Origin of the sequence: Burkholderia stagnalis, from assembly GCF_902830275.1 — a bacterium.
GTDB classification, from domain to species: domain Bacteria; phylum Pseudomonadota; class Gammaproteobacteria; order Burkholderiales; family Burkholderiaceae; genus Burkholderia; species Burkholderia stagnalis.
On sequence record NZ_CADESW010000003.1, the window covers coordinates 396,278 to 452,106 of the forward strand.

A 55,829-nucleotide genomic window follows, 5' to 3' on the forward strand; every position below is an offset into this window, starting at 1 on the left:
GAATTTAATTCGTGATTCTTCGCCGATTTCTGCATCTATCGAAGGAAAAATGACCTCGTGCTTGAATGAAGACTGGCGGCTCGCGAAAGCGCAGTAGCAAATGTAGGATAGATTTTCTCCCGAATCGATTACACGTGATTACAGCGAGTGTCAGGGAAACGCTTTTATCGACGAAGCGCCGCGTGAAGGATGCTCGCGCAAGCATTGCGACTCGCCATGGATGCGCTCAAGCGCGTGGAGGCTGGACTAGCGGTACCGGACCGGTGCCGGGAGTCGGGCATCAGCACGGCGACGTTCTACAAATGGCGCTCGAAGTACGGCGGCATGGACGTGTCGCTGATCGCGCGGATGAAGGAACTGGAAGCCGAGAACGGGCGGCTGCGCAAGATGTACGCCGAGGAGATGCTCAAGGCGGAGATCGTAGCGGAGGCGCTCGCAAAAAAGGATTGAGGCCATCTTGCCGGCGCGAGATGGCCAAGCGAGCGGTGTCCAGCCGGGGCGTATCGATTCGGCTGGCGTGTGAGGCGTTCGGGATCAGCGAGACCTGCTACCGGTACGTCCGGGTGCGCGATGCCGAGAACGACGAGATTGCCAGTTGGCTGCTGCCGCTGACCGACAACCATCGGAACTGGGGTTTCGGGCTGTGCTTCCTGTACCTGCGCAACGTGAAAGGCTTCGGCCAGAATCACAAGCGGGTGTACCGGATCTATCGCGAGCTTGAACTGAACCCGCGAATCAAGCCGCGCAAGCGGCTGGTCAGGCAAGCCCCAGAACCGCTGGCGGTACCGTCCACCGTCAACCAGGTCTGGTCGAGGACTTCATGCACGACCAACTGGCCGATGGGCGTAGCATTCAGCTGTTCAACGTGATCGACGGCTTCAATCGCGAGGCGATTGGCATTGAGATCGACTTCTCGCTGCCGTCGGAGCGAGTGATCCGCGCGCTGCGACAGATCATCAGTTGGTGTGGCCGACCGAAGGCGATTCGGTATGGTAACGGGCCCGAGTACCTGAGCGCGGCGATCACCGAATGGGCGAAGTAGTACGACATCAGGCTCGACTACATCTAGCCGGGCAAGCCCCAGCAGAATGTCTATGTCGAGCGATTCAATCGGACCTTGCGGTACGAATGGCTGTCGCAGTACCACTGAGAAGACTTGGACCACGTACAGCGTTTCGCGACCGACTGGATGTGGACTTACAATCACGACCGCCCGAACATGGCCTTGGGCGGATTTACACCAAAACAGCGGCTGGCCATGGCCGCTTGGTTTCTACTTCCGAACCCCGTGGAAAACGGGGGATTACCGGCCAGCCGCGCGAGCGTTTGGTTTGTATATCGATATGCAAGGCGGCCGCGAAGCGTCGTGCCGAGACGATCGGCGCAGCATCCTCTGGGTTCCTCAAGGACGCCATGAGCTGGTCGAAACTTCCGGGTGGTGTAGAGCCGCGCGCTGCGTAGGGATCCATGGTCGATTCCACGGCGCACACCATTTGCACACTTATAGCACCAGCAGATCAGCTCTGCTGGACGACGAAACGCACTTCTACAGCACTGCTTGTTGCCAAGTTTCGACGAGGCGCCTGGGCGGGACCGCAACATTCCCAAAGACGATTTCTCTGAGAATTTCCGTGCCCAAGGATATCCTTTCTGAGACGAGCAGCATGCAATCGTCTCAAAAAAGATGTCCAAGTCCTTGATCTGTCTAGGAGACCAAAGACAGCTTTTCTGAGAGCCCACAGCTATCTTTCAGAAAAGATGTCCACAGTCTCACCATGTTGTCCTTGAACATAGACCAGACAAGTAACACTGCCGACTGATCTCATGCCTTCGGGTCTGATCTGCGCGGACAAGGCTGGCGACACCTACGCGTTCGTGTCCGATCCGAAGCACACTGGTATGACTTTCCGCTGATCACGCCAGGAGAAGTACTGCTGCCGAAAATCCATGATTCCGCTAGCGACGATATCGCGCGGCTGACAGCGTCTGCGACATTCGACGAACCACCCTCGCCGCCTGAAGCGAGGCTGCGGCGAAGTATCGAATCATGGTCGTCCTTGTTCGTCTGAGCGTGCGCGAGCAGAAGCGCGCAACTATCGGGACGGACCGGTTCACCAGAGTGTCAGGACATCGTTCATGAGCATGGTTCACACGAGCGTGTGCTCGTATTCGTGCAACAACAATGGATCTACCGATCCCGCACGGCCACGTCGCTCGACAGGCGCGCAGCGATAACGCGCGCTGCCAGGTCCAGCAGAAAGCCCAATACGCCGATCACGAGTATGACGGCCATCAGTTCCGAATATGCCAGCCGGTCACGTGTGTCGAGAATCAGATAGCCGAGTCCCGCGCTCACGCCGAGCATTTCCGCCGGGACCAGCACGATCCACAAGATGCCGATCGCGAGGCGCACGCCGGTGAGCACATGCGAAGCGATGCCCGGCACGTAGATGTGCCAGAGCATTTCCGCGCGCGTGGCGGCAAGACTTTCGCCAAGCTGGATCCAGCGCCGGTCGAGATGCGCGACGCCCGATGCCGTGCTCATCACGAGCGGCCAGACAGCGGCGAACCCGAGCAGGAAATGCACCGCACGATCGCCGACGCCGAGCGACATCACCGCAAGCGGCATCCACGAAAGCGGCGAGATCATACGGAGAAACTGCAGCGTCGGCGAGAGCGTCCGTTCGAGCCAGCGCAGACGGCCGAGCGCGAATCCCAACGGCACGCCGACCACGACCGCCCACGCAAGCCCGACAGCGATGCGCTTGAGACTGGTCGCCACATGCACGAGCAACTGATCCTCGGCTATGAGCGAGGGCAGGGCCTCGAAGGCCCGCTGCGGGGCGAACTGTGCGGCCATCGCATTGTGGCCCGCGAGCAGCGTGACGGCGAGCCACCAAAGCGCCAATGCGGCCGCCAGCCCCGCGCCCCCCAGCACGACACTGCGCCAATGCGTGGACGCAGGCGCACGGCGCCGCGCGGACGACGACGTTTCCCGGACAAGCACGCTAGACAACGATCGTCTCCTTGCGCGTATAACCCGTGTCGAGACCGAACGCCGACAAGCCCCCCAGTGCTTCCATGCTCTTCTTCACGAACCGGTCGTCTACCAGATCGCTTGCGACCCGTTTCGGATCGAGCGACGCGAGGAATTGGCTCGCACCTTCCACTTGCGTCGTTTTCAGCCGGCGCACGAGCTCTTCCGTGTAGCTCGGATACGGGTACGGCTGAAAGTCGATGCGCTTCGAGCCCCAGTTCGCGTGCTGGATTGCCCGATCGCCGAGATAGCGCCCCTCATCGGCTGCTTGCGGCGCGAGCACGCGTGCGAGCAGTTGCGATGCGTGCGGCGTGTAGCGATTCGGGCCTTCTTTCGACAGCAGTTTTGCTGCCTCTTGCGGATTGGCGCGCGTCCACAGTTGCGCTTTGACGATCGCGTCGACGACTTTCTGCGACCACGCCGTGCGTTGCGTCAGGTCCTGCTCGTGCATGAAGATCACGCAGCATGCGTGGTTGCGCCACACGTCGCCCGTGAAGCGGAGAATCTTGCCGACGTTCAGTTGCTCGGCCGCCGCATTGAACGGCTCGGCGACGATATATCCCGCGATCTTTTTCGAGGCCAGCGCGGGCGGCATGTCGGATGGCGCCATCACGACCAGGTTGACTTCCTTCGGCCCTGGCGAGCCCGAATGCTTGAGCACGGGCGTCAGACCTTGCGCGCGCAGCATGTCCTGCAGCACGACGTTGTGAATCGAATACCAGAACGGCACGGCAACCGTCTTGCCGCCGAGGTTTGCCACGGTGTTGACGTCGGGCGAAACCGTCAAGGCCGAGCCATTCACGTGATTCCATGCGACGACCTTCGCGGGCGCCTTGCTGCCGTAGCGCGCCCACACGGTCATCGGCGACAGCAGATGCACGACGTTGACCTGCCCCGAGAGGAAGGCCTCGACGAGTTGTGCCCAGCTTCGCAAGAGCGTCGGCTTCTCCGCCTGAATGCCGGCCGCATCGAAATAGCCGTTGTTGTGAGCCACGAGCAGCGGCGTCGCATCGGTGATCGGCAGATAGCCGATGCGCACGGGCGCATTCGGATCGGCTGCCGCGCGCGCATCGAACGATTTCAGAAGCGGCGCCGCACCCGCGACGCTAAAGAGCGACGCGAGCTTGAGCCATTCGCGTCGTGACATAGGTACGTTGCACATGAAGATTCCCCGCTTGTGTCTGCCGGATTCAAGCCGCCTCTGATATCGAGTTCTGCAGCGCTTGAAGAATGGAAATGCGCAGCTCGCCGAGTGAGCGCACCTGCGTGCGCCGCGGCTGCGGAAGTTCGACTGCCCAGCGCCCGACCAGCGTGCCGCGATTGCCGAGCAGCACGATCTGATCGGCGACGAGGAGCGCTTCGTCGATGTCGTGAGTGACAAAAAGCGCTGACGCGCCCGTGTTTCGCACTGCGGCGATCAGAAGCTGCTGCATGTCGGCGCGGGTCACTTCGTCGAGCGCGCCGAACGGTTCGTCGAGCAGCAGGGCGCGCGGCTCCCGGGCCAGACAGCGCGCCAGGGCCGCGCGCTGCGCCATCCCGCCTGAAAGCTGCGAGGGCAGCGAGTGCCGCGCATGTTCGAGTCCGACAGCGGCCAGTGCGTTGGTCACGCGTTCCTTCCGGTGCGCACGCGTCAAGTGCGGTTGACGCGCGAAGGTGAGCCCGAACCCCACGTTGCGCTCGACCGTGAGCCACGGCAGCAGACACGGGTCCTGAAACGCGAGTGCGACTTCGGGGCGGGGGCCGGCGACCGTCTCGCCGTCGACGCGAATCGTGCCGGATGTGGTTCGCGTCAGACCGGCGATGGCCCGCAATAGCGATGACTTGCCGCAACCGCTTGGCCCGAGCAGCGCAACGAGTTCACCGGGTGCGACCGACAGGTCGACGCCGTTCAGCACGCCGCGCGAGGCATACCGGAGCGTGACGTCGCTCGCGACGATATGCGCGCCTCGTGTCATGCCGCCGCCGTTTGTCGGTGCCGCGCGAGCTGCGTTTTCAACTGGACGAGGCTCGGTGTCACGATGGGGATGAACGAAGCCTCGCGCACGCGTCGTGCACCGCCACTCTGGCCGCGCAGATAGCCGCGCCCCCCGGTGGCCTGTACTTCGAGCGAGACCGCGTGCGTGACGGTATCGACGAGCGCGATGCGCAGTTCGAACATCGTCGCGGGCGAATTGAAGAACGTGCCGTCGAGCACGCCTTGCTTCAGTTGCGCTGCCTGATCGGCGAGCTTCGTCTCGAGTTCGCGAATCTCCGCGCCGATCGATTCGCGCGACGCCTCGCTCGCCTCCAGCGCAGCCAGCAATGCACGTCGCGCGAGTCCGATCGACATCCCGCATTGCAGACCGAGAAATGCCGGGCGCAAGCGTGCAAGCCAGGCCGGTGCGTTGGTCGCGAGGCGATACGTTTCGGCGAGGACGGTGTTGCTCACACGCAGGGCGGCCGTATTGCTCGCGCGCAGGCCGATCAGGTCGAGATCTTCGCTGCGCTCGACGCCGGGCGCGTCGTGCGGTATGGCGAAGATGGAGGGCGGCGAGCCGTCGTCGTGATCGAACGCAGCCGCGGCAAGGAAACCTTCATGCCGCAGGTTCGTGATCCACGGCAGGCTGCCGTTCAGCACGAACGAGGTTCCCCTGCGTGCCGCATGCATCTGCAAGGGCTCGATGTCGGACAGATACTTCATCGCGTTCGAAAGACCCGTGGCTCCCGCGATCTCACCGTTGAGCAGTGGCGCCAGCCAGCGTGCGCGCAGTGCGTCGTTATCGCTTTGCAACACGTATTCGATGAAGGTGCGATGTCCCCATAGCACGAAGGCTGCCGTCAACGAGCGTTGCGCGACGGCGGCCACCGTATCGATTGCGTCCGCGATCGTGCCGCCCGTGCCGCCCGACGCTTCCGGCACGCCGACGGCGACCGCGCGCGAGCGCACCAGCTGCGGCAGGATATCTGTCGCGCGGGACGTATCGACGTCGAGTGCCTCGGCGTTCGCGTCGAGCCAGGCGTCGAGCGCCTGGAAGCTCACCGGCGCGTTCATGCTGCCCGGGCCTTCGGCTCCCAGCGATACGCTTCGAGCTGCGGATTCAGTGCGTTGCGCGCCAGGTTGTTCGCGAAGTTGCAAAGCGTCGCGAGGCTGACGCCGAGTATCACTTCGAGCGCGCCGGCGTCGCTGTAACCGGCGGATTTGAACGCGGCGAGCGCTTCGTCGGACACGGCGCCGCGCGTCGCGATCACTTCGCGTGTGAAGGTAGCGACGGCATTCAGGCGTACATCGGACAGCGCGCCCTGGGCGCGGATTTCATCGACGAGTGCTTCGGGCAATTGCGCCTTCTTCAGCGCGGCAGCCGTATGGCCGGCGACGCAGAAACCGCAGCCGTGAATCGCGGCGGCGGTGATTTGCACGACTTCGCGCTCGGCCAGCGTGAGACCGCTGCGCGAATTGATTTCGCCGACGGTCAGGTACGTTTCGATCGCAACCGGTGCATTGGCGAGTGCGGCGACCAGATTGGGCAAGAAACCATTGGCGGCTTGCGACTTCTGGAGGAAAGGACGGCTGGCTTCAGGTGCGCTTTCGACGGTTTGGAGAGGCAGGCGACTCATGGCGTTCTCGATCGGAAAGCCATCATTGTTGGCGGCGCCGGTCGGGCCGGCAATGCGCCGCCGTCTCGCTTTCATGCGCGTTTGTCTCAAGTCAATGTACGGGTGTCGCGCCGATGCTCTCCGGCTCGCGGCGGCATGTACCCGGCGGCAGGCCGGTGACGCGTTTGAACGCCTGCGCAAAGGCGGATTCCGACTGATAACCGACATGCTCCGCGGTGCTGAGCGTCGATGCTCCATGTCGCAACATTTCCGCCGCGACCTTCATGCGTAGCAGCGCAAGGAACTGGGCGGGGGGCTGTCCGCATGCCTGCGCAAACTGCTTGCAGAAACGTGCGCGGGACATGTGGCAAAACGCCGCCATCGCGTGCGTGGTCCAGTCGTCGCCGGGCTTCTCGATGATCGCGCTGACGAGTGGCGTAAATTCGGCGCGACGCATGACCGACCACAGGCCAGGCGCAAAATCGTCGTTGCTCGCGACCGCACGCAACGCGTAGAAGAACAGGGCATCCGTCAGACGATTGACGAGCGGCGACGGCGCGTCTTGCGCACGCGCCGCTTCGGCGCGGATCAGGTCGAACAGTGTGCGCGTGCCCGCCATCTTCGCGTCGTTGTGCCGCGCGACGATGTGATCGGGCAGAAGACTCGTGATCGCATCGCCGAGATCGGAACGGAATTCAAAGAAACCGCACGCCAGTGCGACGCCATGTTGTGAAGGGTCGTGCGCGGCGAGCGGCGTCATTGCTCCGATACGCACGGTGTATTCGTCATCGGACGGCGCGTTCGAGTCGGGCGTGAGGCAATGCACCATGTCGTGCATCAGGAATACCGCATCGCCTGCGACGAGGTGTGTGCTTTGCGCGGCGCGGCCGTTCCTGGCGGGCAGGTGCAGCCAGCATGCGCCTTCCAGCACGAGATGGAAGCTCGCTTGCTGATGGCCGGCCGTCGATGCGCGATATACGCCGCAATACCGGCCCACGTGGAAGAGGGTACTGCGCAGTTCGAGTCCGGAGAGCAGCCAGTCGGCAGCCTGTTCGGCGGAGGTCGGCATGATGGGCGAAAGCAGCGAGGCCATTGGGAAGTCGACTGCGAGCCGTGATCCTAGCGTCGTACCGTTGCGTCGTAAAACAAGCGATCGTGGAAAGCATATATGCTCGCGGCATATGTGCTCCGTGGCCTTGGTGTCGACAGGTCGGTACTTTTGCCCTGCGTCGCGCCGATTTCGAACGGACGATGTGTTTCCTCGCGCCCGCTTTCGGCCACGCCGCCGTCGACGATTTGCCGGACTGAACGCCTGCGCCAACAGGCTTCGTTTCGAACAAGCTGCCGAGCGCGCCGTCGGCAAGGAAGGTGCACGTTGGTGCAGTCAGAGAGCGGCCAGCAACCGGAGTTGATGTTCGCTTTCGGCCCCGCGAACCAGTGCATAGGCCCGCATCTCCATGCGCTCAAGGAGCGAAATGGATTCCGAGCCGGAAAAGTTGCTCCATGCGTCGTCCGCGATCGAGGTCGGCGCGCCGTGGGCTTTCGCGAATGCTCGCAGGAGAAGGCTTGCCTCGCGGCGCAGGACATGGCGGTCAGCGTTCAGAACATACGGCGGACAGTCGGCGCGTAAAACGAGGTAGTGCGGAATCGCCTTGCGATCACTTTGCATGATGGCGAAGAAGCAGATGTGTCGACATGTTGACCCCCTCCACAGGGGACGACTCACTACACGGCAAGCGTCGCCGGCATGACGAATGCATCGCGGCGCAGCTGCTCGACCGCATCACGCTACCGTACACGCTTCGATCCGCTGACCGGCCCCGCCGGATGTGATGAGGGCGCATTTCGGGTTCGATGTCTCCCTCTCCGCCCGAACGAGGTTTTTCATTTCCGCCGCCGCAGCCGGCTCAGCAGCTCAAGCGCCATCGTGTCGGCGTCGTTGTTGATCATTTCCGCTTGCAACAGTAGGCCGCCAACACGGACGGCTGCATCCCAGCTCTCTTCGGTCATTGCCTGATGGTTGCGCGCAAGCTGTTCGGCAAGCGTCAGGAGCGCCGCCATCCTTGCTGACTCGCCAGAAGCCCGGCGCTCCTCTCTCCCGGCAATTAGCCGGAACAGCCCAAGGACCGACTCGGCGGTAACGAACGGGATAGTCATCCGGACTTTATACGCCCTTTCTTTCCGCTCCGCCCATATATTCGCGGCATACCGGTTAAGGCCCATCATGGCCGTAATGGGACTACACTGAAGGCGCTTTCGCAGGAGGAGACAGTGATGACAGACTTTGACCTCCCAAACACCTTCCGGGGGCTGCCGCTAACCGCGGAGCAGGACGCGGAGGTGAGGCACTACATAAAGGTCCGAATCAGGCGCGGCCTGCCGTGGGACACGCCGGAGCTGAGCGCGATGCTCAAGGACATGCTGCTTCCCCCGGGTGACGGCAACAGCGATGTCGACTCCCCGGAAGACGAAGCTAAAGCGGCCGCTGAGCGCGCATCGGCCTCGGTTGACGAAGCAATGGAACCCATCGAGGCGAGTGAAGAGCGGAATGCGGCCATGGAGTCGGAAAGCATGAAAGGACCCAGACGATAAAACCGCAGGCAATGACGCTTGCTGCCGGGTAGCGCCGTATGTGCGGGATCGTGAGGTATTCCGCATGGATTCGGCGCGCATGATTTCAACGCTTGAACGGGTGCCGTCGGCCCCCGTGACGTCGAGCCCGCGCATCTCCGCTGAACACGAGGGGCCGAATATGCGGCTGATCGAACCGGATGAATACAGAGACTTTCTGGCGACCCTGGAGCGCCATGGTTTGGCAGAGGGCGATTTCGATTTGCAGGAAACCGACACGACCGACCCGAAGGGTGACGAGAACCTCGGTCTGCAGGGCTACGTCACGATAACCAGATGCTCGACGCAGATTACGAAGGAATACGTGATCGGCGACGAAAGCGACTGGCTACTGCATTTCAGGAAAGATCTCGAAGCGGGTGCCTTCGACAGACAGGAATGACATCCCGACGCGACGCGCCGCACTTGGGAGGAAGTTCGGTTGACGGAACGTGGAACGCATGCGGCCCGATGGCATCAGCGCGGGAAAGATGAGCGGCGCAGTGGGGGCGCATCCCTTCAGAGGGTCAGCGCAATACGACGCTGCTCGATCCAATGCGAGTGCGCGGGAGCGGCCCAATAGTCATTGGCCCGCCCGAAGACGAACTGGATGCCAGGATCTCGTTCTGCTCGTCCGAAGCGCCAAGTCCTGTCGCCAGTTCATCGCAACTCACAACGCCAACCTTTGACCTGCTCCCCGCGCTTCGCGCGGTGACGGTGCAGAGTCCGTTCTTGTGGTGATGATCCCGCTTGAGGGCGTGCTTGCCAGGCGATGCTCTCGACCGATCTTCGACGGCGTCAGTCCGCCTTGGCCGCAGCATGTATTGCCGTCCGCGTCGATTCCGGCGATGCCCTCATTGTCCGAGGCGGCTGGCGTGCCGCCCGAAGTTCAATTTGTCGATGCCGAGAGATCATCGGCCCAATGCGCGTCGAGCCATTCGAGCGCCCAGTTTTTCGCAAAGGCAATCGCATCCTCGCGCACGTCGAAGCCAGCCAGATCTCCGCTCAGTTGAACGTCACACTCACTGCCGTCCGCACGATTGATGCTGATCCGCGCGTGTGCCATGTATTCCCCGTCGGCCCTGCGCGGTGTCGGGTCGATATGGAATCGGGTTGAATCGAGTTGCATTTGCCTTCCCCCTTCAATCGCTGCGGGGCCACTGGCCACCGCGAAGCATTTCATCGCGACAATCGCGAATGGCGCGGTCCAGCCCCGCGCGAGCGTCAGACGACAGGAACGGCTCGATGACGCCAGAACCATCGTGTCGAATCCATTTCAATGGGTCTTTCCTGTTCGTCTCCAGCCTCCCGACGTTGCCGGCGCGCCAAGCGCCAGGCGTGTTTGAGTCTGTGGCGGCGCCGCGGACGCAGAAGCAGGATGGACCGAGGAGGAGATCAGGACGCGCTAGCGAACATGCTCATGTCCTGTAGACACGCATCGATCAGGCGCTTCGCATGCGCAGTCGGTACGCGTCGCGCTCGTCCGCATTGCGCGGTTTCGATGAGAGGCCCGATCACGTTCGGAGGGGGGCGCCATGAGTGGCGCGGGAATCGGTAGCGAGTCAGTCAACAAGTGCAGCTTACGCCCATTGGCGAACTTGTACAGCGAAAGCTCTGTGCGAACTGCCGGATGGCCTGCTGCATTGATTGGGCGCAGGGCGGGCCGGCACAGGCAAGTGTGAACAATCTCCGATGCGCGGGAGGATGGTGACCTGATGTAATCGTCGACACACTTCAATTAGAAATTCGAAACATCTCGAAGACACGGAGGCAAGGGTGCGCGGCGGAGCGAGCCTTGCCGATCGAGGCGTGTTCTTGTGCTGCCGCGAAATGCACCGACCGAAACAGCTTGACAGGGTGTCTGGCCCAGCGTACGGTCGGTCTCTGAAGCCTTCAAGAAGCGCGATTGCTGCTCATCATTGACCGCGGAACGCGGTACTCGTTGTCCTCTCCCTCCTTGATCCTTTTTCGTGCATCCCTATCGGGGTGCATACATGCGTCCAATATCAGGAGACTTTCCATGGATACCGGTACCGTCAAATGGTTCAACGACAACAAGGGTTTTGGCTTCATCACGCCTGACAGCGGCGGCGACGATCTGTTCGCGCATTTCTCGGAGATTCGCGGCGATGGCTTCAAGACGCTGGCTGAAGGACAAAAGGTCAGCTACGAGACGAAGCGCGGGCCCAAGGGGCTGCAGGCCTCGAACATCATTCCTCAGTAATCCGCATCATTCGCCGGTCCTGCGTGCGGGATCGGCCACGCAGTGATCGGTCGGAGATCTTTCGCATAAGGCGACCTGCGCGGATAGGTGCGAACGTGCCCCGCAACAAGGCGCTCCAAGGATTGGCCGGTGCCCGGCGCGGCGCTGAACCGGGTGCCGCCCAAGGCACGTTCTACATCCACTGAATCGAGCGGAAAGAAGCGCTCCGTCGAGAGGCGATAACAAGGCACGTTAGCGCCCCGACGAGGTACGGCCCGCACGTCGTGCTGGTACGCGCCTCCATGCACAAGCGTTTCCGATATTTGCACTGAAACCGCTCCCTGCCGGGGACCGGAAATCCGCACGCCGCTGCAATTGCGGCGCGTCACATTGATCGGAGAAATTAATTTGGCAAAGGAAGAATTGCTGGAACTGGACGGCGTAGTGGATGAGGTGCTTCCGGACAGCAGGTTTCGCGTTACCCTGGAAAACGGCACGGTCGTTGCAGCATACGCATCGGGCCGCATGCGCAAACATCGCATCCGCATTCTCGCTGGCGATCGGGTCAGGCTGGAATTGTCGGTCTATGACCTGACCAAAGGGCGTATCAATTTCCGGCACAAAGACGAAGGGGCTTCGTCCGGTTCGCCTCGAAACCGATTTGCTCGACGCTAGCGAGGCGCGGTGCCGCGCGTCGCCGGCCCCCGGCGCATGGCCGTGATGTTTTCTCAAACAGATTGACGGACACGCGGCCGCATTGCGCAACTGCCGCGCTACGCGCTGATGGATGTCGTGTCGCCAATCGACGCTGCGCAGCGACCCAGCCGCCCAGGCAGGTTCAATCGATGCCTTGCGCCTTTCCGTGCTCCAGCACTTGTTCTTCGAGCAAAGTGCGCGCGAGCGCTCGAGCGGCGTCGCGCGCCTCCACGTCCGTCGCAAAATTCCCTTCGGTATCGTATTGCTCGAAGGAGCCTGGATCCTCTCCGATGTGGTGCAAGTGGACGATTCCGCGATAGCGCCCAGACACGGTCTTCATCACGCGAAGGCGTGCTACGTGCATATGGGTCGTACACACTTCATCATCCATGATGCCTTCCTTGCCAAGACCCCTGGCGAGACAACGACATGGCCGGCTTCACTCGCCCGCCGGCCTCGGTGAGCCTGGTCCCCGGCAAACTTCGGCATGGCGGGGTGATCGCCGCCCGCGCAGAGACGTCAGTGTTTGCGATGCATCCACCCCAAGTGATGGGAATCCAGCCACTGGACGATTTCCATACTTGAATGTTCGCTTTGGTAACGGCGCGCCAGCGCGACTGCAACCACCGCGATCACCGCAAGACCAACCACCCAACCAATCATCGACTGAGTCATGACAGCCTCCTTCTGGAATGCGGCCATGACTGAATTTTAGGCGTTTCGGGGGAAGGATTCCGAAGTCTTGCGCCACGCCGGGCGGACGAACCGCCTCGCGGCCGACGCGAACGCGCGCAGCCGCGAGCCGGTTCGTGTCCGCGACGTGAACAAAACCATCGCGCCCGCACGGCGCGTAACCTGCCGAACCCGTCGACGCGGAACGTCACGGGTCATTGGCCGCAGTAGCGGGCAGCCCGCCGGCGGCCGTCGCCACCCAGCTCACCGCGTCACGATCGCAGCACGCCAACCCTCCTTCTCCCCAACGGCTCGCCATAGGCGCATCGAAATACGAAGCCAGGCAGCCGCCGACAGTCCGTCCCGATTCCGTCCGACAAAAACGCGCCCCGAACGCCGTCCGTAGGGGATTTCCCGGGACTGCCAAATACACGTTGACTGCCGAAATTCGGGCTCATATATTGAACATGTTCCTTCCTGTTCCTTGCATTGAGGACGAGTGCGGACGAGGGTCACACGACCCGTGACAGATCGTCAGGTCAACTTTCATTTATTGGGAAAGCGATGAAAACCCACGCCTATGCGGGTTGTGCTGCCTTGTTGGTATGCGCTGGCGCGCACGCACAATCGTCCGTGACGATGTACGGCATCGTCGACGAGTTCGTTCAATACGTGAATACGGGAAAAGGATATACGGCCGCCATGGGCTCCAGCGGCGAGTGGGCAAGCCGATTCGGCCTCAAGGGAAGCGAGGAAATCGGCTCCGGGCTCAAAGTCAATTTCCAGTTGGAGAATGGTTTCAATCCAAACGATGGGTCCATGGCGTCACCGTCGCAGATGTTCAATCGACAGGCGTGGATCGGCATATCCGGGAATTGGGGTGAATTCAGGATGGGGCGCCAGAATTCGCCGGTGTTTTACGATCAAGGCCATCTCGACGCGTTCGGCGCCTCCACGCAGGCCTCGGGTTTCAGCAACCTGATGACGTACGTCGTTCGAACCAGCAATACGATTTCCTATCAATCCCCGGTCGTGGCGGGCCTGCAGGCGGGCCTGTACGTCGGTTTCGGAACCGAGGGCGGATTGCGTTCGGGCGGTTCCAGCTACCAGGCCGATCTGCAATACAACCAAGGTCCGATCGCGGCGGCGGTCGCGTGGCAGGCCGTAAGAAACAAAGCCAGCAATTCGACCGATACCGCGATAGAAGCCGGCGCGTCATATCAAATCGGAAAGGCGACCATTTTTGCCGGATGGAATGCGTCGCGCTGGACGGATATCGGATTGAACGTTCGCGTTTATGGCATTTCAGGTAAATACCAGATAACACCGGCGAGCATGGCGGCTTTAGGCGTCGCCATGCTGCGCGATCAGACGGCGGCAAATAACCACGCCCGTCAGATCAGTGCGATGTATCAATACGACTTGTCGAAACGAACCAGTCTCTACGCGACGATTTCCTATCTGGATAATCGCAACGAGGCGAGTTACACCCTGGCCGGCTCGGCCAACCCCGGATTGCCGCTTGCCTATCCCGGCGCACCCGCGCGGGGCATTTCGCTCGGCATGTTCCACAAGTTCTGACCGCTTGCGTCCGCCTGATCTTCCGATACCATGAACATGTATGACCCAGTGCTCTCTATGCTTCGCACCCGGACGAGCCGCTCGTCGGTGCGGCGTGTGAGCGAGACCGGCTATCGGAGGATGCGGATGAAAAAGCGAACCAACACCATCACGATGTCGAAGGCGGACAAGGTGGCGGAGACGTTGCGGAAGGAAATACTGTCGGGACGGCTGACGCGCGGCCAGTTGCTGCGCAGCGAGAGCGAGCTGATGGAGCGCTTCTCCGTCAGCCGCAACACGGTTCGAAAGGGGCTCGACGCGCTGTCCAACGACGGCCTGATCGCCCGAAAAGGCGGTGTCGGGTCGTTCGTCACCTACGACGGCCAACTGCTCGACAGCGAGCTCGGCTGGTCGAAGTCGCTGGAGAACGCCCCGGTGGGCGCGCAGACGCAGTTGCTGCGCATCGCGCTCGTGCCGGACGAGGCGCTGGCCAGCCAGATCGGCGTCCAGCAGCAGATGTTCATCGCGGTGGACAGGCTCCGGTCGGAGTCGGGCACGGGCAAACCCATTTCGTACGAGTGCAGCCGGATTCCGTTTTCCGACGAGCTGTCGGACATCCCGCTGCAAGGCCTGATCGAAGGCTCGCTCAATCGCACGCTCGTGGAGCATGGCATGGTGCCGGACCACGGCGAGGAATGGGTGGAAATCGTCGGGCTCGAGCCGGCCGATGCCGACGTGCTCAAGCGAGCGCCGGGCACGCCGTTTCTGCGTACCCGGCGCCTGACGCGCGGACAGGACGGAAACCCGATCGAGTATGTGGTCAGTCTGCTGGATCCCACGCACTTTGCATTGCACCTGGAATTTTGACCGATGAGCGAGACAGTGAATCAAGACCAGCTTGACCGCGCCGCGGGCGCGCTGCTGGGCTGCGCGCTTGGCGACGCCGTGGGCATGCCCACGCAGCTCCTGTCGCCTGACGGGATTCGCGCGATTTACGGCGACGTGACGGGGTTTGTCGCGCCGACCGCCGACCATCCGCTGTCTGCCGGGCTGCCGGCCGCGACGATTACGGACGATACCGAACAGACGCTGCTGCTGGCCGAAACGCTGCTGCGTTCCGGCGCCGCGTTCGACCACGCGCGGTGGGTTGACGCGCTGATCGCCTGGGAGAACGATATCCGGGCGCGCGGCGGGTACGACCTGCTCGGGCCGTCCACCAAACGGGCGCTGACGGCGATCAACGCCGGCGTCCCGGTCGACGAGGCCGGCAAGGCCGGCGATACGAACGGCGCGGCGATGCGCATCGGGCCCGTGGGGATCGCGACGCCGCTCGATCCGCTGATGCAGCTCGTCGAGCGCGTCGCGGATACCTGCCGGGCGACCCACAACACCAATCTCGCGATCGCATCCGCGAGCGCCGTGGCCGCGGCCGTCAGCGCGGGCATCGAAGGGGCCGACGTGCATGAAGCCACGCATGTCGCGATCGAAGCCGCCACGCTCGGCGAGCGCGAAGGGCATTGGGTGGCCGGCGCGTCGATCGCCGGCAGGATCCGTTGGGCGGTCGACCACGTGCTGCGTTGCGACCGGCGAGCGGCAGTCGAATTCATCACGGGGCTGGTCGGCACCAGCGTCGCCGCGCAGGAGTCCGTGCCGGCCGCATTCGCGGTGCTCGCGGCAACGGGTGGCAACGTGTGGGAGGCCTGCCTGATGAGCGCGAATCTTGGCGGCGACACCGATACGATCGGCGCGATCTGCGGAACCATTGCCGGTGCCTGCCAGGGCAGGGCGAAATTGCCGGCGGCGATGGTGGCCGAGGTCTGCCGCGTCAATGCGCTGGATGTGGAGCCGATCGCGCGAAGGCTGCTGACAGCCCGGCACGCGTTCGCCGCGCGTTCGCGCAGCGGGGCATGACGCACATGGCCCGCATCGTTCACATGGGCAGCGCGATCGTCGATCTCACGTACGAGATCGACCGCGTGCCCGCGGCCGCGACCGAGGTGCAGGCGACACGCGCGCACGTCGACGTCGGCGGTGCGTTCAATGTCATGGCGGCAGCACGCGCGTACGGCGTGGCGGTCGTCTACGCCGGCCGGCACGGGAACGGGCCGTTCGGCGAGCGCGTGCGCGCGCGGCTGGGCGGCGCGGGCATCGAGGTGGTGCAGCCGATTTCGGACGACGGCGATACAGGGACGTGCGTCGTCCTCGTCGACGCTGACGCCGAACGCACGTTCGTCACGAATGCCGGCGTCGAGAGCCGGCTCGAACGCGGCGATCTGGAGCGCGTCGACGTGATGCCCGGCGATTACGTCGTGCTGTCCGGGTACATGTTGTCCTATCCGGCCAGCCGGGACGCGCTGTGCGACTGGGCCGACGCATTGCCGTCGCACTGCACCGTCGTCTTCGATCCGGGCCCGCTGGTGCAGTCGATCCCGCGCCCGCTGCTCGAGCGGACGCTGCGCCGCGCCGATTGGCTCAGCTGCAACGCCGACGAGGCATTCGCGCTGTCCGGCGAGCGCGAGCCGCTTCAGGCGCTGCAGGCGATGCGGCGCACGTTCGATCTGGCTGGCGCGGGCGTGCTGCTGCGGCTCGGCGCGAACGGATGCCTGGTCGACCAGGACAGGCGTCACGCCGACCACGTGCCGGGCATGCCGGTGGCGGCGATCGACGCAAACGGCGCGGGCGACACCCACCTCGGCAATTTCGTGGCGAAGCTCATCGACGGGTGCGATGCGCTCGACGCCGCTCGTTACGCGAATGCCGCGGCCGCCTATGCGGTCACCCGGCGCGGCGGCGCGGTGGCGCCCGACCCGAAGACGGTTGCCGCTTTCATCAGATCACATCACAACGGATAGGGCCGGTTGCGGCGCAGCGCGCCGCGCGAATTCAACCTATTTCTTCTGGAGTCTTAAAGATGACGACGATCAAGACCATGTTCGGCTTCGCGCTCGCCGCGGCCGTGGCGGCCGCCGCGCTGTCGGTGTCGCACGATGCGCGCGCCGACGACGTTCACGTGCTGAACTGGAAGGGATACGGGACGGACGAGCCGTGGGCGCTCAAGGAATTCGAGGCGCGCACCGGCTACCACGTCGTCAACGATTACTTCAATTCGGAACAGGAGATGCTGACCAAGCTGCGGACCAATCCGGGCACCTACGACGTCGTGATGGTCAACAGCGCGTTCAACCAGCAGGCGCGTTCCGAAAACCTCCTGCAGCCGATCGTCGTGACGGGCATGTCCAACGTGCCCGATCTGGATCCGCGGCTTCGCCACTCGCCGATGCTCGAGGTCGGCGGGCAAGCGTACGGCATTCCGTGGGTATGGGGCGTGACGTCGTTCGCGGTCAACAATACGAAGATTCGAACCACGCCCGATTCGATCGAATCGTTGTGGAATCCTGCCTACAAGGGGCACGTCGGATTGCGCGACGATGCGATCGAAGCCGTGCAGTTCGCCGCGCTCGCGACCGGCCAGAAGATCAACGACATCCGGAACCTGAATGCGGTCAAGGCGAAGCTCACGGCGCTCATGCCGCAGTTGAAGACCTTCTGGAGCTCCGAAAACGACTGGAACCAGTACACCGCGTCGGGCGTGTTCTACATTGCGAGCTACTGGAGCGGATCGGCGGCGCGCGCGCGCAACAAGTTCTCGCTTCCGGTGACGTTCGTCGTGCCCAAGGAAGGCGCGATCGGCTGGCTCGACTCGCTGTCGATCCCGAAGGGCGCGCGCAACGTGCCGGGCGCGAAGGCGTTCATCAACTACATGATCGATCCAGGCTTCTATACGCAATGGGATGCGCGCGTCGGGGCGCCGGTGTCGGCCAACGTCAAGGCGGTCGCGGCCCTGCCGGCCGCTTCGTTCAACCGGGCGGTGCTGTCCGCGGCGACGACGCGCGCGCGGATTCAATTTCAGGAACCGATCACGGACGACAAGCGCAAGACGTACCTGCAGCTGTGGCAGGAAATCAAGGCGCAGACCGAATGACGGGACGACACGGATCGATGCTCTGGAGACTGCCATGCGAATTGCGTTGACGCCGCGCGGCGAACGGCCATTTCTTCGTGCGATGACCCTGGCCGGGCCGGCCTACGGCTGGCTCCTGCTGGCGGTCTTCCTGCCGCTGTCGGTCATGCTGCTGCTCAGCTTCATGACCGACGTGCCGGTCGCCGGCCGGTCGTGGTCGCTGACGCTCGCGAATTACGCGACCGCCGTGACCGATCCGCTGTACCGGACGATGCTGGCCCGCTCGCTCTGGCTCAGCGCGCAAGTGACGGCGATCTGCACGGCGCTGGCGTTCCCGTGCGCGTACATGCTGGCCAAGGTCATTCGCGGGCGGGCGCGGGAGGCGCTGTTCCTGCTGATCATCCTGCCGTTCTGGAGCAACGGCCTCGTCCGGATCTTCTCGTGGAGCATGGTGCTGCGCAGCGGCGGCATCCTGGATCTCCTCGTCAATCACGTGTCGCCGTGGAACGTCAGCGTCGATCTGATGTTTTCCTATCCCGCGGTCGTGATCGGTCTCGTCCAGTCGTATCTGCCGTATTCGGTGCTGACGACGTACCTGAGCCTGCAGGCGATCGACGATTCGCTGATCGAAGCCGCCCGCTCGATGGGCGCGAGCCGGGCGACCATCCTGCGCCGCCTGATCCTGCCGCTGTCTGCGCCGGGGCTGCTGGCCGGCGCGGCGCTGATCTTCGTGCCGGTCGTGGGCGCATTCATGGAGCCGCGGCTCCTCGGCGGGCGCAAGGGGACGTTTTTCGGCACCGTCGTCGAGGATCAGTTCGTCGCGGTGTTCAACTGGCCGCTGGGCGCCGCGCTGGCGTTCATGCTGCTGGCCGTCGTGCTCGTCATCCTGTTCGCGGGCGTGCGGCTGTCGAGGAGGGGGGAATCGCAATGAAGTCGCTTGAATCCGGAACGCCGCTGCGACGCGGATTGACCGGCCTTCCCCGCGCATCCAACGGCGGCGGCCACGCGCTCGCGCGCCAGGGCGCCGTGCGCGGCCTGCTCGGCCGGCTGTACGTCGTTGTCATCATCGGGTTTCTGTATCTGCCGGTCGCGATCATGGCGCTGATGTCGTTGAACGCGTCGCCGCTGTTCGAACTGCCGATTCATTTCACGTTCGACTGGTATCGCGCGGCCATCGGCGACAGCCAGTTGATGGACGCGGCGCTGAGGAGCGTCAAGCTCGCGGTGTCGACGATGGTGCTGTCGACGGCGCTCGGCGTGATGGCCGCGCTTGCCTTCTATCGCTACGAGTTTCCCGGCAAGCGGCAGATGCAGGCGCTGCTGTTTCCGCCGATGGCGATTCCGTGGCTCATCACCGGGACGGCGATGCTGATCTTCTTCTTTTCGATCGGCATCGGGCGGGGCCTGCACGCGATCTTGCTCGGGCACGTTGCGCTCGCACTGCCCTACGTGATCATCGTCGTCGGCGCGCGCCTGAAGACTTTCCCGATCGAGCTGGAGCAGGCGGCCCGCTCGCTGGGGGCGACCGGCTGGCAGATCACGTGGCGCGTGACGTTGCCGAACATCGCCCCCGGCATCGTGGCGGGCGCGCTGTTCGCGTTCGCCGTGTCGTTCGATCAGTTCGTGGTGTCGTATTTCCTGTCCAGTCCCGGGCAAACCACGCTGCCGGTGGAAATCTACAGCGCGATCCGCAAAGGCTTCACGCCGGCGATCAACGCGATCTCGACGCTGATCATCATGATTTCCATGGGCATCATGGTGGTCGTCTCGCGGCTTTATCGATTTGGTGGAGAGCAGTGATGGCAGAAGTCAACGTATTGAACGTCAGCAAGCGGTATGGCGACGCGCGGGTGCTCGAGGACGTGTCGATCCGGTTTCCGGAGGGCGGCCTGTACGGTTTGCTGGGCCCGTCGGGCAGCGGCAAGACGACCCTGCTGCGCATGATCGCCGGCTTCGTCTTTCCCGACAGCGGGCAGATCGAGATCGGCGGCCGTTCGGTGGAGCGCATTCCGGTGGAGCGGCGCGAAATCGGCATGGTGTTCCAGAACTATGCGCTGTTTCCGAACATGAACGTCGGCGAAAACGTCGCATTCGGGCTGTCGGTGCGCGGCGTCGATCGCGACGAGATCAAGCGCCGCGTCGACACGGCGCTCGACCTGGTGCAGCTCGGCGCCTATCGCGAGCGGCGCATTCATCAGCTCTCGGGCGGGCAGCGCCAGCGGGTCGCGCTGGCGCGCGCGGTCGTCACGCGGCCTCGCGTGCTGCTGCTCGACGAGCCGCTCAGTGCGCTGGACAAGTCGCTGCGGGTGGACATGCAGGTCGAGCTTCGACGCATCCAGAAAGAAGTCGGAATCACGACGCTGTTCGTGACGCACGATCAGGAAGAGGCGATGACGCTCAGCGACCGGATCGGCATCCTGCGCAACGGGACGCTGCTCCAGGAAGGCAGCGCGCGGGACATCTACGACCGGCCCCGGACGGAATTCGCGGCGACGTTTCTCGGCGATGCGAACGTCTTTTCCGGGGAACGCGAGGGCGGCGATTTCCGCCTCGCCGACGGCAATCTGCTCAGGCTGCCTCGCGATCACGAGACCGGCACGCAGTGCAAATGCGCGGTACGGCCGGAAAAGATCGCGATTCACCGCATCGGCGACGCCATTCCGGACCCGGCATGCAACCGGCTCCAGGCGCGCGTGCGTCAGCAGGTGTTCGCCGGCGTGAACACGACCTATATCCTCGGATGGCACGACCAGACGCTCAAGGTTCACGTGCAGAATCGCGGGCGCGACGTCATCCCGGTCGATTCGGACGTTCTGCTGAGCTGGGCGCCCGAGGACACGGTGCCGGTTTACTGATTTCAGGCCGCTGCCCGGTCGAGCGGTTGCGACGGGCGGCCGGCGTGCCGCAGCGTGAGGAGAACATGTCGCGAGCCAAGCCTCGAACACCGGGACGGCCCGTTCCTGGATGGATGAAGAAGCAGATGCTGCTTCAACTGCCGGCCGGCTACATCCGGCAGCTTTCGCTGGCAAACCACCTTGCGCTCGTCGGCTGCTGCTCCGAGGCGAGCCTCAGGCATTCGCTCAATGAGCTGATCCGCGTCGTCTACCTGTCCTATTTCCTGTGGGAAGCCGGTTATGCGCACGCGCCGGCGGCGCTGTTTCTGGATGCGGAGCGTGCGCTCGATGACGCCGTCCTGCGTGCGATGGAAACCGGCGTATGGCGGCTGGTTAATGACGAGGCGGATATCCTGAAGCAGATCGTCGCCGTGCACGACGATCAGCTCGCCAGGGTGACGGGGCGCGCCTACGTCGAGGCCAGGCGACGGCTGGAGATGCTGTTGAGCGCGTCGCCGACGGCCTCGCCGATCAGGAAGCGATGGGCCGAATGTGCGGGTGCCTCGGATTAGCGGTCGCGCGCGGCATGCGGTGCATCCGCGCGCCGCGTCGATCAGCGGTTGACCAGCCTGGCCGGAAACGCGAGCGCCAGCGCGCAGCCGACCAGCATGCACGCGGCGAAACCGTACAGCCCCGCGCTTTGCGAATGGAACGTGTCGCGCAGCCAGCCGATGAAATACGTGCTGCCGAACCCGCCGAGGTTGGCGATCGAGCACGCGAACGCGATCCCGCCCGCGGCGGCGGACCCTTTCAGGAAGGTCGACGGCAGCGCCCAGACGACGGGCATCGCGGCGGCCGCGCCGGCGTTGATCAGCGAGAACAGCAGCACCGTCGCGAGCGTGCCGTGCGAGCCGGTTGCCGCGACGGCCAGCGCGGCGCCCGAGACGAGAAACGGCACGACGATGTGCCAGCGCCGCTCGCGCGCGCGGTCGGAGCTCGCGCCGCAGTACAGCGTGCCGATCACGGCGGCGGCGTTCGGGATCACCATCAGCCAGCCGATCTGGTATGCGTCCTTCACGCCCGTGTCGCGCAGGATGCTCGGCAGCCAGAAGCTCACCGCATAGAGGCCGAGCAGCACGCACAGGTCGATGAGGCCGAGCGCCCAGACCTTCGGGTCGGTGAACGCCTTGCCGAGCGCGTGGCTCTTGTTGCCGGACGGTTCGCTGTCGAGATTCGCGCGCAGCACTTTCTTCTCGTCGGCGTTCAGCCACGACGCCGACTCGATGCCGTTCGGCAGCCAGCGCAGCACCACGAAGCCGAGCGCGATCGACGGGAGCGCTTCCAGCAGGAACAGCCACTGCCAGCCGCCGAGCCCGTGCACGCCGTCGAAGAAGCGCATGATCCAGCCGGAGATCGGGCTGCCGATCATGCTCGACAGCGGCAGGCCGACCATGAAGAACGCGACGATCCGCGCACGGCGCGCGTCCGGAAACCATTGCGTGAGATACAGCAGCACGCCGGGCAGGAAGCCCGCCTCGGCGACGCCGAGCAGGAACCGCACGACGTAGAACTGCATCGGCGTGTGCACGAACATCGTCGCGCCGGACAGCAGCCCCCACGTGACCATGATGCGGGCGATCCAGAGCTTCGCGCCGACGCGCTGCAGGATCAGGTTGCTCGGCACTTCGAACAGGATGTAGCCGGCGAAGAACAGGCCGGCGCCGAGGCCGTACACGGCGTCGCTGAACTTCAGCGCATCGAGCATCTGCAGCTTCGCGAGGCCGATGTTGATGCGGTCGAGATAAGCGGCGAAGTAGCACAGGCAGAAGATCGTGATCAGCCGGATCGCGACCTTGCGGTACAGGTTGCCGTGCTGTGCGTCGCCCGCGGGGACGGCGGCGCTGGAATGTACGGTAGACATGGGATTGCCCCTGCTCTGATGTGGCGGTTGGGAAGAATGCCGGGCGACGCGAGTCCGTGCAAAGCGCTCGCTTGAGTCTGTATAGCACGCCAATTAAGTAGCGTACACACTATAAAAACCGATCCGATCGCGAGGCTGGGAAGCAGGCTTTGAGGAACGCGAAGATCGGCATAATTCCATATTAATAAAGGTGTTTTTCTGGTTGAGTGAGATCGTTTTCAGATACGGGGAAGGCGGGGCGGTACGCGCCAGAATGGTGCGTATACGCTTCAAAAACCGGGCGTCGCCGGGGCGGCCATGATCTCCCGCAAGACCTTGCCGGGCAGGCGGGCGATGTCGTCGGGTTCAGGGTGTACACTCGTTACCTTTCAGTTTCAGGCCGCGCCGGCAACCTTACTTTCATGGCGTCATCCAGGGATTCCTACGACTTTCACGATCAGATCGGGCATTTGCTGCGCCGTGCCTATCAGCGGCACGTCGCCATCTTTCAGGAGGCGATTCCCGATTCCGATCTTACTGCCGCGCAGTTCGTCGCGCTGTGCGCGGTCAAGCAACAGCAGGCGTGCTCGCTGAACGACATCGTCAAGGCAACTGCGATCGATCAGGCGACGATCCGCGGCGTCGTCGATCGGCTCAAGGCGCGCGCGCTGATCGAGGTGATGCCCGATCCGGATGACGGCCGCAAGCTGCTGGTGCGTGCGACGGCGGCCGGCCTCGCGCTGATCGACCGGACGGTGCCGTTCGCGAAGCAGGTGACGGAGCGCACCTATGGCGCGCTCAATCCGGGCGAGCGCGTAGCGCTGCAATTCCTGCTGCGCAAGATGATGGAATCCGAAGAGGCATGATCGTGCGCCGCCGCGCGGCGCTCACGCGCGCCCCGCTGCTGCGGGCCCGGCCGGCTCGGGCGCGAGCAGCCGGCCTGCCGCGCGCAGGCCCGCGCGGATCGTCTCCGGCGTGAACGGCGGCGCGTAGAAGCGCACGCCCGTCGCATCGAAGATCGCGTTCGCCAGCGCCGCCGGGCCGGGCACCGATGCGGATTCGCCCGCGCCGAGCGGCGGCTCGCCCTGCCGCGGCATCAGCACGACGTCGACGGCCGGCACCTCGTCGAATGTCAGGATCGGATAGCTCGCCCATTCGCGCGACGCGACCTTGCCGTCGACGAATCGCACGCGCTCCTTCAGCGTGCGGCTCAGCACCTGGATCACGTTGCCGTGCACCTGGTGGCGCACGCCGTCCGGATTGATCATCGTGCCGGTATCCTGGCCGACGGTGATCCGCTCGACGCGGATCTCGCCCGTCGCGCGATCGACCGTCAGGTCGACGACCCATGCGGACCAGGCCGCGCCGAAGCCCGGAAAGCGGCTGTGCACGTAGCGCGCATACGCGATGCCGCGGCCATGCGCGATGCGTGCGTCGTTCGGTTCGCGCCGCGTGCGGGCTGTCCACCCGGCGCGCGTGGCGACTGCCTGCAGCAGCTCGGCGGCGCGCGCGTCGTTCAGGTGGCGCAGGCGGAATGCCAGCGGATCGACGCCGGCGATTGCCGCGCATTCGTCGGCGAACGCATCGTGCGCGAACGCGTTCGGCAGCGCCGACACGCCGCGAAACCACGATGCGCGGACGAGCGGCGCGAGATCCTCGCAGACGAAACGGCGATTCGGGCACGCGTACGGCGACACGGCGGTGCGGTCGCCCATCTCGAACACGCGCGGCGCCGGCGCGACCACGCCGGTCAGCAGCGATGCGAGCAGCGGCGCGTCGTTCGACGGATAGCGGGTCGAGAAGTCGTAGCCGAGCAGCCGGCCGTCGCGGCCGACCGTGCCGGTCACCTGCATCACCTGGCCCGCGCCCTTCGGTTCCCACATATGCTCGTCGGCGCGCGACAACTGCACGCGCACCGGTTGCCCGACCGCGCGCGACAGCAGCAGTGCGTCGCCGCACACGTCGTCCGCGCCGTTGCGGCCGTAGCAGCCGGCCGCTTCCATCCGCACGATGTCGAAATCGGCTTCGTCGCGCGCGACGAGGGTCGCGAGATCGCAGCGCAGCGACGCCGGGTTCTGCGTGCCGGACCACACGGTGATCCGGCCGTCGCCCGGTGCGCGATAGTCCGCGACCGCGCACGACGGGCCGATCGAGCCGTGCATCTGGTACGGCCACGCATACGTGCGCGACAGCGTGATCGCATCGGGCAGCGCGCGGGCGGCGTCGACGTCGCCTTCTTCCAGCAGCAGGCGGCGCCGCGCCGGGGCGGCCGAGATCGCGGCGGCGGGGGCGTCGAGCGGCGGCAGCGCGGGCAGCGGGCGCCACGTCACGCGCAACTGGCGCGCCGCGCGTATCGCGTGTTCCTCGCGTTCGGCGACGACGCCGACGAAATCGCCCGCGACGACGACGGCGCGCAGGCCGGGCACGTCGGCGACGGATGCGCGATCGACGTCGACGAGCGAGGCGCCGACGAACGGGCCGCTGTCGATGCCCGCGTAAGGCGGCCTGACCACGCGGCCGTGCAGCATTCCCGGCACGCGCACGTCGTGCACGAACGTCAGCGCGCCGGTCGCCTTCGCCGGAATGTCGACGCGCGGCGACGCGCGGCCGACGACCCGGTACGTCGCCGGATCCTTGGTGCGCGCGTTCAAATCCAGTTCGAGCGCGATGCGCCGCCCGGCGACCAGCTCGGCGAACGTCACGCGTCGCCCCTCCGGCGCGCCGGTCACGAAGATGCAGCCGTCGTCGCTCGACAACCGTTCGGCGTCGACACCGAGGCGCCCGGCCGCGAGCTGCAGCAGCGCGTGCCGCGCCTGCGCGGCCGCGCAGCGCAGCGGTACCGCGGAAATCTGGATCGTCGCGCTGGCGATGGTCGGGCCCTGGTTCGGTGTCGTCGCGGTGTCGCCGAGCACCATCGCGACCCGCGCGGCGGGCACGTCGAGCTCCTCGGCGACGATCTGCGCGAGCGACGTGCGGATGCCGGTGCCGAGATCGACGTGGCCGTTGAAGCCGAGGATGCGGCCGTCGTCGAGAATCGCGACGAACGCCTCGGGCCGGTCGGGCACATACGACGACGGGCTGCCCGGCTGGCCTGGCGCGGGCTTGACGGGCGGCGCAGGCTGCCGGATCACGGTCAGGCAGCCGTCGCGCGCGAGCAGTTCGGAAGGGTTCACGGTGAGGCGTTCCAGTCGGGCCGATAAGGGGCGGCATCGGCGTGCGTCTCGCCCGATGCCGCCGTGCCGCCGCATTCGATGCACACGAATGTAGGTGGCCGGAAGCGGCGCGTCAATCGCGCGGCGCCCGCCCGTGGGCTACCGCGCGGCGGCCGGCGCGCGCGCCGCGTCGATCGCCGCGATCGCGGCATCGAGCGGCATCACCGCCGCGTATTTCTGCTGCATGTCGAACAGGTTCGCGTCGTGCGGCGCGATCGCGCGGTCGCCGACGCAATCGGACAGCACGAGCGGGCGGAAGCCGTGCGACATCGCGTCGACGACGCTCGCGCGCACGCAGCCGCTCGTCACCGCCCCCGCGACCAGCAGCGTCTGCACCGCGCGCTGCGTGAGCCAGGGGGCAAGCTGGGTGCCGAAGAACGCGGACGGCACCGTTTTGCGCACGACGAGCTCGCCGTTGGCGGGCGTGAGCTCGGGCACGATCGCGCTGTTCGGGTGATCCTCGGTCAGCGTCGCCATGCCGGGCACCTTCAGCGAGAACACGTTGTCGTCGCTGCCGTCGGCCGCGTACACGATGCGGCTGTGCGCGACCGGCCAGCCGCGCCGGCGCGCGAGCGCGAGCGCGTGCGTGGTGCGCGCGATCGCCGGCGCGATGTTGCCGCCGCCGAAGGTCGCGGGATCGGCGAAGCCGACGACGAAATCGACGATCAGCAGGCCGATGTTGCCGTGCGGCGGCAGCGGCGTGCCGAAGCCCTGCTGCTGGTAGACGTGCGCTTCGGCGTGACGGGAGAGGTCGTTCATCGCGGGTCTCGGTCGGTCAGGCGGGTTGGTCGAGCACGCGGCCGTCGCGCACGACGGTCTCGCCGTCGAGCGCGACCGTGCAGCGGCGCAGCGGAATGTCGATGTGGCAGGTGGTCGTGCGACTGCCGCCGCCTTCGTTGTTCGGGCCGAGCGAGAACAGGAAGTTGCCCTCGAACGCGCGCGCGTCCATCCCGATCGTCGCCTCGCGGTCGTACAGGCCGAGCGTCGACCAGCGCGCGCGCGGCTGCAGCCCCCAGCCGACGTGCGAGATCGCGTAACCCTCCGGATCGGCGAAGGTTTCCATGTAGTCGCGCAGCAGGTCGGCGTCGACGCCGCCTTCGATGCGCGTCGCATAGCCGCCTTCGACCGTCAGCACGATCGGCTCGCTCACGTAATGCTTCTGCGGCAGCAGGATGTCGCCGCGATCGATCACGATCGTGCCGTGCGCGGTGCGGTCGTTCGGGTAGGTCAGCGCGAAGCCGCTCGGCCAGTGGTCCCAGCGGCCCGGTGCGTCGACGAAGCCGTATTCGGCCGTCGGCGGGAAATCGCCGAGCGGGCACGTGAGCGCGGTGCCGGCCGCCGACGTGACGCGCATCTCGCGCGCGGCGGCGATTTTCGTGGCGGCGGCGAGCACGCGCGTGCGGTCGGCCTGCGTGGGCACCATGCGCGCGAGCACTTCCGGCGGCTCGACCGCGAGCAGGATCTTCGTGCCCGATTTCAGGATGTCATGCTGCTCCGGCGAGAACAGCAGCGTCATCAGGTCGAGCACGAGGTCGCTCGCCTTGAGCGCGGCGATTGCCGCGCGGTTGCCGGTGAGCGGCGTGGTGCCGAGATACGCGAGCGGGTCGCGGCTGAACGCCTTGTCGCCGTTGACGGGCGGCAGGTCGAGCCGGTTGACGATCGCGCCCATCGACTGCGTCGCGATCAGCGCGCACGACAGCGTCTGCGGATGGGTGGCCGGGCTCGTCAGGATCGTGACGGTCTGGCCCGGTTCGAGGCGCGACAGCGTGAGCACCTGCTTCCACGCGTCGATCAGTTGGATGTCGCTGACTGGCATCGTCGGCTCCGGTGAATGCGTGAGGGAAAGGAATCAGGCGGCCAGCGGCGCGCCGAGGAAATCGCCGAACGCCGCGTAGAAACCCGCCGCGTTGTCCCACGGGATCATGTGGCCGGCGTCCGGCACGCGCACGTGCCGCATCGACGGCGTCGCGCGCTGCAGCTCGGCGACGTCGTCGTCGCGCACCACGTCGCCACGCGCGGCGGTGATCAGCAGCGCGGGCACGTCGAGGCGCGCGGCATCCGCGTGGAAATCGTCGGTGTGAAAGCCGTCGTACGACGCGCGCACCGCGCGCTCGTCGCACGTGTGCAGCCACTCGGCGCGCAGCTGCCGTTCCGCGTCGGTCCAGGTCGGGCAGAACGCGCGCATGCCGTCGGCGTCGGTGCCCGCGCGGGCGAGCGCCATCGAGTCGATGTACCACGGCAGCTGGCCCGGATACGGGCGCCGGCCGGGGCCGGACACCGGCGGATCGACCAGCACGACCGAGGCGAGCCCGCGCGGGCCGCGCAGCGCGGCGCGCGCGGCGATCCGCGCGCCCATCGAATGGCCGACGAGGCTCACGCGCGACAGGCCGAGCGCGGCGACGAACGCCGCGACGTCGTCGGCCTGCGCGTCGAGGCCGTAGTCGAGGCCGGGCGATGCTTCCGACAACCCGCGGCCGCGCACGTCGAGCACGTAGGTGTCGAACGCCGCGCCGAACACGTCGCCGACGAAGCCCCACGTGATCGCGGGGCTCGTGATGCCGGGAATCAGCACGATCGCGGCGCGCGCCGCGCGTGCGCCGCTCGCGCCGCCGTAGCGCAGGTAGTGCTGGCGGATGCCGTTCGCATGGACGTTCGCGCCGTACAGGAAGGTGGACATGAATGGGCTCCGTCGAAAGAGGGCGCGCTCAGTACGCGCCGGACAGCAGCGCGCCCGCGCCGGGCACGATCGGCTCGAGGTCGAGCTCGCGCAGCATCGCGTAGGTGGTGGCGATCGCCGCGGTGATCACCGGCTTGCCGGTCATCGCCTCGACCTTCGCGACCGCGGGCAGCGACGGCATCTGCACGCATGCGGACAGCACGATCGCATCGGCGTCCTGGTACGGCAGCGTCTTCACGATGTCGGGCAGGCGCGCGGGGTCGTGGCGGCCGACGTCGAGGTTGTCGGGAATCTCCAGCGCGCGATAGGCGAGCACCTCGTAGCCTTCATGGCGGATGTAGTCGACCACCAGCTCGGTCAGCGGCAGCATGTACGGCGCGACCACCACGATGCGCTTCGCGCCGATCACCTTCAGCGCGTCGACGAGCGCGCCCGCGCTCGTCAGCACCGGCGCCTGTGCGCCGTTGTCGGCGGTGTGCTGCGTCAGGCGCGCCTGCGACACGCGGTGATAGCCGTGGCCCATCGCCATGATCGCGACGAGACACGCATAGCCGAGCACGTCGACGCGCGCGTCGCTCAGCTCGAGCGCGCAGCGGTCCGACTCGGCGTCCATCGCGGCCAGTTCCTCCTTGACGACCTTCTTCATCCGCATCCGGCTCGAGTGATACGTGAAGCGCTCGGGGCGGATCGTCTCGCGCAACCGCAGCATCGCGGGAATCTCGGTTTCCATCGTCGTGTTGGAACTCGGCACGATCTGGCCGATGCGGTAGGTCTTGCTCATGGCGGAAGGCTCCGTGGCGGGTAAGGGTGGGCGAGCGCACTCGGGTTCGAACAAAGTCTAGCGTGTACATTTGAAAACTACAACGTGTCAAAAGCCGGGTGGCGCTCTTTAATGGCTATTGGAAGCGGTGAATTTGGGGTTTTATAGGTGTTTCCCCGTATGGGTCGGCGCAAGCAAACAATCTTCTTGTTTGAATAATTATGAGTGTGTACGCTACATCGACACGTAATCGGCCCGCTCGATGACCTTCGACATGGCGGGCTCACGACCAGGAGATCCGCATGAGCACACCCCGCATCGCAATCATCGGCGCCGGCCTCGGCGGCACGGCCGCCGCCGGCCTGCTGCAGCGCCGCGGCTACGACGTCGCGCTGTACGAGCAGGCGCCGGCGTTCTCGCGCCTCGGCGCGGGCATCCATCTCGGCCCGAACGTGATGAAGATCATGCGGCGCATCGGCTGCGAGGACGCGCTGAACCGCATGGGTTCGCACCCGGATTGCTGGACCAGCCGCGACGGGCGGACGGCCGACGTGATCGCGCGGATTCCGCTCGGCGACCATGCGCTGAAGGCCTACGGCGCGAGCTACCTGACCGTGCATCGCGGCGATTTCCATGCGCTGATGACGCAGGCCGTCACGCCCGGCACGATCCGTTTCGGCATGCGCGTGGCGAGCGTCGACGACACCGGCGACGCGGTGCGCCTGACCTTCTCGGACGGCAGCGTCGAGACCGCGGACATCGTGATCGGCGCCGACGGCGTGAATTCGCGAATCCGCGAGCACCTGCTCGGCGCGGAACCGCCGCGCTATACGGGGTATGTCGCGCACCGCGCGGTGTTCCCCGCGTCGCTGCTCGGCAACAAGCCGTACGACATGTGCGTGAAGTGGTGGTCGGAGGATCGCCACATGATGGTGTACTACGTGACGGAGAAGCGCGACGAGTACTACTACGTGACCGGCGTGCCGCAGGCCGAGTGGCCGGAAGGCGTGTCGATGGTCGACAGCAGCCGCGACGAGATGCGCGAGGCGTTCGCCGGCTTTCATCCGGATATCCAGCACCTGATCGACGTGTCGCCGTCGATCACCAGGTGGCCGCTGCTCGAGCGCGACCCGCTGCCGCTGTGGAGCCGCGGCCGCCTCGTGCTGCTCGGCGACGCGTGCCATCCGATGAAGCCGCACATGGCGCAGGGCGCGGCGATGGCGATCGAAGATGCCGCGATGCTCGCGCGCTGCCTCGACGAGGTCGGCGTGCGCGACTACCCGGCCGCGTTCGCGCTGTACGAGGCGAACCGCGCGGCGCGCGCGTCGAAGGTGCAGCGCGTGTCGCACGACAATACGTGGCTGCGCACGAACGAAGACCCGGCGTGGGTGTTCGGGTACGATGTGTTCGACGTCCCGCTCGTGTCGCCGTCGCCCGACAAGGTGGCGGCGGCCACCTGATGCGCGCGGCCCGGCCCCGGTGCGATCCCTGCCTGCGCGGCGGTCTCGCGCAAGGCCGGGCGCCGGCGCCGGCACGGCGTGCCGCAAGGTCCCCAGGCCCGTTTTCCGGATCAGCCCATGTCGCATTCCACTACCGTCGCGCGACCGCTCGCGCTCTGCGTCAATGGCGTGCCGCGCGCGGTCGACGCGGCCGAGCCCGATACGCCGCTGCTCTACGTGCTGCGCAACGATTTCACGCTGAACGGCCCGAAGTACGGCTGCGGGCTCGGCCAGTGCGGCGCCTGCACGGTGCTGATCGACGGGCAGGCGACGCGCGCGTGCGTGGTGCCCGTCGCCGCGGCGGCCGGGCGGGCGGTCACGACGCTCGAAGGGCTCGGCTCGCTCGACGCGCCGCACCCGATCCAGCGCGCGTTCATCGACGAACAGGCGGCGCAGTGCGGCTACTGCCTGAACGGAATGATCATGAGCACGAAGGCGCTGCTCGATCGCAACCCGTCACCCGACGACGCCGCGATTCGCGACGCGCTGCGCTTCAATCTGTGCCGCTGCGGCACGCATCTCGAGATCATCCGCGCGGTGCATCGCGCCGCGCGATATCTGCGACAAGACGATGAACAGTGAACCGGCGACGCAGGCGCATGACGCGGACGGCGCGGACGGCGCGCATGCCGGCGGCGATGCACCCCGCTACCGGCACACGCAATATCGATGGCCGACCGACGATCCGGCCGCGCACGCGGCGCTCGACGTCGAAACCCGCACTGCCTTCGACGGCCGCATGACGACATGGCGCTATCGCGCGCAGCTCGACCGTTCGTCGGACGAATCGCGCGCGGCGGCCGCCGCGAACCGCGCGGATGCGCCGGCGACGTTCGTCTATCGGCACGCGCACGCATCGGTCGAGATCGACGATGCGACGCGCGCGATTCCGCCGCAGGCGCACGTGTTCGCGCGCGAGTCGTGCATCGACGAGCTGGCCGGCGACCTCGGGCGTGATCCGGTCGCGCTGCGGCTTCAGCATCTCGACCCGCGCGCCGATGCCGGGCCGCGCGAAGTCATCCGCATGGTCGCGGAGCGGGCGGCGTGGGGCGCGCCGGCCGGATCGGCGAACGAACGGCCGTCGTCCTGGCTCCGCGGGCGCGGCTTTGCCTTCGACGGCGCGGCGGCGGCGATGCGGGAGCGGGACGCCGGGCGGAGCGGATCACCGGGCGGCGACGATGGCGGATCGGCGGCCAGCAGCGCGACGGCCGACGAACAGGCGAGCTGGACCGCGTGGGTCGTCGACCTGGATGTCGACCGCTCGACCGGCGACGTCGTCGTGCGGCGCGTCGTGGCGGGGCAGGGCTCGGGGCAGCCGGGTGGCGCGACGGTGACGGGATTGCCCGCGTCGCAGATCGAGGCGGCGATCTCGCGCGTGATGGGCGCACGTCTGTCCGCCCGACCGGCTCATGACGAGACGGACGGGCACGCGCGAGCGGCCATTTCGCACGAGCTCGTGGCGCTGCGCGGCAGCGCGGCCGATGCGCGTGCGCCTGCGCTGTCGGCGCGGGACGCGCAGCGCATCGACGAGGCCGCCGCGCCTGCGGCGGCGGCGATCGCGAATGCGTTGTACGACGCGACCGGCGTCCGGTTTCGCGCGCCGCCGTTCGATCTCGAACGCATTCGCGCCGCGCTGACGCGCGCCGTGCCGGTCGACGCGCCCGCGCACGCATCGTCGAAGTCGGCCCGGCAGGCCGCGACGCCGCGCTGGCGTCGCTGGCTCGCGGGCGGCGGCGTGGCCGGCGGGCTGATCGGCCTCGCGTGCGCGCTGCTGCCCGGCCCCGCACCGATCGCGCCGGTTGTGCCGGGCGGCGCGGACGGCGCGATGTGGAGCGCGGCGACGCTCGAGCGCGGCCGGCAGATCGCGCTCGCCGGCGATTGCGCGGTATGCCATACCGCGCCGGGCGGCCGCGTCAATGCGGGCGGCCTCGCGCTCGATACGCCGTTCGGCACGATCTACACGACGAACATCACGCCCGATCCGGAAACCGGCATCGGTGCGTGGACGTATTCCGCCTTCGCGCGCGCGATGCGCGAAGGCATCGCCCGCGACGGCACGCATCTGTACCCGGCATTCCCGTATACGGCGTTCGCGCGCATGAGCGAAGCGGACATGCTCGCGTTGTATGCGTACCTGATGTCGCAGCCGGCCGTGAAGCATGTGCCGCCGAAGACGAAGCTGCCGTTCCCGCTCGACCGGCGCCGGCTCGTCGCGGGCTGGAACTGGCTGTTCCACGACGCGCAGCCGTTCGCGCCGGCGCCGGATCGCTCGGCGCTCTGGAATCGCGGCAAATACCTCGTCGACGGCGCCGGCCATTGCGGCGCGTGCCACACGCCGCGCAACGCGCTCGGCGCCGAGAAGGGCGGGCTCGCGTATCTGTCGGGCGGCGTCGCGGAAGGGTGGGCGGCCCCGTCGCTGGTCGCGTCGAAAGCGTCGCCCGTGCCGTGGACCGAAGGCGCGCTGTACGACTATCTGCGCACCGGCTTTTCGGCGCAGCACGGCGTTGCCGCGGGGCCGATGGCGCCGGTCGTCGCCGGGCTGGCGGCGCTCCCCGAGTCGGATGTACGCGCGATCGCGCACTACATCGCATCGCTGTCGCCGCACGCCGATGCCGCGGCCGTCGCCGATGTGGCCGCCCGCCAGGCGCGCGGCGCGGAAGCGGCCGCGACGCTCGGCCTCGAAAACGGCCGCCGCGCGTTCGACACGGCCTGCGCGGTGTGCCATGCGGCGTCGGGCGGCGTCGGCCATTTCGGCGTGCGCCCGTTGATGGGGCTGAATACGAGCGTGAGCCAGGACGCGCCGGACAACCTGCTGCGCGTGCTGCACAACGGCATCGACCATCCGGCGACCGCCGGCCTCGGCTACATGCCGGGTTTCGGCGATGCGTTCGACGACCGGCAAATGGCCGAGCTGGCCGCGTACATCCGCGCGCGCTACGCGCCGGGGCAGCCGGCCTGGCGGGATCTGGAGGCGGCGTCGGCGCGGATTCGGCGGGAGCATCGTTGAGATTCGCCTGGTGCAGGCGTGCTTTCACGATCCTGGCGGCGGGCCACTGTACAAATGTCCGCGATGTGGTTATTGTATTGCCAAAATACAATCGTATGACTCGATTGCCACCGCCTGAGACTGCCCTGCATGGACGATGTCGACCAAAAGCTCCTGTCGCATCTGCGCGTGAACGCTCGCGCGACCGTGGCATTTCTTGCGCACCGGCTCGGCGTCGCGCGCGCCACGGTGACCAACCGTATCGCCAGGCTTGAAAAGGCAGGCGTGATCGTCGGGTACACGGTACGCGTCAGGCCGGAGCATAGCGTTGCCGAGATTGCCGCGTGGATGAGCATCGTCGTGGAAGGAAACAGGACGCGCGAAGTCGTCGCCGCGTTGCGAGGGGAGCCAGGCGTGGCTTCGCTTCACGATACCAACGGGCGATGGGACCTGCTGGCGGAGCTGCGCGCCCCGACCTTGGCCGAGCTGGCCACATCACTCGAGCGGGTTCGCCTCATCAAGGGAATCATGGCCTCGGAAACGAGCATTCATCTGCAGAGCTACAAGGTGTAGCGAAGCGGCGACCGGGAATCCACCTTGAGAGGCGCCATGAGAATTGCCGTACTCGACGACGATCCGGCGGAGATCGACTTCGTCGGCAAGGCATTGCAGGCCGAGGGCCACACGTGCTACGCCTTCAACGAAGGCAAGGTGCTGAAGAAGCACCTGCAGCGCGAAACGTTCGATCTCCTGGTGCTCGACTGGAACGTACCCGACATGTCCGGCTTGGAGATCCTGAAGTGGGTGCGCGATCGTCAGATCGAGCATCGCGTGCCGATCCTGTTCCTGACGGTTCGCAGCGACGAGGCCGGCATCACGCGCATCCTCGACGCCGGCGCGGACGATTACATCGTCAAACCGGTGTCCGGCCCCATGCTGCGTGCCCGCGTCGGCTCGCTCCTGCGCCGCGCATATCCGGCCGACGCCGAGGAGGCGGTACGCGAGTTCGATCGGTTCCGCTTCGACACCACCGTGAAGCAGGCCTACTTCGACAGCAAGCCGGTGAGTCTCACGCGCAAGGAATTCGATCTCGCGCTGTTGCTGTTCCAGCATATCGACCGGCCGCTGTCGCGTGCGTACATTGCCGATGCGATCTGGAAGCAGGTGGCCGACATTCCGTCGCGCACGATGGATACGCACGTTTCGATGCTGCGCCTGAAGCTCTGCCTGCGGCCGGAGAATGGCTACCGCCTGTCGCCGATCTACGGCTACGGCTATCGACTCGAACGTCTCGAGCGGGGCGACCCGTGACGACGCGGGCGGGCGCTGCCCGCGGGCGCGCAGTTCCGGCCTGATCGCAAACGACGCCTTCGTTTACGTCACGGTGCTGGCCAGCTCGAGGTGCTTGCGCATCAATTCCGCCGCACCCTCCCGATCGCCTGCCTCGAGTGCCGCCAGGATGCCCAGGTGCTCCAGGCAACTGATCTCCACACGCTTCGGCCCGTAGGCCCAATCGTAGTTCGCGAGGCGCCTGAGCCGGTTCAGGCGCCGGATGGCGTCGACGAAGAAGCGGTTTCCGGACGCCAGCGCCAGCCCTTCATGGAACGCGGCGTTGGTCTCGAAGAACGCCACGCTCAGGCTGTCCTCCCACGGGCGGGTGAGGAACGCCGAGTGCTGGCGGCGCATTTGCGCGGCCCAGTCGGGCGGAAGCGAAAACTCCGGCTGCAGGATCGCCGCCGGCTCGATCGACAGACGATAGCGATAGCACTCGATGCGCGCCTCGCCATACCAGTCCAGATTCGTGAACGTCCATCGATAGCCGACGCGACGCTCGACCAGCCCGAGATCCGCCAGGCGCACGAGCGCCTGCTTGATGGTCGCCCGGCTTTCTCCGTAGAACTCCATCAGGTCCTTCTCGGACACCTCGTCGGGCAGCGCGCTGCGCTGGCGATCGTGGGCGATCCTGGCGAGCAGCGCATCCTCGTCCGTTGCGCCGACGGGTTCGTTCGACACCGGAGGGGCAGCCAGAAGCTCGACCCCCCTGTTCTTCCTGCGCTGCACGAATCCCTGCTTCTCGAGCTGATCCAGCGCGGCGCGGATCGGCGTGCGCGACACGCCGAGGTGCTCCGCCAGCCTCTGCTCGTTCAGCCGGTCGCCGACCTGCAGCGCTTCATCTCGAATCCATTGGGCGATGCGATCCCCCAGATCAACGCGGGCGCGCACGGTTGCCGATTCACTTTGCATATCCATTTATTTTTTTGTGTTCACAAAATACATTCTAGCCTAAACTGCGACGTACCTCATTTGACAACGAAAGCCCGACCATGGACAACCTTCCAGCCCAACGGCAGCAGTCGATCCCGCCCCACACCCCGCTCGTCGAAGTCAGCGGCGCGCCGCGCGAGCGCGGCCGCCAGTATGGGGAGCAGGCGGCCGGTCGCATTCGGCGCGGCGTCGAGCACTACGCGCGTCAGCTCGAGCAGGAAAGGTTGAGCGCGTTGCAGCTTCGCGAAATCGTGGCGCGGTTCGAGCCGACGATCGCATCGTTCGAGCCGCGCTACATCGAGGAGATGAAGGGCATCGCCGAGGGCGCCGGGGTCGGCTATGACATGGTCGTCATGCTGAACGCGCGAACCGAGGTCCTGAAGCTGGCGGACAGGATGCGAAACGCCGAACCCGTGCCGATCGATCCGGACGGCTGCACCGGCATCGTCGCGCTGCCGGCGGCGAGTGCGTCGGGACGCGTGATCCACGCGCAAAACTGGGACTGGAAGGCCGAGTGCGCGGAATCATCCGTTGTCCTGAAGGTGAAGCGGGACGATGGCCCCGATTTCCTCACATTCACCGAGGCAGGTGCGCTGGCGCGCTCGGGCATGAACGCGGCGGGCATCTCGATCACCGCGAACTACCTCGAATGCGAGCGCGACTACCGCAACCTCGGCGTGCCGCTTGCGTTGATTCGCCGGAAGGTGCTGGAGCAGCAGCGCTTCGCGTTCGCGATGCAGGCGGTTTACGCGACGCCGAAATCCGCGGCAAACAACATGATGGTCGCGCATGCGAACGGCGTCGCGATCGATTTCGAATGTGCGCCGGACGAAACCTTCCTGATCCACCCGAAGCGGGGCGTGATCGTCCACGCCAACCATTTCCAGAGCCCGGTCGCGCTGTCGAAATTGCACGACAAGGGCATCGCCACGATGCCCGACTCGCTGTATCGGGACGAGCGCGTCTGGCAGATGGTCGAGCCTCATATCGGCGAGGTGACGCCGGAGATCGTCAAGGCGGCGCTGTTCGACGATTTCGAGGCGCCCTGGTCCGTGTGCCGGCCGCCGCGCCCGAACGAACGCAACAACCTGTCGGCGACGGTCGCGATGATCGTGATGCAGCCCGACCTCGGCATCATGGAGGTGTCGACGCTGCCCGCCGTCAATCCCGTTTTCCAGGCTTACAGCCTCGAGATGGCCGTCGCGCGGCCCAGGTCCGTGCCCGCATCCGTCGCGCTCAGGCGCATGGCAATCGCATAACGACACGGAGGAGACATGAGCACCACGAAAACAATCGCCAGATCGATCGGCGCCGCATTGACGTCGCTGCTGCTGGCCGTCGCCGGCACGCCTGCATCGGCGCAGCAGTCGCAAGGCACGTTGCGCATCCGCCTGAACGCCGACGTTCGCTCGCTGGACCCGGGCGTCAATCGGGACGGCAACAGCGACGCGGTCGTCTCCCATATCCTGGAGGGGCTCGTCGCGTTCCGCGAGGATACGTCCGTCGGCCTGCTCCTCGCGAAAGCGCTGACGGTCTCGCCCGACGGCCTGACGTATACGTTTACGCTGCGCCCGGGCGTGAAATTCCAGAACGGTTCGCCGCTGACTTCGGCGGACGTGACGTTCGCGTGGAATCGCTACATGAACCCGGGCACCAACTGGCGCTGCCGGCCCGAATTCGACGGGCAGGGTGTCGCCAAGGTCGTGAATGTCTCGGCGCCCGATCCGTCGACCGTCGTCTTCACCCTCGACCGCCCGAATGCGATCTTTCTGGAAACGATGGCGCGCACGGATTGCGGCGGCACCGGCATCTATCATCGCAGCTCGCTCGACGCGAACGGCGCGTGGCGCGAGCCCGTCGGCACCGGGCCGTTCAAGGTGTCGGAATGGAAACGCGGCCAGTACGTCGAGCTTGTGCGCAACCCCCTGTACTCGGCGCTGCCGGGCAAGCGCGACGGGAATACCGGAAACAAGTCGGCGGAGGTCGCGAAGGTTCGCTTCGTCGTGATTCCCGACGCGGCGGCCGCAAAGGCGGCGTTGCTTTCCGATGCGGTCGACGTCGTGTCCGATGTGGACGACGGCGATGTTCCGGATTACAAGGGGCGCGCCGATCTCGCGGTGGCCAGCGTGCCGTCGATGGCGGTCACCGCCATGCTGTTCCAGACGCGGGATCCGCTGCTGAAGGATGCGCGCATCCGGCGTGCGTTCGCGTTGGCGCTCGACCTGCCGCAGATCGTCCGGACCGTCACGAACGGCACGTCGAAGGCCAGCCGGTCTCCCATTCCCGAGCCGAGCGTGTACTACAGCAAGGTACAACGCACCGTCCCGGCGCGAGACGTCGCCGCGGCGAGAAAATTGCTCACGGAAGCCGGGTATCGCGGCCAGCCCATCAAGCTGCTGACGACCAAGCGCTACAACTACCTGTTCGACGTCGCCGTCCTCGCACAAGCGATGGCTGCCGAAGCCGGCATTCGAATCGACGTCGAGGTGCTCGACTGGGCCACGCTGCTCGACAAGTACAACCGCGGCGATTACCAGGCCATGACGTTCACGTACTCGGCGCGGCTCGATCCGTCGCTTTCGTTCGACGCGTTCGTCGGCGCCAAGGACAAGCAGTCCCGCAAGGTCTGGGATGACCCTGACGCCATCCGCATGGTCACGCGTTCCATGGAGTCGTCGGACAAGGGCAAGCGGCAAGCGCTGTTCGACCAGCTGGAGCTGAAGCTCCTCGACGAGACCCCGGCCGTCTTTCTCTATTCGGAAACCCGAACCAGCGCGGTGCGCAAGAACGTGCGGGGATTCAAGGGCTGGCCCCTCGGCCAGCCGCGCGGCTGGGGCGTTTCCCTGACCGGGCAGGCGATCTCCAGCGCGGAGAAATAAGGAGCACGTATCATGCGACACGCATTCCTTCCGTATCTGCTGCGGCGCATACTCTGGACCATCCCGACGCTGCTGGTCGTGGCGACGTTCGTGTTCGCGCTGATGCGGCTGATTCCCGGCGATCCCGTGCAACTGATGCTGGGCGACGCGGGAACGCCGGCGCAAGTCGCGCAGCTGCGCACGCATCTGGGCCTCGACAAGCCGATGGTTGCGCAGCTTGCCGTGTGGATCGCCCATCTGCTGCACGGCGACTTCGGCCATTCGATCACGACGGGCCAGCCGGTGCTGCCGTTGCTGCTCGAACGCTTCCAGGTGAGTGCGACGATCGTGCTCGTGGCGGTCGCGATCGCGGCCGTCATCGCCGTGCCCGCCGGTCTCGTCGCCGCGTGGAAGCAGAACTCGATCACCGATACCGCCGTCGTCGCGGGCGCCACGTTCTTTCTGTCCATCCCGAGCTTCTGGCTCGGCCTGGTGCTCCTGCTGTTCGTCGGCCTGAAGCTCGGGTGGGTGCCGGTGGTCGGCTACGTGACGTTCAGCGAGAACTGGCGATCCGCACTGACCTATCTGGTGCTCCCGATCGTCACGCTGGCACTCGTCGAGACCGGCGTGCTGACCCGCATGTCGCGCGCCAGCGCCATCGAGGTGCTGCGCCTCGAATACGTCACGCACGCGCGCGCCAAGGGTTTGCCGGAGCGAAAAGTGCTGCTTCGCCATGTGCTGCCCAATGCGTTCGCGCCGACCTGGACGATGATCGGCCTCGTGCTCGGCCACCTGCTGGGCGGCATCGCGGTGCTGGAGACCGTGTTCACGCTGCCGGGCCTGGGAAGGCTGCTCGTCGACGCGATCTTCGCTCGCGACTATCCGGTGGTGCAGGGCTGCCTGGTGTTTACCGCCGCCGTCTACGTGTTCGTCAACCTGTTCGTCGATCTGCTCTATCCGCTCTTCGACCCGCGAGTGTCGGCATCATGAAAATCCGAAACAATGCACTTTTGGGCGGCGCAATCGTGGTCGCGGTGGCCGCGATGGGCATGCTGTCCACGGTATGGACACCGTACGATCCGCTCGCGCTGAGCCTGGGCGAGCGTTTTCGCGCGCCTTCCGCGGTTCATCTGCTGGGCACGGACGAATTCGGCCGCGACATCTTCTCCCGGATCCTGTCCGGCGCCGGCGCGAGCCTGCTGGTCGCGTGCCTGACGGTGCTGATGGCGATCACGATCGGCACGCTGCTCGGGTTGACCGCCGGATATTTTCGCGGGCTGGTCGATCGCGTCATGATGGTCGCGAACGATGCGCTGCTCGCGTTTCCCGGCATTCTCCTGGCGCTGGGGATCAGCGTCGTCGCCGGCGCGAACAAGTACGGGATCGTGCTGGCGCTCGGGCTGGCCTACGCCCCCACGACCGTGCGCCTCGTGAGGGGCACGGTGATGTCGCTGCGGGAAAAGGAGTACATCGAGGCGTCGCGCGTCATCGGAAACAGCGAGCTGACGACGATGCTGAAGCACGTGCTGCCGAACTGCGCGGCGCCGCTGATGGTGCTGGCGACGTCGATGTTCGGCTGGGTGATCCTCGCCGAAAGCGCGATGAGCTTCCTGGGTCTCGGCGTGCCGCCCCCCGCTCCCACCTGGGGGAACATGCTCTCGTCCGGCCGGCCCTTCATCGAATCGGCGCCGTGGCTCGGGATGGCGCCGGGCCTGTGCATCGCGCTGACGCTGCTCGGCATCAATCTGCTGGGCGACGCGCTGCGCGACTGGCTCGACCCCCGGATGGAGTGAGAGCATGAACCTTCGAATCCTCTCACCACGCGCGCCGCGGCACGATATCGGCGGCGCCGGCACATCGGGCGACGACATGAATCGAGCGACGGCCGCCAGCCCCGTGCTGTCCGTGCACGACCTGACGCTCGAGAGCCTGCGCGGCGCAAGCATTCTCAATGGCCTGACGTTCGACATGGCCGCCGGCGAAATCCTCGCGCTGGTCGGCGAATCCGGCAGCGGCAAGACGATGGCGGGCCGGGCCATCCTGCGCCTGCTGCCGTCGCAGGTCGTGCAGACCGGCGGCACCATCGTGCTCGACGGGCATGACGTCGGCAGCCTGTCGCCGTCGGACATGCACCGCGTGCGCGGCAGCGTGGCCGGGATGGTGTTCCAGGAGCCGATGGTGTCCTTGAACCCGGCCATGACGGTGGGCGCGCAGATGTCGGAAGGGCTGATGCTGCACGAAAAGATCACCGCGGACGACGCGCGCCGCAGGATCGTCGAAATGCTTCGCCGGGTGCAGATTCGCGAGCCGGAAAACTGTCTCTCGTCGTATCCGCACGCCTTTTCCGGTGGCATGAGGCAGCGCATCATGCTCGCGTCGGTGATGCTGCTCAAGCCGAAGCTGTTGATCGCGGACGAGCCGACCACCGCGCTGGACGCGTTGAGCCAGAAAGAGGTGATGGAGCTGATGGTCGATCTCGCCCGCACCTCCGGCACCGCCGTGCTGCTCGTGACGCACGATCTCCAGCTCGTCGCGCACTATGCCGATTCGGTGGTCGTCCTGAAGCGGGGCGACCAGATCGAGTCCGGCGCCGCGAGCGACGTCCTTGGCCATCCGGCGAGCGAGTACACGCGGAGCCTGATCGACGCGCTCCCGAAGCGAGACGAAAACAGGGCGCCGGTTCGGGACGCGCCGGCGCTGATCGAGGCGCGCGACGTATCGGTTTCGTACGGCGGCCGCCGGGGCCTGTTTTCCCGGGGCGCGGGGAAGCTCGCGGTGAACCGGGCGACGATTTCGATCCGCGCCGGCGAGGTCGTGGCGGTCGTGGGCGGTTCGGGGTCCGGAAAGACGACGCTCGGCCGCGCCTTGATCGGGCTCCTGCCGCTGACGGACGGCGCGGTCTACTTCCGGGGCCGGCCGTTGACCGACAGCGATCGGAACACCCGGCGGGCGTTCCGCCTCGCGTGCCAGATGGTATTTCAGGACCCGTACTCGTCGCTGGACCCGCGTCAGAAGATCCGCGACATCGTCGCCGAGCCGTTGAATCACCAGGACGGGCTGACGTCGGCCGAGCGGCGGCGATGGGTGGACGACATGCTGCGCGAGGTCGGACTGGAGATGCTCGGCGACAGGTTTCCGCACGCGCTGTCGGGCGGGCAGCGCCAACGGGTTGCGATCGCGCGGGCGCTGATACGGCGGCCCGCACTGGTGGTTGCCGACGAGCCGGTGTCCGCCCTCGACATGACGATTCAGAAGCAAGTCCTGTCGCTGTTCAGGCGGCTGCAGGCGCAGTACGGCTTCGCGTGCTTCTTCGTCTCGCATAACCTGGCGGCCGTTTCCGAAATCGCGGACCGGATCGTCGTGATGCACCAGGGCTGCATCATCGAAGAGGGCACGGTTTCAGACATCTTCGATCGGCCGCGCGAGGCGTATACCCGGCAGTTGCTGGAGGCGGCCTATGTCGCGCCGGGGCAGCTGTCGCCGCTGTCGCGCAGTCGAACCGGCGCTGCGACGCAACGCGCGGCGGGCGCGTAGCGCCGGCAGGCCGCCGCGGCGCGCCTGGCTTCGGCATGCGTATCAGGCGTTGAGAAACAAGCACGAGCAAACGAAAGGAGTCAGACGGCAATCTTTACTTCGCAATCCAAATAAATGTGAAAACCCGGAGATCTTTTACGTGAAAAAATTCATCATTGTTCTTGCATCATCGAGCGCCATCTCGGGAGTGGCTCAGGCTCAAAGCAGCGTCACGCTGTACGGCATCGTGGATGCGGGCATCCTGTACACGAGCAACGTCAAGACCACCGGCGGCGGCAAGGCGCTCTGGCAGCTTGCAAGCGGCAACGAGTCCGGCTCGCGCTGGGGCCTGACCGGCACCGAGGACCTGGGCGGCGGCCTGAAGGCGGTCTTCAAGCTCGAGAACGGTTTCAACGTCAACAGCGGCACGCTCGGCCAGGGCGGCCGGGAATTCGGTCGTCAGGCGTACGTGGGATTGGCGGGCGACCGCTTCGGCACGTTCACGATGGGCCGCCAGTACAACGCCATCCAGGACTTCGTTTCCCGGCAGGGCGTGGCGTCGATATTGGCCCAGTTCGCGACGCATCCGCTCGACAACGACAACCTGAACAACACGTATCGCACCGACAACTCGGTGAAGTACGCGACGCCCGTCATCGCCGGTTTCCAGGCGGAGGCGACGTACGGCTTCTCGAATTCGACCAGCTTCGCGAACAATCGCGCGTTCAGCGTCGGCGCGACCTATATGAACGGCCCGCTGAACCTCGGGGCAGGGTATGCGCGCGCGCAGCAGCCGGGCACGATCGGCGGTGCGATCGTCGGCAATCCGTCGTCGAGCACGCCGTCGAACCCGCTGCTGGGCGCATCGCGCGTCGATCAGTGGGGCGCGGGCGGCACGTATGCGTTCGGCCCGCTGACCGTCGGCCTGCTGTACTCGGGGGCGCTGTACGTCAACTCGAACACCGCGCTGACGGCGCCGCGCGGCACGATTCATTTCCAGAATTATGAAGGCAGCGTTCGCTACCAGGTCACGCCGGCCCTGTTCCTTGCGCTGGGCGAGACCTACACGAACGTGCATCAGTCGGGCGCGTCGGGGCACTACCTGCAAACGAGCGGCGGCGCGCAATACCTGCTGTCGAAGCGCACGGACGTCTATCTGAATGCCTTCTACCAGAAGACGTCGAGAAACCTCAACGCGGCGATCGACGCCGCCGGCGGCACGTCCAGCGGTACGTCGCAAACGGCGGTGGTGCTCGGCATGCGTCACAAGTTCTGAGCATCCCGGCAGCGGGTTTCGTCCGGGCCTGCCCGGCGCCTCATCCGCCGTCAGTCGCCGAACATGGCCGCGATATCGCGTCCGGCCTGTTCGGCTTCTTCGATCAGCCAGTCGAGGAACTGTCGGGTGGCAGCGGAGTCCGCCACCGCCTGCTTCCGGCAAATGAAGTACGGGAACGGCATGGGCAGGGCGATCCTGAACGGCGCGACGAGATCGTGCCGCTTGATCGCCTCCATGGCAAGGAAGCCCCCTATGGCCGCGTCATCCACGCGATCCATCCGGCCCAGAGCCCGCAGGCGATCAGGGCGCCGATGTTCAGGTGCGTCTTGTAACGAACGATCAGGTCAAGCAGGGACGGTCGGTTTTTCATGTGTGTCTCCGTCATTCAGGGTTGCCGGCCGACTGGCCGGAAAACGATGGCGCCTTGACGTCGCAGGTCGCGGGCACCGCCAGGCCGCCGGCGAAATGCAGCGTGAGCGGCACCTTCGTGCCGGGCGTCACGGCCTGCCGCGGCTGTTCGAGCATCGCGTGATAGCTTTTCGGCTTGAACGTGAGCGACCCATGCGCCGGCACCTCGACCGATTCGACGTGAACCATCTTCGACGTGCTGCCGCTCGTCTGCGTTTCGTGCAGCATCGCCATGCCGAATGCGGGCGTGTCGATGCCGGTCAGCGCGATGGGCGCGTCGCCGTCGTTCTTCACCGTGAAATAGCCGGACGACGGCAGCGTCGGCGGCATCGCGCGAATCCAGCAGGCATTGACCTGCACGGCGCTCGCCGAGTGCGCCGCCGGGGCGTGAAGGGCCATCAATGCGAATGCCGAGCCGGCCAGAATGGAACGTTTCATGATGGTTCTCCTCAGAACGCGTAACGCATGCCGGCGAAGACGCTGCGGCCTTCACCGGGGTAGAAAATCGCCGTGTTGCTCGCGGTGCGCGCGTTGGCGACGGTGCTGATGTCGCTGACGTAGCGCTTGTTCGCCAGGTTGCGCGCATCGACGAACAGCGACAGGCCGTTGCGGAAATCCATGCCGGCCTGCAGGCCGAGCAGCGTGTAGCCCGGCACGCGCAGCGTGTTCGCGTCGTCCGCCCATGCGCCCGACGGTACCCAGTCGACCGTGGCGGCGACGTGGAAACCATTCGGGCGCGCATAGCCGAGCGCGGCGCGCAACACGTTGAGCGGCACGCCGGCGATGCGCTTGTTGCCGTATTGCGGATCGTCCTTGAAGCGGAAGTCGCTCAGGTTCCACAGCACCGACAACGTGATCGCGTCGCCCGTGCCGCGCCCCATGACGTTGCGGAACAGATCGACCGACACGGCCGCCTCGATGCCCTGCAGCACGGTCTTGTTCGCATTGAACGTCGACGCGGGGACATCGGGGTTGGTCGTGTATTGCAGCAGCTGATCGCGGACGATCGAGCGATACGCGGTCAAATCCCAGCTCACGCGGTCGGTCTTGCCGCGCGTGCCGACTTCGAGCGTCCACGCATGCTGCGACCTGAGCGGCGTGAAGCGCGTGGTCGTCGCGAACGTCTGCGTGAGATCGCCGAAGTCGGGCACGTCCTGGCTGCGCGTGACGTCGATGAACGCCTGGACGTCGCGGCTCGGCTGCCACAGCAGGCCGAGTTTCGGATCGAGGCCGTTGTAGGTCGCGCTCGTCGACCGGTATGCCGGGTTGCCGGCCAGCCCGCCGTGATCGACGTATCGACGCACGTCGCGGAACGCCTTGAGGCCGGCCATCACCGCGACGGTCGGCAGGAAGAACAGGCGATCCTCGACGTAGGCCTCGTAGTTGTACGCGCTCTGCGTCGAATCGAGCGTCTGCCGGCCTTCATTGCCCGCGACGTTGACGTACTGGCGCGCCTTCGTATTGCCGCCGAAGAACCGCGCTCCCGCGATCACGTCGTTGCGCATGCCCGCGATGGTCGTCGTGCCCGTGTAGCGCGGCGCGAAGCCGTAGGTCCAGCCGTCCTGGTCGATCACCTGGAAGATCGGGTGGTAGAGGCTCTTGTGAATCGCCCACGTGTCGAAGTCGAGCCGGCCGTTGTCCAGCTTGACCGTCGTGCGGTTCGCGATCCGCTCGGTGCGCGTGTTGCGCGCCTGGTCGCCCGACACGGCGTTCGCGGCGGCCTTGGTCGGATCGTTCAGCGCGTCGGACAGCGACAGCGTGCCGGGCAGCTTCTGGTCGACGATGTAGGCGCCGACGTAGAAGCGCGTTTCGACGCGCGGGCTGAAGCGATAGCCGACGTTCGCGTTGAACTGTTCGTACTGGCCGCGCGCATGCTGCCGGAAGCCGTCGCCGTGGTCGACGGTGAACGTGCCGATGAAGTCGAGCGGCCCCATCACGCGCGAGAACTGCGCGCTGCCGCGCACGGTGCCGTAGCTGCCGGCTTCGAGCCGCACGATGTTCGGCGCGATCGCCGTGCGGGCGGTGGGCGTCAGGAAATCGATCGCGCCGCCGAGCGTCGACGCCCCATACGCGAGGCCGTTGCCGCCCTTGTAGACTTCGGCCGATTGCAGCGCGAGCGGATCGATCTGGTAGTAGTCGCCGCTGCCGTCCGCGAGATTGGTCGGGATGCCGTCCTGCAGGATCTCGAGGCCGCGCGTGTGGTACGAGCGCGCGATGCCCGAGCCGCGAATCGACAGGCGCAGTTCCTGCCCGTAGCGCGTCTGGACGAACACGCCCGGCACATCCTTCAGCACGTCGCGCAGCGTGAATGCGTAGGTGTTCGTGAACGATTCGGCGTCGACGAAGCCGACCGAGCCGACGGTCTGCTCGAGCGTGCGCTTCTGCTCCGCGGTCGATCGGGACGTCAAGGAACGCTCGGCGCTGCCGTAGACGTTCAGCGTCGGCAGGACGGTGTCTCCGTGCGTGTCGGCGGGCGCCGCCGACGATTGTGCGAACGCGTGGGTCGCGACAAGCGCGGCCACGCCGGTGAGCGCTCTGCGGCGCCTGGATGCGATATGCATGATGGTTTGTGTTGTTCGTTGAGCGGAAATGGACCGGCGCGGCGGACATGCGCGCCGATCCGGCGGCGCTATTTCGCGGTCTGCAGACGCACGAACGGCGCGGGGCTGTGCACGGCATGCCAGCTTTGTCCGTCGGCCGGGATGTCGGTCCACGCGCGCCGGCCGTTCTCGCAGGTCTGGACGACCGGGAAATACAGCGTCTTGCCGGCGGCGGGCGGCAGCTTCATGACGAGGCCGAACGCGTCGTAGAGCGTGTCCGGCAACGGCCCGCCCCGCCATTCGACGGCGGCGACGCGTTTGCTGATCGTCGTGCCGTGCTCGCCCTTGAGCGGCGGGTCGATCGGTTGCGTGTCGATATCGACCGACCAGCCGGGCTTCATCTGCGGCTTGACGGACGTCACGCCGTCCGGAATCGCGACGCGCAGCGCGACGGTGGGGGAGCCGTCACAGCCGTGCGGCACCTTCAACGATGTTTCGAAATACGTGCCCGCGGCGCCTTCGTTCGGCTGCGCGGTGATATGGGCGTGCGCGCCGGCGGCCAGCGTCATGCTGCACGCGAAATGAATGAGCATGGCGCGAGCGCGCCCATGCCGATTGAAAAAATGCATGTCGGTTTCCTGTTGGACGGAACGAGCGCCGCCCGTGAAAGGCGGCGGTATCTCGGGAATCAGAAAACCGTGAGCGGCGGCCCTCTCGGCGGCGCGAGAGAAAAGCGCGCGCGGGCGATATCCGGCGCGACCGGATATGCGAGTTCGCGCGTAGCGGGAGCGGAGGGAATCCAGCCCGTGTAGCCAAGCCCGGTCAGCGGCGGATGGTGGGCCAGCAGATTGCAGTAGCCGCAGGTCTTCGCCGGATGACTGCCGGGAATGGCGCGATCGGGCGCGTGCGTTTCGGCGTCCGCCTTCGCCGAGCAGAGCGCGGCGATCGGCTGCGCCTGTTCCTGCGACGCGAGCCATTGCGTGACGACAGGCGCGACCAGGGCCAGCCAGATCGAAATCAGGCCGGCCCAGGCTGCGAGCGCAACGCGTCGGGCGCGTGTCATGCGTTCGATGCGCAGCGGCGCGCCGATCGGCGCATGCGGGCGATGGCGGACATCACTTCACCGTGAAGGTGCCATGGCCCTGCCTGCGATCGCATGGGCGTGGGCGACGGTGGGAGCAGGCAGTGCGCCGGCGAGTGCAATCGGCGCGGCGCTGCGTACGCGCGACGCAATACCGCGCTCAAAGGGAATGCGCATGATCATCCTCGAGGTGAACCGTGGCATCGCACACGCGCGGGTGTGCGCGCGTGCGGAAGCGGCGCGATGCGATCACGCATCGCGGCCCGGCACTTCAGTTCAGGACGAAACCGGCGGTGCGCGCGGCTGCGCGGCGGTCAGCGGCAAGACGCGCCGCAGGCTTTCGAAGCGCGTTTCGGCACGCTGGTGAATCGCCTGGACGGTTGCGGCAAACGACGCTTCCGGCGTGGGAAGCGCGGGGGCATGCGTGAGGAGATTGCAGTATCCGCAGGCCTGCAGATGCGCCAGCGCATCGTGCGAAGCCGGGTCGCTCGTATCCGATGCTGCGCCGGGCTGCGCGGTGCAGTAGGCCGACAGGAGCGCATCGACGCGGTTTTGCGCGGCCACTGCCTGCGAGATCGTCGGCGCGAGCGACGTCATCAGGATGGCGAGCAATCCCAGGAGACTGCCGATCTTCCGGAAACGGAGGCGCAGCATACGAGGCGCAGTGGCGTGCAAGTTGGAGCGGTGCGGAATTATGCCACGCGCCCGGCGAGCCGAATATGCGGGGATGCGTATGCGCCGGCTGTCGCGCCGCGCCGCTTGACCGTTCAAGTAACGCCCCGCCGCCTACGTCGCGACAACCCGGTTGCGGCCTTGATGCTTCGCGCGATACAGGCGTTCGTCGGCCTTGCGCAGCATCGCGTCGATCGTCTCCCCGTCGCGGCCGAACTCGGACGCGCCGACGCTCACGGTGACTTCGATCGGCTTGCCGATGCCCGCCTCGAACGGTGTGCCCGCGATCGCCGCGCGGATGCGCTCGCCGATGATCCCGGCGGTATCCAGCGCGGCTTGCGGCAGCAGCACCATGAATTCCTCTCCGCCCACCCGCGCGACGCCGTCGTATGGCCGGATCGCGTCGAGGCATTTCTGCACGAAGCGCTGCAATACCTGGTCGCCCGCCTGATGCCCGTAGCTGTCGTTGATCGCCTTGAAGTGATCGAGATCGAGCGTCAACAGGGAAAACGGCGCGCCGTTGCGTTTCGCGCGGGCAATTTCGGATTCCACGCGTTCGATGAATTGCCGCCGGTTGGCCGCGCCCGTGAGCGGGTCCGTCGCGGCCATGTGCTCGAGCTTGTCGTTGGTCCGCTGCAGTTCCTGCAGCGCCCGCTGCGTATGCGCCATTGCTTCTCTCAACCGGGCAAACAGTTCTTCCTGGCTATAGATCTTCGAAAACGAGCGCGTCGTGTGAAAGGCCTGCACGACGCCGAAACTGAGCAGCAGGAAGCCGGCCGCGAATATCGCGTGCGCCAGCCACCACATGTGATTCCACGGCCGCCCGAGGATGAAGGCCAGCGACGACAGCGCGAATGACGTCACCGAAATGGCGTAGGTCGTCATCAGCGGCGAGCGGATGCGGCGCTGGACCAACGCGACGACGTTCACGACGGAGAGCAGGAGTGCGCCCCCTTCCATCGAAAGGCGCACCCACGGGGCGCCGGCCACCGGCGAGTAGGCGATGCCGGCAACCGCGACGTCGATCAGCACGAACAGGGCGATCCACTTCGCCCAGCCACGGCCATCGACGCGCCTTGCCTCGCTGTCGGCGGCGCGGCTGTAGGAGAGCTGGCCGACGAAAATGAGGATCGACATGGCCAGGCGGGAGGCCGGCCCGTACAGCAGGAACAGCCAGATATTGTGATGCGCCATTCCGGTGAAGGCGCCGTGCATGGCATAGATGATGGAGAAGCCGAGAAAGCCCAGCGTAAGCCAGCGCAGCAGCGGTTCGCCCGACAGGCGATAGCAGCGCCAGCAGACATAGGTGACGAACCCGCCTTCGAGCGTGGCGACGGCGATCGCCAGTTCGTGAAACGCGTGATTCTCGAATTTCAGCGACGGGTCCTGAAAGAAATACAGGTAGGCGATCAGATAGAGCGGCACCAGCGCGAAGCCAACCAGCAGAAGCCTGGCGTAACCCCGGGTGACCAGTTGGACTGCGCTGGATGGCTCGTTGGCTGCAACGCGGATGCTCATGTTCTGCCTCCGTTTCGTCAGGTGAATCCAGTATAGGTAAGGAGGCGCATTCGGAAGGAGTTTCGTGCGGTAAATCCGCCGGTACTGGCCTGCAGGAGGAAATCCGGATCGAAATCGACGTGAGTGTTTCGGTGCGAGACGCTGTGCCTGATTGTTTACAAAATTGCGCTTCAGCTCACGGCGTCAAGCTGTCGTGATCAAGACGCCGCACCGCCTTGCGGGCGCCGGCTTCCGACGCGCCCGCCGGATTGCCGCCGCCGTAAGAAGCGGCGTTCGCGCCGGCGTCGCGCTGCGCCGCGATGCGCGCTTCGGCCGCCAGAATGTCCGTCGGGTAGCTTGCGTCTTCTCCGCGTGACGGATCGTAGCCGGCGGCCCGCAGCCCAGCGAGTTCGGCGCGTACCTGCGCACGGCTCAAGACTTGCGCATCGGCGTGCGCAACGGCCGGGGCGGCGAGCGCTCCGGTGACGACAAGTGCAACGAGCATGCGTGACTTCATGCGTATCTCCACGACTAAAGCGTTCCAACGGCGGCCACCGGGCGGTGGCCGGCGTAATGATTCCGGAGCACGACACCCGCCGGCGCGCCGCGCCAGCCGTGTCGTTTCGACGGGGATTCAGAACGGCTTGGTCGGCAGGTATTTGCCGTCCAGCGTGATGACGGCGCGCGAGCCGCCATCCGGATCGTCGACCTTCTTCACGTCGAGCTTGAAGTTGATCGCGCTGATGATCCCGTCGCCGAATTTCTCGTGAACCAGGACCTTGAGGGTCGTGCCGTAGACCTGCAGCATCTCGTAGAAGCGGTACAGGGTCGGGTCGGTCGGCACGCGATCCTCGATGCTGCCGCGCAGCGGGATGGTTTGCAGCAGCGCGACGGCATCGGCGTCGAGGTCCAGCAGCTTGCCGACGTGCCGGGCCGCGTCGGCCGGCAGCGGATGCTGGCCGAGCAGCGCCGCGGTCACGAACACTTCGTGCAGGCCGGTGCCTTCGGCGATCTGTGCGAACGTCAGGTCCTTCCTGGCCTTGGCGAGGAGGATGGCGTCGGCGAGGTCGAGGCGGGCGTTCTTGCTGGTTTGCGATTGAATCATGGCGAACTCTCCTTGGGTGAGTAACGGAAATCAGGCGGCTGCCTGGAGCTGGCGGGCGGTAGCGCGGGCTTCGGGGTTGTCCGCCAGGGAAACGAATTTGCCGGTGGCGCCATCGAGCGCATCGATGCGGCCGCTTTCGATGTCGTAGATCCAGCCGTGCAGTGTCACCCGCCCCTCTTCGAGTGCCAGGCGGACGGACGGATGCGTCTGGAGGTTCGCGAGCTGCGCGATCACGTTCTCCCGCACCATCGCATCCACCTTGCGAGGCACGCTCTCGTGGGTGCGTGCGTCGTTCACGACGCGGGCCGAATCGGCATAGCGCAGCCAGCTGCCCACCGCCGGCATGTGATCCATGCACTGGCAGGTGGCGATCGCGGTCATGGCGCCGCAGTCCGAATGTCCGCAGATCACGATGTCCGATACGCGCAGCGCCGCAACCGCATATTCGACGGAAGCCGAGACGCCGCCCGGCTCGGGCCCGTAGGACGGGACGATATTGCCGGCATTGCGGATCACGAACAGGTCGCCGGGCTCGCGCTGCGTGACGAGTTCGGGCACGAGGCGGCTGTCGGAGCACGAGATGAACAGGGCGCGGGGGTTCTGGCGCGTGGCCAGGCCCTTGAACAGTTCGGCGCGCTTGGGAAACGCGTGCTGCTGGAACTGCAGGAAGCCTTCGATGATGTCTTTCATGGCGAATCCTTCGTAGGGCATCGCGTTGCGCGATGCAATGGCCTGAAGGTTACGCGTCGATTTGCATAAGCGAAAATACCGATTTATTATGCGATCGATTCGAATTTCTTATGCGAAACCGGCATGCTCGACCGCCACATCAAATACTTCCTGGCCGTAGCGGAACACGGCAGCTTCACGCGCGCCGCTGCTGCGCTGCATGTGTCCCAGCCGGCCTTGTCGCAGCAGATCAAGCAGCTGGAGGAAAGCCTCGGCGCGCAGCTTTTCGATCGCACGGGCAGAGCGACGCGGCTGACCGACGCGGGCGACGTGTACTTCCGTTATGCGCAGCGTGCGGTGCAGGGGCTCGAGGAAGGCCGGCGCGCGATCCACGACGTCGAGGACTTGAGCCGAGGCGCGCTGCGTATTGCCGTGACGCCGACGTTCACGGCCTATTTCGTCGGGCCGCTGGTCGAAGCGTTTTACGGTCGCTACCCGGGCATCACGTTGACGATGCGCGAGATGTCCCAGGAGCGCATGGAGGCGCTGCTGGTCGACGATGAACTCGACGTGGGCATTGCATTCGACGAGGTGCGTTCACCGGACATCGATGCGCAACGCCTGCTGGTCGAGACGCTCGCGCTGGTCGTCGGGCGGCATCATCCGCTGGCGAAGCGGCGCTCGGTGCGCGTCAGCGCACTGAACGACGAATCGCTGATTTTGCTGAGCGCCGAATTCGCGACGCGCGAGCACGTCGATCGCTATTGCCGTCAGAACGATGTGCGCCCCCGGGTGCTCATGGAGGCCAATTCGATCAGCGCGGTGATCGAGGTCATTCAGCGAACCCAACTGTCGACCCTGCTGCCGGCGACGATCGCGCGTGGGCGGGATGATCTCGTCGCTGTTGCGCTGGATCCTTTGCTGCTGCAAAGAACGGCGGTCCTCATGCAGCGCAAGGGCGGCTACCGGACGGCCGCCGCGCGCGCGTTCATCGAGGTCGCGCTGGACGTGGCGGAGACGCTCGCACGTCGGCCGAAGCCGGCGTCACCGGTATCCAGACCGTAGATACCGCTTCCTCGAGCGCGCCATATATCGATACACGACATGTAGAGAAATGTCGTGACTGTAAAAACCGCTAAAACACGAGAGATGGCAATGACGTTCAACTACACGGTGACCGATACCGCAGATGCCGGCGTCCGCAAGCAGATCGCGGCGCCGCTGGTGCAATTCAACGAAAGCCGGGCAGGCCCGATCAACTTTCGTCCGCTCGCCGTCATCCTGACCGACGATGCCGACAATATCGCGGGCGGACTGTGGGGATCGACCGCCTACGGCTGGCTGCACGTCGACCTGCTCGTGGTGCCCGAGGCGGCGCGCGGCCAGCGCGTCGGCACGCGCCTGATGCAATTGGCCGAGGCGGAAGCGCGCGCACGCGGATGCCATGGCGCGTGGCTCGACACGCACGACTTCCAGGCCAAGCCGTTTTACGAACGGCTCGGCTATGTCCAGTTCGGCGAGCTGCCGGATTTCCCGGCCGGCCACGCCAAGATCTTCCTGAAGAAATCGCTCGGCGCGTGACGCGCGTTCACTCGCCGATCAGGTGCAGCACGATGTCGCGCCGGTGCGCGGCGCGGCGATGCTCGAACAGATAGATCCCTTGCCAGGTGCCGAGCACCATGCGCCCGTGCTCGACGGGAATCGACAGCTGCACCTGCGTGAGCGCCGTGCGCAGGTGCGCGGGCATGTCGTCGGGGCCTTCGGTGTCGTGCTCGTAGCGTGACGCGTCCTCGGGGGCGAGAGCCGCGAAGTAGCGCTCGAGATCGCGCTGCACCGACGGGTCCGCGTTCTCCTGGATCAGCAGCGACGCGGAAGTGTGCCGGCAGAACACGGTGAGCAGGCCGGTGCGGATCGACTGCTGGTCGACGAACGCGCGCACCTGCGACGTGAACTCGACGAGGCCGCGCCCGCGTGCGTCGATGGCGATGTGTTGAATGGCCTGTTGCATGGCGATCGGGGGGTAGATGAACTCATGCCAGCGCCGCGAAGCCGTCGGCTTCGATCTGCGCGGCGTCGGTGGGGCGGACGACGCGCGCCACCTCGACGCCGTCGCGCAGGAACACCAGCGTCGGCCAGAGCTTGACCCGGAACGAGCGGCCGAGCGGGCGGCCGGGGCCGTCCTCGATCTTCAGGTGGCGGATGGCGGGGTGGGTCCGGAACGCGTCGCGAATCGCGGGCTGCGCGCCGGCGCAGATGCCGCACCAGTTCGTGCCGAACTCGATGACGGTTGCGCCTGCGAGCGCGTCGACCTCGGCGCGGGTGGGGGCATCGGGGGTGTAGGCGTGTGGCGTATTCAACCTGGCCCTCTCTGGCTTGGAAAAAGGTGGATAGGATCGTGGCCGTTTGCGAGGCCAGCGGACCTACTGTAGCGGAAAAGGAGGCGAGCCGCCGCGCGGCGCCGGTTGCATGCTCGTGCCGCCATTTCACGACGGCTGCTTCTTCCGCACGGAACTCGGGGAACGGTCTCGGCGACCGATCGCATGTGTGACGATCCACAATGAAGCTGGCTATATTCCAGTGTGGATGTGTTCGACAGCCAGCCTGAAATCGATGGGCCGGCGGCGAGGGCGAAAGCCTCGCACTGCTTCCATATTCAGCGCGAGAGATGGGCCACACCCTTGCACGTGAGTGCGAGTGGGAGGGAAACGCTATTTGCGCGTGCCGCGCAACTTGATTGCCATGTCGAGCTTCGATATCCAGCCGGTATCATCCAGCCGGGCGCCAAGAATATTCTCGATTCGCTCGAGGCGGTAGTTGAGGGTATTGGGATGAATGCCGAGCACGCTTGCGGTTGCCTTGCGTCGCTGCAATTGATCGAAGTAGGTCTGGAGTGTCTCGAGCAAATACGGTTCATTCGCGAGCTGTTCCAACAGGGATACCAGATAGTTCAACACGCGTCTTGATCCACGGATGCCCTCTTCGAGGGCAATCGCGGAATACAGGCGCACACGCGCCTGGTCATCGCGGCCCCGGCCGAAGCTGAGCGCCCGGCTCGCCTCATCCGCGGACATCGACCAGCCTGACGCGCCTTCGCCTGGCAGGCCAACGCCAATCGCGCTCACTTCGGATACGGAATCTGCGACGAACGCTATCTGCTTGCCTACTTGACGATCGCTCGTGCCCATCAGGTCGCCAAGCAAAATGGGGATCCATACAAACAGCCGTCCGTGAAACCAGATATCGAAAATCTCGTCGACAGGCAACTTGACGCACCGGGCGATCGCCGCAACGATTCGCTCGATTTCGTTCCTGAAGGTCGGCGAATTGCTGTCGATCGAGTTGACGTCTATCGCCAGTGCGATTCGCGGCGTCGTACCATTGATGCGCAGTGCGGATGTGGCTTTGGAGAAGCCATCGGCATCCTCGGGGGAATTCAAAATGATGCTGTGCAGTTGATGCCGAAGCGATTGACGCCAGTGAGCCTGCTTGAACTGTTCTTCAAGATAGGTTTGCGAAATGATCTGCGACATGGCGTCGAAGAATTTCATTAAATTGGGGGAGATCAGAAATAGAAGCTCGTCGCGCAGATCATCGGATTTTTCGTCCACTTCGATATAGCTGCACCAGAGTTCCCGGGATGCCAATCGGAACGCATGCAACAGCGCCTCGAGGGAAATATTCTGATAGACCCGCCGACGGCCATGCTCTCGAAATATTTCAAGCGCATCATCCGACGGCAGCTTGCCGGACAGGAGCGAGTCCAGC

58 protein-coding genes and 1 pseudogene (1 of these 59 cut by a window edge) are annotated in these 55,829 nt (G+C 65.8%); 28 read left to right on the top strand and 31 right to left on the bottom strand.

Going from position 1 to position 55,829, the window contains the following annotated elements; translation table 11 throughout:
* Positions 1–189: 189 nt before the first annotated feature.
* Positions 190–1,267 (top strand): annotated as a pseudogene (locus tag HWY45_RS08800) (IS3 family transposase); the annotation flags it as partial.
* Between the two features lie 921 nt (positions 1,268–2,188).
* Here HWY45_RS08800 and HWY45_RS08805 read toward each other — a convergent pair.
* The 8 genes from HWY45_RS08805 to HWY45_RS36775 all read right to left on the bottom strand — a co-directional run bounded on the left by HWY45_RS08805 (position 2,189) and on the right by HWY45_RS36775 (position 8,671).
* The gene (locus HWY45_RS08805) at positions 2,189–3,016 is read right to left on the bottom strand and encodes an ABC transporter permease (RefSeq protein WP_059882490.1); all 828 of its coding nucleotides are present in this window, start codon (positions 3,014–3,016) and stop codon (positions 2,189–2,191) included.
* Entirely contained in the window at positions 3,009–4,199 is a 1,191-nt protein-coding gene (locus HWY45_RS08810; RefSeq protein ID WP_059882488.1) for an ABC transporter substrate-binding protein, read from the bottom strand. The genes HWY45_RS08805 and HWY45_RS08810 overlap by 8 nt, the downstream gene beginning before the upstream one ends.
* Before the next feature lie 28 nt (positions 4,200–4,227).
* Complete coding sequence (locus tag HWY45_RS08815; RefSeq protein ID WP_059882486.1) at positions 4,228–4,992, bottom strand: ABC transporter ATP-binding protein; 765 nt, start codon at positions 4,990–4,992, stop codon at positions 4,228–4,230.
* Positions 4,989–6,068: an acyl-CoA dehydrogenase family protein gene (locus tag HWY45_RS08820; RefSeq protein ID WP_059882485.1), complete on the bottom strand. Its 1,080-nt coding sequence runs from the start codon at positions 6,066–6,068 to the stop codon at positions 4,989–4,991. Before HWY45_RS08820 ends, HWY45_RS08815 begins: the two co-directional genes overlap by 4 nt.
* On the bottom strand, positions 6,065–6,631 hold the full coding sequence (locus tag HWY45_RS08825) for a carboxymuconolactone decarboxylase family protein (RefSeq protein WP_059564375.1): 567 nt from the start codon (positions 6,629–6,631) through the stop codon (positions 6,065–6,067). The genes HWY45_RS08820 and HWY45_RS08825 overlap by 4 nt, the downstream gene beginning before the upstream one ends.
* Positions 6,632–6,722: 91 nt before the next feature.
* The gene (locus HWY45_RS08830; RefSeq protein WP_230950993.1) at positions 6,723–7,931 is read right to left on the bottom strand and encodes an AraC family transcriptional regulator; all 1,209 of its coding nucleotides are present in this window, start codon (positions 7,929–7,931) and stop codon (positions 6,723–6,725) included.
* Between the two features lie 63 nt (positions 7,932–7,994).
* On the bottom strand, positions 7,995–8,279 hold the full coding sequence (locus HWY45_RS08835; RefSeq protein ID WP_059882482.1) for a hypothetical protein: 285 nt from the start codon (positions 8,277–8,279) through the stop codon (positions 7,995–7,997).
* Positions 8,280–8,494: 215 nt separating this feature from the next.
* A complete protein-coding gene (locus tag HWY45_RS36775) occupies positions 8,495–8,671 on the bottom strand; it encodes a hypothetical protein (RefSeq protein WP_230942576.1) in 177 nt (58 codons plus the stop codon).
* Between the two features lie 213 nt (positions 8,672–8,884).
* Between HWY45_RS36775 and HWY45_RS08845 the strand changes: the two genes are divergently transcribed.
* On the top strand, positions 8,885–9,202 hold the full coding sequence (locus HWY45_RS08845) for a hypothetical protein (RefSeq protein ID WP_059564276.1): 318 nt from the start codon (positions 8,885–8,887) through the stop codon (positions 9,200–9,202).
* A gap of 160 nt (positions 9,203–9,362) precedes the next feature.
* A complete protein-coding gene (locus HWY45_RS08850; protein WP_059882545.1) occupies positions 9,363–9,623 on the top strand; it encodes a hypothetical protein in 261 nt (86 codons plus the stop codon).
* 486 nt (positions 9,624–10,109) lie between these two features.
* Here HWY45_RS08850 and HWY45_RS08855 read toward each other — a convergent pair whose 3' ends face one another.
* Positions 10,110–10,349, bottom strand: coding sequence for a hypothetical protein (locus HWY45_RS08855; protein ID WP_059564379.1), 240 nt, complete (start codon positions 10,347–10,349; stop codon positions 10,110–10,112).
* An 891-nt stretch (positions 10,350–11,240) separates the two neighbouring features.
* Between HWY45_RS08855 and HWY45_RS08860 the strand changes: the two genes are divergently transcribed.
* Both HWY45_RS08860 and infA read left to right on the top strand, forming a co-directional pair.
* On the top strand, positions 11,241–11,444 hold the full coding sequence (locus HWY45_RS08860) for a cold-shock protein (RefSeq protein ID WP_059564277.1): 204 nt from the start codon (positions 11,241–11,243) through the stop codon (positions 11,442–11,444).
* A 387-nt stretch (positions 11,445–11,831) separates the two neighbouring features.
* Complete coding sequence (infA, locus tag HWY45_RS08865; RefSeq protein WP_081059749.1) at positions 11,832–12,098, top strand: translation initiation factor IF-1; 267 nt, start codon at positions 11,832–11,834, stop codon at positions 12,096–12,098.
* Positions 12,099–12,261: 163 nt separating this feature from the next.
* Here the strand turns inward: infA and HWY45_RS08870 are convergent, their stop codons facing one another.
* Together HWY45_RS08870 and HWY45_RS08875 are read right to left on the bottom strand one after the other, a co-directional pair.
* Positions 12,262–12,510 carry a hypothetical protein gene (locus HWY45_RS08870; RefSeq protein ID WP_230942325.1) on the bottom strand — a complete coding sequence of 83 codons (249 nt, stop codon included), beginning with the start codon at positions 12,508–12,510 and terminating at the stop codon, positions 12,262–12,264.
* A gap of 128 nt (positions 12,511–12,638) precedes the next feature.
* Complete coding sequence (locus tag HWY45_RS08875; RefSeq protein ID WP_167361393.1) at positions 12,639–12,794, bottom strand: hypothetical protein; 156 nt, start codon at positions 12,792–12,794, stop codon at positions 12,639–12,641.
* Between the two features lie 561 nt (positions 12,795–13,355).
* Here HWY45_RS08875 and HWY45_RS08880 point away from each other — a divergent pair.
* The 9 genes from HWY45_RS08880 (at position 13,356) to HWY45_RS08920 (ending at position 21,718) form a co-directional block, all read left to right on the top strand.
* Positions 13,356–14,372 carry a porin gene (locus tag HWY45_RS08880; RefSeq protein WP_059882478.1) on the top strand — a complete coding sequence of 339 codons (1,017 nt, stop codon included), beginning with the start codon at positions 13,356–13,358 and terminating at the stop codon, positions 14,370–14,372.
* Positions 14,373–14,498: 126 nt separating this feature from the next.
* Positions 14,499–15,218 carry a GntR family transcriptional regulator gene (locus HWY45_RS08885; RefSeq protein WP_059810848.1) on the top strand — a complete coding sequence of 240 codons (720 nt, stop codon included), beginning with the start codon at positions 14,499–14,501 and terminating at the stop codon, positions 15,216–15,218.
* A gap of 3 nt (positions 15,219–15,221) precedes the next feature.
* On the top strand, positions 15,222–16,262 hold the full coding sequence (locus HWY45_RS08890) for an ADP-ribosylglycohydrolase family protein (protein WP_059810849.1): 1,041 nt from the start codon (positions 15,222–15,224) through the stop codon (positions 16,260–16,262).
* On the top strand, positions 16,259–17,203 hold the full coding sequence (locus HWY45_RS08895) for a PfkB family carbohydrate kinase (protein WP_081069791.1): 945 nt from the start codon (positions 16,259–16,261) through the stop codon (positions 17,201–17,203). The genes HWY45_RS08890 and HWY45_RS08895 overlap by 4 nt, the downstream gene beginning before the upstream one ends.
* A 59-nt stretch (positions 17,204–17,262) precedes the next feature.
* Positions 17,263–18,333 (top strand): ABC transporter substrate-binding protein, encoded by a 1,071-nt coding sequence (locus HWY45_RS08900; RefSeq protein ID WP_081059747.1) that lies wholly within the window; start codon positions 17,263–17,265, stop codon positions 18,331–18,333.
* Between the two features lie 34 nt (positions 18,334–18,367).
* Positions 18,368–19,243, top strand: a complete 876-nt coding sequence (locus tag HWY45_RS08905) for an ABC transporter permease (protein ID WP_059810851.1) — start codon at positions 18,368–18,370, stop codon at positions 19,241–19,243.
* A 35-nt stretch (positions 19,244–19,278) separates the two neighbouring features.
* The gene (locus tag HWY45_RS08910; RefSeq protein ID WP_196483072.1) at positions 19,279–20,112 is read left to right on the top strand and encodes an ABC transporter permease; all 834 of its coding nucleotides are present in this window, start codon (positions 19,279–19,281) and stop codon (positions 20,110–20,112) included.
* Positions 20,112–21,167 (top strand): ABC transporter ATP-binding protein, encoded by a 1,056-nt coding sequence (locus HWY45_RS08915; protein ID WP_059810852.1) that lies wholly within the window; start codon positions 20,112–20,114, stop codon positions 21,165–21,167. The genes HWY45_RS08910 and HWY45_RS08915 overlap by 1 nt, the downstream gene beginning before the upstream one ends.
* Before the next feature lie 125 nt (positions 21,168–21,292).
* A complete protein-coding gene (locus HWY45_RS08920) occupies positions 21,293–21,718 on the top strand; it encodes a hypothetical protein (protein WP_124482949.1) in 426 nt (141 codons plus the stop codon).
* A gap of 41 nt (positions 21,719–21,759) precedes the next feature.
* On the opposite strand, the gene HWY45_RS08925 is transcribed toward HWY45_RS08920, so the two are convergent.
* Positions 21,760–23,067 (bottom strand): MFS transporter, encoded by a 1,308-nt coding sequence (locus tag HWY45_RS08925; protein WP_059882474.1) that lies wholly within the window; start codon positions 23,065–23,067, stop codon positions 21,760–21,762.
* A 401-nt stretch (positions 23,068–23,468) separates the two neighbouring features.
* Between HWY45_RS08925 and HWY45_RS08930 the strand changes: the two genes are divergently transcribed.
* A complete protein-coding gene (locus HWY45_RS08930) occupies positions 23,469–23,912 on the top strand; it encodes a MarR family winged helix-turn-helix transcriptional regulator (RefSeq protein WP_059564284.1) in 444 nt (147 codons plus the stop codon).
* Positions 23,913–23,933: 21 nt separating this feature from the next.
* On the opposite strand, the gene HWY45_RS08935 is transcribed toward HWY45_RS08930, so the two are convergent.
* From HWY45_RS08935 to HWY45_RS08955, 5 genes are all read right to left on the bottom strand, one after another.
* Positions 23,934–26,219, bottom strand: coding sequence for a xanthine dehydrogenase family protein molybdopterin-binding subunit (locus tag HWY45_RS08935; protein WP_059882472.1), 2,286 nt, complete (start codon positions 26,217–26,219; stop codon positions 23,934–23,936).
* Between the two features lie 138 nt (positions 26,220–26,357).
* Positions 26,358–27,017, bottom strand: coding sequence for an isochorismatase family protein (locus HWY45_RS08940; RefSeq protein WP_059810855.1), 660 nt, complete (start codon positions 27,015–27,017; stop codon positions 26,358–26,360).
* Between the two features lie 16 nt (positions 27,018–27,033).
* Positions 27,034–28,074: a 2,5-dihydroxypyridine 5,6-dioxygenase NicX family protein gene (locus HWY45_RS08945; RefSeq protein ID WP_059810856.1), complete on the bottom strand. Its 1,041-nt coding sequence runs from the start codon at positions 28,072–28,074 to the stop codon at positions 27,034–27,036.
* Positions 28,075–28,107: 33 nt separating this feature from the next.
* Positions 28,108–28,935, bottom strand: a complete 828-nt coding sequence (locus HWY45_RS08950; protein WP_059810857.1) for an alpha/beta fold hydrolase — start codon at positions 28,933–28,935, stop codon at positions 28,108–28,110.
* Positions 28,936–28,963: 28 nt separating this feature from the next.
* Positions 28,964–29,716, bottom strand: a complete 753-nt coding sequence (locus HWY45_RS08955; protein ID WP_059810858.1) for a maleate cis-trans isomerase family protein — start codon at positions 29,714–29,716, stop codon at positions 28,964–28,966.
* A 281-nt stretch (positions 29,717–29,997) separates the two neighbouring features.
* Here HWY45_RS08955 and HWY45_RS08960 point away from each other — a divergent pair, with 281 nt between their 5' ends.
* From HWY45_RS08960 to HWY45_RS08980, 5 genes are all read left to right on the top strand, one after another.
* Positions 29,998–31,155, top strand: coding sequence for an FAD-dependent monooxygenase (locus tag HWY45_RS08960; protein WP_059882470.1), 1,158 nt, complete (start codon positions 29,998–30,000; stop codon positions 31,153–31,155).
* Positions 31,156–31,272: 117 nt separating this feature from the next.
* Positions 31,273–31,776, top strand: a complete 504-nt coding sequence (locus tag HWY45_RS08965; RefSeq protein ID WP_059882468.1) for a (2Fe-2S)-binding protein — start codon at positions 31,273–31,275, stop codon at positions 31,774–31,776.
* Positions 31,766–34,201 (top strand): cytochrome c, encoded by a 2,436-nt coding sequence (locus HWY45_RS08970; protein ID WP_059882466.1) that lies wholly within the window; start codon positions 31,766–31,768, stop codon positions 34,199–34,201. Before HWY45_RS08965 ends, HWY45_RS08970 begins: the two co-directional genes overlap by 11 nt.
* Before the next feature lie 129 nt (positions 34,202–34,330).
* Positions 34,331–34,753: an Lrp/AsnC family transcriptional regulator gene (locus tag HWY45_RS08975; protein WP_059882464.1), complete on the top strand. Its 423-nt coding sequence runs from the start codon at positions 34,331–34,333 to the stop codon at positions 34,751–34,753.
* Positions 34,754–34,789: 36 nt separating this feature from the next.
* Positions 34,790–35,491, top strand: a complete 702-nt coding sequence (locus tag HWY45_RS08980; protein WP_059882462.1) for a response regulator transcription factor — start codon at positions 34,790–34,792, stop codon at positions 35,489–35,491.
* Positions 35,492–35,554: 63 nt separating this feature from the next.
* Here the strand turns inward: HWY45_RS08980 and HWY45_RS08985 are convergent, their stop codons facing one another.
* Positions 35,555–36,430, bottom strand: a complete 876-nt coding sequence (locus HWY45_RS08985) for a GntR family transcriptional regulator (protein ID WP_059882460.1) — start codon at positions 36,428–36,430, stop codon at positions 35,555–35,557.
* A gap of 74 nt (positions 36,431–36,504) precedes the next feature.
* Between HWY45_RS08985 and HWY45_RS08990 the strand changes: the two genes are divergently transcribed.
* From HWY45_RS08990 to HWY45_RS09015, 6 genes are all read left to right on the top strand, one after another.
* Complete coding sequence (locus tag HWY45_RS08990) at positions 36,505–37,704, top strand: C45 family autoproteolytic acyltransferase/hydrolase (RefSeq protein WP_059882458.1); 1,200 nt, start codon at positions 36,505–36,507, stop codon at positions 37,702–37,704.
* 15 nt (positions 37,705–37,719) lie between these two features.
* On the top strand, positions 37,720–39,324 hold the full coding sequence (locus tag HWY45_RS08995; RefSeq protein WP_081069789.1) for an ABC transporter substrate-binding protein: 1,605 nt from the start codon (positions 37,720–37,722) through the stop codon (positions 39,322–39,324).
* A 12-nt stretch (positions 39,325–39,336) separates the two neighbouring features.
* The gene (locus HWY45_RS09000) at positions 39,337–40,293 is read left to right on the top strand and encodes an ABC transporter permease (protein WP_059882457.1); all 957 of its coding nucleotides are present in this window, start codon (positions 39,337–39,339) and stop codon (positions 40,291–40,293) included.
* Complete coding sequence (locus HWY45_RS09005) at positions 40,290–41,096, top strand: ABC transporter permease (RefSeq protein WP_059882455.1); 807 nt, start codon at positions 40,290–40,292, stop codon at positions 41,094–41,096. Before HWY45_RS09000 ends, HWY45_RS09005 begins: the two co-directional genes overlap by 4 nt.
* A 4-nt stretch (positions 41,097–41,100) precedes the next feature.
* Complete coding sequence (locus HWY45_RS09010) at positions 41,101–42,837, top strand: dipeptide ABC transporter ATP-binding protein (protein WP_230946986.1); 1,737 nt, start codon at positions 41,101–41,103, stop codon at positions 42,835–42,837.
* Between the two features lie 151 nt (positions 42,838–42,988).
* A complete protein-coding gene (locus HWY45_RS09015) occupies positions 42,989–44,092 on the top strand; it encodes a porin (RefSeq protein WP_059882539.1) in 1,104 nt (367 codons plus the stop codon).
* A 50-nt stretch (positions 44,093–44,142) separates the two neighbouring features.
* Here the strand turns inward: HWY45_RS09015 and HWY45_RS09020 are convergent, their stop codons facing one another.
* The 10 genes from HWY45_RS09020 to HWY45_RS09065 form a co-directional block, all read right to left on the bottom strand.
* Complete coding sequence (locus HWY45_RS09020) at positions 44,143–44,361, bottom strand: hypothetical protein (protein WP_081063178.1); 219 nt, start codon at positions 44,359–44,361, stop codon at positions 44,143–44,145.
* A 112-nt stretch (positions 44,362–44,473) separates the two neighbouring features.
* Positions 44,474–44,938, bottom strand: coding sequence for a copper chaperone PCu(A)C (locus tag HWY45_RS09025; protein ID WP_059564293.1), 465 nt, complete (start codon positions 44,936–44,938; stop codon positions 44,474–44,476).
* Between the two features lie 11 nt (positions 44,939–44,949).
* Positions 44,950–47,061, bottom strand: coding sequence for a TonB-dependent receptor family protein (locus HWY45_RS09030; protein WP_059882449.1), 2,112 nt, complete (start codon positions 47,059–47,061; stop codon positions 44,950–44,952).
* 68 nt (positions 47,062–47,129) lie between these two features.
* A complete protein-coding gene (locus tag HWY45_RS09035) occupies positions 47,130–47,633 on the bottom strand; it encodes a YcnI family protein (protein WP_230941903.1) in 504 nt (167 codons plus the stop codon).
* A gap of 95 nt (positions 47,634–47,728) precedes the next feature.
* The gene (locus tag HWY45_RS09040) at positions 47,729–48,103 is read right to left on the bottom strand and encodes a DUF2946 domain-containing protein (RefSeq protein ID WP_059882445.1); all 375 of its coding nucleotides are present in this window, start codon (positions 48,101–48,103) and stop codon (positions 47,729–47,731) included.
* A 294-nt stretch (positions 48,104–48,397) separates the two neighbouring features.
* Positions 48,398–48,775 carry a DUF2946 domain-containing protein gene (locus HWY45_RS09045; protein ID WP_059882443.1) on the bottom strand — a complete coding sequence of 126 codons (378 nt, stop codon included), beginning with the start codon at positions 48,773–48,775 and terminating at the stop codon, positions 48,398–48,400.
* A gap of 132 nt (positions 48,776–48,907) precedes the next feature.
* Positions 48,908–50,311, bottom strand: a complete 1,404-nt coding sequence (locus tag HWY45_RS09050) for a GGDEF domain-containing protein (RefSeq protein WP_059882441.1) — start codon at positions 50,309–50,311, stop codon at positions 48,908–48,910.
* A gap of 175 nt (positions 50,312–50,486) precedes the next feature.
* Complete coding sequence (locus HWY45_RS09055; RefSeq protein WP_059882438.1) at positions 50,487–50,807, bottom strand: DUF4148 domain-containing protein; 321 nt, start codon at positions 50,805–50,807, stop codon at positions 50,487–50,489.
* 117 nt (positions 50,808–50,924) lie between these two features.
* The gene (gene cynS, locus HWY45_RS09060) at positions 50,925–51,395 is read right to left on the bottom strand and encodes a cyanase (RefSeq protein WP_059882436.1); all 471 of its coding nucleotides are present in this window, start codon (positions 51,393–51,395) and stop codon (positions 50,925–50,927) included.
* 30 nt (positions 51,396–51,425) lie between these two features.
* Entirely contained in the window at positions 51,426–52,085 is a 660-nt protein-coding gene (locus HWY45_RS09065) for a carbonic anhydrase (RefSeq protein WP_059564380.1), read from the bottom strand.
* Between the two features lie 123 nt (positions 52,086–52,208).
* Here HWY45_RS09065 and cynR point away from each other — a divergent pair, with 123 nt between their 5' ends.
* Together cynR and HWY45_RS09075 are read left to right on the top strand one after the other, a co-directional pair.
* Positions 52,209–53,129, top strand: coding sequence for a transcriptional regulator CynR (cynR, locus tag HWY45_RS09070; protein WP_059882434.1), 921 nt, complete (start codon positions 52,209–52,211; stop codon positions 53,127–53,129).
* Between the two features lie 90 nt (positions 53,130–53,219).
* The gene (locus tag HWY45_RS09075; RefSeq protein WP_059882432.1) at positions 53,220–53,645 is read left to right on the top strand and encodes a GNAT family N-acetyltransferase; all 426 of its coding nucleotides are present in this window, start codon (positions 53,220–53,222) and stop codon (positions 53,643–53,645) included.
* Between the two features lie 7 nt (positions 53,646–53,652).
* Here HWY45_RS09075 and HWY45_RS09080 read toward each other — a convergent pair whose 3' ends face one another.
* From HWY45_RS09080 to HWY45_RS09090, 3 genes are all read right to left on the bottom strand, one after another.
* Positions 53,653–54,072: a secondary thiamine-phosphate synthase enzyme YjbQ gene (locus HWY45_RS09080; protein ID WP_059564303.1), complete on the bottom strand. Its 420-nt coding sequence runs from the start codon at positions 54,070–54,072 to the stop codon at positions 53,653–53,655.
* A 22-nt stretch (positions 54,073–54,094) separates the two neighbouring features.
* Positions 54,095–54,421, bottom strand: coding sequence for a thioredoxin family protein (locus HWY45_RS09085; protein WP_059810869.1), 327 nt, complete (start codon positions 54,419–54,421; stop codon positions 54,095–54,097).
* 351 nt (positions 54,422–54,772) lie between these two features.
* On the bottom strand, positions 54,773–55,829 hold the 3' portion of the coding sequence (locus tag HWY45_RS09090) for a PucR family transcriptional regulator (RefSeq protein WP_059810870.1). It continues 185 nt past the right edge of the window; only the last 1,057 of its 1,242 coding nucleotides appear in the window; its start codon lies off the right edge, out of view — the gene reads right to left on this strand; the stop codon is at positions 54,773–54,775.

Bases quoted from the DNA above. Each gene is read 5' to 3' on its own strand.
- HWY45_RS08970 (WP_059882466.1), top strand. From the start codon at position 31,766: ATGAACAGTGAACCGGCGACGCAGGCGCATGACGCGGACGGCGCGGAC.
- HWY45_RS08980 (WP_059882462.1), top strand. From the start codon at position 34,790: ATGAGAATTGCCGTACTCGACGACGATCCGGCGGAGATCGACTTCGTC.
- HWY45_RS09010 (WP_230946986.1), top strand. From the start codon at position 41,101: ATGAACCTTCGAATCCTCTCACCACGCGCGCCGCGGCACGATATCGGC.
- HWY45_RS08945 (WP_059810856.1), bottom strand. From the start codon at position 28,074: ATGCCAGTCAGCGACATCCAACTGATCGACGCGTGGAAGCAGGTGCTC.
- HWY45_RS08920 (WP_124482949.1), top strand. From the start codon at position 21,293: ATGCTGCTTCAACTGCCGGCCGGCTACATCCGGCAGCTTTCGCTGGCA.
- HWY45_RS08860 (WP_059564277.1), top strand. From the start codon at position 11,241: ATGGATACCGGTACCGTCAAATGGTTCAACGACAACAAGGGTTTTGGC.
- HWY45_RS36775 (WP_230942576.1), bottom strand. From the start codon at position 8,671: ATGGCGGCGCTCCTGACGCTTGCCGAACAGCTTGCGCGCAACCATCAG.
- HWY45_RS08985 (WP_059882460.1), bottom strand. From the start codon at position 36,430: ATGGATATGCAAAGTGAATCGGCAACCGTGCGCGCCCGCGTTGATCTG.
- HWY45_RS08975 (WP_059882464.1), top strand. From the start codon at position 34,331: ATGGACGATGTCGACCAAAAGCTCCTGTCGCATCTGCGCGTGAACGCT.
- HWY45_RS09030 (WP_059882449.1), bottom strand. From the start codon at position 47,061: ATGCATATCGCATCCAGGCGCCGCAGAGCGCTCACCGGCGTGGCCGCG.
- HWY45_RS08850 (WP_059882545.1), top strand. From the start codon at position 9,363: ATGCGGCTGATCGAACCGGATGAATACAGAGACTTTCTGGCGACCCTG.
- HWY45_RS08875 (WP_167361393.1), bottom strand. From the start codon at position 12,794: ATGACTCAGTCGATGATTGGTTGGGTGGTTGGTCTTGCGGTGATCGCG.
- HWY45_RS08955 (WP_059810858.1), bottom strand. From the start codon at position 29,716: ATGAGCAAGACCTACCGCATCGGCCAGATCGTGCCGAGTTCCAACACG.
- HWY45_RS08895 (WP_081069791.1), top strand. From the start codon at position 16,259: ATGACGCACATGGCCCGCATCGTTCACATGGGCAGCGCGATCGTCGAT.
- HWY45_RS09055 (WP_059882438.1), bottom strand. From the start codon at position 50,807: ATGAAGTCACGCATGCTCGTTGCACTTGTCGTCACCGGAGCGCTCGCC.
- HWY45_RS08815 (WP_059882486.1), bottom strand. From the start codon at position 4,992: ATGACACGAGGCGCGCATATCGTCGCGAGCGACGTCACGCTCCGGTAT.
- HWY45_RS08930 (WP_059564284.1), top strand. From the start codon at position 23,469: ATGGCGTCATCCAGGGATTCCTACGACTTTCACGATCAGATCGGGCAT.
- HWY45_RS08810 (WP_059882488.1), bottom strand. From the start codon at position 4,199: ATGTGCAACGTACCTATGTCACGACGCGAATGGCTCAAGCTCGCGTCG.
- HWY45_RS09075 (WP_059882432.1), top strand. From the start codon at position 53,220: ATGACGTTCAACTACACGGTGACCGATACCGCAGATGCCGGCGTCCGC.
- HWY45_RS08820 (WP_059882485.1), bottom strand. From the start codon at position 6,068: ATGAACGCGCCGGTGAGCTTCCAGGCGCTCGACGCCTGGCTCGACGCG.
- HWY45_RS09045 (WP_059882443.1), bottom strand. From the start codon at position 48,775: ATGCTGCGCCTCCGTTTCCGGAAGATCGGCAGTCTCCTGGGATTGCTC.
- HWY45_RS08960 (WP_059882470.1), top strand. From the start codon at position 29,998: ATGAGCACACCCCGCATCGCAATCATCGGCGCCGGCCTCGGCGGCACG.
- HWY45_RS08900 (WP_081059747.1), top strand. From the start codon at position 17,263: ATGACGACGATCAAGACCATGTTCGGCTTCGCGCTCGCCGCGGCCGTG.
- HWY45_RS08880 (WP_059882478.1), top strand. From the start codon at position 13,356: ATGAAAACCCACGCCTATGCGGGTTGTGCTGCCTTGTTGGTATGCGCT.
- HWY45_RS09080 (WP_059564303.1), bottom strand. From the start codon at position 54,072: ATGCAACAGGCCATTCAACACATCGCCATCGACGCACGCGGGCGCGGC.
- cynS (WP_059882436.1), bottom strand. From the start codon at position 51,395: ATGATTCAATCGCAAACCAGCAAGAACGCCCGCCTCGACCTCGCCGAC.
- HWY45_RS08965 (WP_059882468.1), top strand. From the start codon at position 31,273: ATGTCGCATTCCACTACCGTCGCGCGACCGCTCGCGCTCTGCGTCAAT.
- HWY45_RS09040 (WP_059882445.1), bottom strand. From the start codon at position 48,103: ATGACACGCGCCCGACGCGTTGCGCTCGCAGCCTGGGCCGGCCTGATT.
- HWY45_RS09005 (WP_059882455.1), top strand. From the start codon at position 40,290: ATGAAAATCCGAAACAATGCACTTTTGGGCGGCGCAATCGTGGTCGCG.
- HWY45_RS08950 (WP_059810857.1), bottom strand. From the start codon at position 28,935: ATGTCCACCTTCCTGTACGGCGCGAACGTCCATGCGAACGGCATCCGC.
- HWY45_RS08825 (WP_059564375.1), bottom strand. From the start codon at position 6,631: ATGAGTCGCCTGCCTCTCCAAACCGTCGAAAGCGCACCTGAAGCCAGC.
- HWY45_RS08990 (WP_059882458.1), top strand. From the start codon at position 36,505: ATGGACAACCTTCCAGCCCAACGGCAGCAGTCGATCCCGCCCCACACC.
- HWY45_RS08925 (WP_059882474.1), bottom strand. From the start codon at position 23,067: ATGTCTACCGTACATTCCAGCGCCGCCGTCCCCGCGGGCGACGCACAG.
- HWY45_RS08995 (WP_081069789.1), top strand. From the start codon at position 37,720: ATGAGCACCACGAAAACAATCGCCAGATCGATCGGCGCCGCATTGACG.
- HWY45_RS08915 (WP_059810852.1), top strand. From the start codon at position 20,112: ATGGCAGAAGTCAACGTATTGAACGTCAGCAAGCGGTATGGCGACGCG.
- cynR (WP_059882434.1), top strand. From the start codon at position 52,209: ATGCTCGACCGCCACATCAAATACTTCCTGGCCGTAGCGGAACACGGC.
- HWY45_RS09025 (WP_059564293.1), bottom strand. From the start codon at position 44,938: ATGAAACGTTCCATTCTGGCCGGCTCGGCATTCGCATTGATGGCCCTT.
- HWY45_RS08835 (WP_059882482.1), bottom strand. From the start codon at position 8,279: ATGCAAAGTGATCGCAAGGCGATTCCGCACTACCTCGTTTTACGCGCC.
- HWY45_RS08855 (WP_059564379.1), bottom strand. From the start codon at position 10,349: ATGCAACTCGATTCAACCCGATTCCATATCGACCCGACACCGCGCAGG.
- HWY45_RS08870 (WP_230942325.1), bottom strand. From the start codon at position 12,510: ATGGATGATGAAGTGTGTACGACCCATATGCACGTAGCACGCCTTCGC.
- HWY45_RS09050 (WP_059882441.1), bottom strand. From the start codon at position 50,311: ATGAGCATCCGCGTTGCAGCCAACGAGCCATCCAGCGCAGTCCAACTG.
- HWY45_RS08885 (WP_059810848.1), top strand. From the start codon at position 14,499: ATGAAAAAGCGAACCAACACCATCACGATGTCGAAGGCGGACAAGGTG.
- HWY45_RS09035 (WP_230941903.1), bottom strand. From the start codon at position 47,633: ATGCTCATTCATTTCGCGTGCAGCATGACGCTGGCCGCCGGCGCGCAC.
- HWY45_RS08890 (WP_059810849.1), top strand. From the start codon at position 15,222: ATGAGCGAGACAGTGAATCAAGACCAGCTTGACCGCGCCGCGGGCGCG.
- HWY45_RS08845 (WP_059564276.1), top strand. From the start codon at position 8,885: ATGACAGACTTTGACCTCCCAAACACCTTCCGGGGGCTGCCGCTAACC.
- HWY45_RS08905 (WP_059810851.1), top strand. From the start codon at position 18,368: ATGCGAATTGCGTTGACGCCGCGCGGCGAACGGCCATTTCTTCGTGCG.
- HWY45_RS09065 (WP_059564380.1), bottom strand. From the start codon at position 52,085: ATGAAAGACATCATCGAAGGCTTCCTGCAGTTCCAGCAGCACGCGTTT.
- HWY45_RS08940 (WP_059810855.1), bottom strand. From the start codon at position 27,017: ATGAACGACCTCTCCCGTCACGCCGAAGCGCACGTCTACCAGCAGCAG.
- HWY45_RS09000 (WP_059882457.1), top strand. From the start codon at position 39,337: ATGCGACACGCATTCCTTCCGTATCTGCTGCGGCGCATACTCTGGACC.